Genomic DNA, 57,671 nt, shown 5'->3' with positions numbered 1-57,671 from the left:
CCCTCAATCACTGGATCTTTCATAAGATTTTCTTCTACTATTCTCATTATTTTTCCAGATACAAACTCCTGTTTAAAAACTTTTCCACCTTTATATACTTCAGTATACTTAGGTGAGATCCAAGCCATTAAGATAATTGAGATTAAAACTAAAATCGGTAAAATTTTCTCTTTCATCACATGTTTCCTTTCAAAATTTTTATAAAAAAAAGAAGGGTATTGAAACCCTCCTAAATTATATACTATTTTTATATTATTTGTTAGAGATTGATTCTACACCTGGTAAAACTTTTCCTTCTAAATACTCAAGAGAAGCTCCTCCACCAGTTGAGATATGAGAGAACTTTTCAGCAAATCCTAAGCTTATTGCTGCTGCTGCTGAATCTCCTCCACCTATTATTGTAGTAGCATTTTTAAGGTTAGCTATAGCTTCACAAACTCCGATAGTTCCTTTAGCATAACTTGGCATTTCAAATACACCCATAGGTCCATTCCATACAACTGTCTTTGCTCCAACTAATTCGTCAGTAAATAATTTTACTGTTGCTGGTCCAATATCTAATCCCATTTCATCTGATGGAATCTCATCTACTGATACAACTGAATGAGGTGCATCATTATTAAATTCTTTACAAACTACTGTATCTATTGGAAGAATTATTTTTCCATTAGCTTTTTCAAGAAGTTCTTTTGCAAGTCCTACTTTATCCTCTTCAACTAAAGATGTTCCTGTATTTTTTCCAAGAGCTTTAAAGAATGTAAACATCATAGCTCCACCTATTAATATTTTATCAGCTTTAACTAATAGATTTTCGATAACTCCTATTTTATCAGAAACTTTCGCTCCTCCTAAAATAGCAACTAAAGGTCTTTCAGGACTATCAACTGCTCCACCGATAAATTTAATTTCTTTTTCCATTAAGAATCCTGCAGCTGTATTTCCCTCTCCGATATTAGCAGCAATTCCAACATTTGATGCGTGGGCTCTATGAGCTGTTCCAAAGGCATCATTTACAAATAGGTCTCCTAAAGAAGCCCAGTATTTTCCTAATTCTTCGTCGTTTTTAGACTCTTTCTTTCCATCTAAATCTTCGAATCTAGTATTTTGGAACATTAAGATTTCTCCATCTTTTAAATCAGCTACAGCTTTTTCTAACTCTTCTCCTCTTGTAGCATTTATAAACTTAACTGGTTGTCCTAATAACTCAGAAAGTCTTTCAGCTACTGGAGCTATATTTCTCTTTTCTAAATCTTCTTCAGTTTTAACTTTTCCTAAGTGTGAGAAAACAATAGCTTTTCCACCGTTTTCTAAAACATATTTTATAGTTGGAAGTGCTGCAACTATTCTATTCTCATCAGTTATTTTTCCGTCCTTCATAGGAACGTTAAAATCAACTCTCATAAGTACTTTTTTACCTTTTAAGTTTAAATCAGTAACACTTTTCTTAGCCATGATATATCCTCCATCAATTTGAAATTTTTCTTAAAAAAAAGCGGAACTTTTAAGTTCCGCTTATTCTATTTATTCAATTACTTTGATAACTCTACAAACTTCTTTAAAGTTCTGATTAATTGAGCTGTATAAGACATCTCATTATCATACCAAGAAACAGTTTTAACTAATTGCTTATCTCCAACTGTTAATACTCTTGTTTGAGTTGCATCAAATAGAGATCCGAAATCGATTCCTATGATATCAGTTGAAACTAACTCTTCTTCTGTGTATCCGAATGATTCGTTAGAAGCAGCTTTCATAGCAGCGTTAACTTCAGCTACTGTTACTGGCTTTTCAAGTACAGTTACTAACTCAGTTAATGATCCAGTTATTACTGGTACTCTTTGAGCAGAACCATCTAATTTTCCAGCTAATTCAGGAATTACTAATCCGATTGCTTTTGCAGCTCCAGTTGTGTTAGGAACTATGTTTGCTGCTGCAGCTCTACCTCTTCTTAGGTCTCCTTTAGCATGTGGTGCATCTAAAGTATTTTGATCGTTTGTATAAGCATGTATTGTAGTCATTAATCCTTCTACAATTCCAAACTGATCTTGTAATACTTTAGCCATTGGTGCTAAACAGTTTGTTGTACAAGAAGCTCCAGATATAACTGTTTCTTCTCCTGTTAATATATTATCATTTACGTTATATACTATAGTTTTAACATCTCCAGTAGCTGGTGCAGATATAACTACTTTTTTAGCTCCTGCTTCGATGTGTAATTCTGCTTTTTCTTTAGAAGTAAAGAATCCAGTACACTCAAGAACTACGTCTACATCAAGTGCTTTCCAAGGTAAGTTTTTAGGATCTCTATCAGCAACAACTTTTATGAATTTCCCATTTACTAAGAATCCACCTTCAACAACCTCGATTGTTCCATCGAATCTTCCTTGTGCTGAATCATATTTGAAAAGATGTGCTAGTGTTTTTTCATTTGTTAAATCATTGATAGCCACCACTTCAAACTCTGGATTGTTAATCATTAATCTTAATGCTAGTCTTCCGATTCTTCCGAATCCGTTAATTGCTACTTTAACTGCCATTAGATAAACCTCCCTATTTATAGTTACTTTTATTTATAGTTGTTTTTATGTTACTTAAATAATATATTAAGTTTTATTGTTTGTCAAATATATGGTAAGAATTAAAATTAATCTTTTTATGATTATTTTTTCATATTTAGAATCTTTGTCATGTCCTCTGGTAAACCAATTTCAACAGTTTTATCACTATTAGTTTCTAAATCCGTAAATATTAGTCTGTAAGAGTGTAATAGTTGTCTGTTGGCTCTTTCATCAGATCCACCATACAAATCATCACCTAAGATTGGGTACCCCTCTAAAGACAAATGAGCTCTTATTTGATGAGTTCTTCCTGTAAATAATTCAAGCTCAACTAAAGTTAAATTCTCATCTGGGAATCTTTCTAGCACTTTTACAAATGTTTTTGCTGTTTGTCCTCCAGCTTCAACACTCATTTCTTTTCTTCTTAACTCTTCTCCTTCTTTTCCAAGAGGTTTTTCAATCATAAATTCATCTTTTTCTATAATTCCTTTTACAATAGCTTTATAGAATTTTTTAACTGTTGCCTTATCTTGTAAAAAAGCCTGTGCGTAAGCATTCTTAGTTACAACTACAAGTCCAGATGTATTCATATCCAGTCTATTATAAAATCTTGGTGGTAATATCTCCCCCATAGTTTCTTTAAAATAGTGGATAACACCATTTGCTAAAGTTTTATCAACTTTTTTAGTAGTTGGATGTACAAGTAGGAACGGTTCTTTATCAATTATAAGTAAGTTTTTATCCTCGTAAGCAATCTTTAAATCCATTGGGATAGGTTCTATTCCAACTTCTTTTCCTTTTTCCTTAACCATTAGACGGTTTAATTTCTTTAATGTTTTAGTTGTTTTAACTCTTTTTCCATTTAAATAAACTTCTACATTTCTAAGACTTCTTCCCGAGTACCCTTTAACTTCTCTTAAATATTGAGAAATCTTATAATTGTTATACTCAGGTTCTATTGTAAACTTTTTCATTAATACACCTCATAATTTATTTCATATGCTTTTAATTATACCTAGATTTTCAATAAAATTCAAAATTTATATTTAAATAAAAAAAGGATCCCTAAAGATCCTTACTTTTATTACTTAGATTTTACTGCGATAACTTCAATTTCAACTTTAACGTCTCTAGGAAGTCTTGCAACTTCAACACAAGCTCTAGCAGGTTTAACTTCTCCTAAATACTCATTGTAAACTTCATTTATAGCTGCGAAGTCGTTCATATCTTTAATGAAAACTCCAGCTTTTACAACATCTTTAAGTGTGTATCCAGCTTCCATAAGTATAGCTTTAACATTCTCTAAAGATTGTTTAGTTTGCTCTTTAACATCTTCTGATACGATTGCCATTGTAGATGGAACAAATGGAATTTGTCCTGAAACAAATAACATTCCATTAGCTTCTATAGCTTGTGAGTATGGTCCGATAGCCGCAGGTGCGTTAACTGTATTTATAATTTTTTTCATTTAAATAAACCTCCATAAAAAAATTCTTTGTTCTACTTAGAGTTTACCACATTAAAAATACTATTTTCAATTTCTTTTTTTAATTTCAACGCTTTTTTGGGATTTCCTTTTGCGGATATAGCCACTTGATAATCATCATTTTCTAGTATAGCAGCAAATCTTGCACTCATATTTAATTTAGATGTAATATTGTTTACAAGTATGTTTTTTTCATTACAAAGTTCAACGATTTTTAAATTTAATTCTTCGTTGTCAGTTGCAGCGATTACTAAAAAAGGTTTTTCTAAATCTGCTTCACAAAAATAATTTTTCTTTAACTCTATATCTAAATCCATAAACTCATGTTTAACGTGAGGAGAAATCACTCTAACTTTTGCACCATATTCTAGAAGTGTTTTAGTTTTTCTAAGAGCAATATTTCCGCCCCCAACCACTAAACACTCCTTATCGTTCAAATCTATAAACATAGGGAAAAAGGATTTTTTATCCATTACTTTTTCTCTCCAATAGCTCTAAATGCTTTATCCATAGCTACTAATGTCTTGTCTAAGTCCTCTTTTGTATGAGCTGTAGATACGAAATGAGCTTCAAATTTTGAAGGTGGAGTTACAACTCCCTCATCTAGCATAGTGTTGAAGTATACAGAGTATGCCTCAGAGCTTGTAGCCATTACATCTTGAAGAGACGCAACTTTATCCGCTTCAGTAAAGAAAATTGTAAATAAAGATCCAAATCTATTTATTGTGATTGGTACTTCATATTTCTTAGCTATTTTAGTTACTTCATCTGTCAGATAAATAACTTTATCTGCTAATTCTTTATAAAGAGTTTCTCTATTTTCTAAAAGATAACTTACAGTTTCTATTCCAGCTCTAACAGCTACCGGATTTCCAGAAAGTGTTCCTGCATGATAAACTCTTCCAATTGGAGCTATCATTTCCATTATATCTCTTCTTCCACCAAAAGCTCCTACTGGATAACCTCCACCTATTATTTTTCCAAGTGTAGTTATATCAGGAGTTATTCCAAATACTTCTTGTGCTCCTCCAAGAGAAACACGGAATCCAGAGATAACTTCATCAAATATAAGAAGAGTCCCAGTTTCTGTACAAACTTTTCTTATATCTTTTAAAAATTTCTCTTCACTATTCATAAGACCCATATTTGCTGGAATCGGCTCCATTATTAAACAAGCCACATCTTTTTTCTCTAATATTTCTCTAACTTCATCTATATTTCCAAAAGATGCAACTAAAGTATCTCTTAAAACACCCTCTGTTATACCATTACTATCTTGATATCCATCAGTTAAAAGTCCTGACCCAGAACTTACAAGAAGTGAATCTGAATGTCCGTGATAACATCCTTCAAATTTTAAAATCTTGTTTCTATTTGTATAAGCTCTAGCTACTCTTATAGCAGCCATAGTTGCTTCAGTTCCAGAAGTTGTAAATCTTATCATATCCATAGATGGATAACATTTACAAACAAGCTCTGCCAAATCAACTTCCATTTTAGTTGGTAGACCAAAAGAACTTCCTAACTCTATGCTCTCTCTTACTCCAGCTAAAACTCTTTCGTTGTTGTGTCCAAGAATAAGCGGACCCCAAGAACAGATATAATCTATATATTCATTATTATCTTCATCTATTATTTTTGAACCCATTCCCTGCTTAACAAAAATTGGGTAAGTTTTATTTACTGATTTAAAAGCTCTAACTGGACTGTTTACTCCTCCAGGAATTATCTTAGCAGCTCTTTCATATATTTTTTCTGAATTTTCATATCTCAAATTAATTCACTCTCCATTTTGCTATATCTTTAGCATGGTAAGTTATTATGATACTAGCCCCTGCTCTTCTCATAGCATACATATTTTCAAGAACAACCTTCTCTTCGTCTAGCCACCCTTTTTCAGCAGCAGCTTTAACCATAGAGTATTCTCCACTTACATTGTAAACAGCGATTGGTAAATCAATTACATCAGCTATCGACTTTACAACATCTAAATATGGCATTCCAGGTTTTACCATTATGATGTCAGCACCTTCGGCCACATCATTTCTAGCTTCTAAAATATAATCACGAGAGTTTCTAAAATCCATTTGGTAAGCTTTTCTATCTCCAAAACTTGGTGCTGAATCTGCAGCTTCACGGAAAGGACCGTAGTAGCTTGAAGAATATTTAACACTGTAAGACATTATTGGAGTATGATGGAACCCAGCTTCATCTAAAGCTTTTCTAATAGCTCCAATTCTTCCATCCATCATATCTGACGGAGCTATAATATCAGCTCCAGCTTTTGCATGAGAGATTGCAATCTTTTCTAAAAGCTTTACAGTTGGATCATTTAGAACTTGATCCCCTTCCAATATTCCACAGTGTCCATGAGATGTGTATTCACACATACAAACATCTGTAACAATTAGGAAGTCTGGAAACTCATTTTTTATAAATCTTAGAGCTTGCTGAACTATTCCATTGTTATTATATGCCTCAGAACCTATCTCGTCTTTTTGAGCTGGAATACCAAAAAGTAAAAGTGATCTAATCCCTAGATCTTTTAACTCTTGAAGTTCAGGTTTTAGCATATCAATTGAAAATCTGTATTGCCCTGGCATAGAAGAAATTTCAGTCTTTATACCATTTCCCTCTTCTATGAAAAGAGGATATACTAAATTATCTAAAGAAAAAGTTACGTTTGAAACCAAATCTCTCATAGTTTGAGATGTTCTAGTTCTTCTTGTTCTATTAAACATTTTACTCTCCTTTAATGGCAGCTATAACACCATCAATATCATAAACTTTAGCTTCTAAATCAACAGTGAATCCTAATTTTTTCATTGTAGCACTCGTTACTGGACCTATTGATACCATTTTCTTTCCATTAACTAAACTTAAATCTCCACCTAGAGCATCATAAAATGACTCAACTGTTGAAGAACTTAAGAAAGTTACATGATCTACCTTTTTTAAGATATTTTCTACTGACTCTTTATCTCTTATAACTTTTTTTGTATTATAAGCTGATAACTTAGAAAACTCTCTCTTATAATTTTTAGACCATCCTTCACAATCAGCTGGAGATATATCAGAAGTTATAACCAATACTTTATCTCCCTCTTGTGTAAATTGTACTACTTCTTTTGCTAGTTCTGAAACCATATATTTTTCAGGCATAAAATCTGGAGTAATTCTATAAGTTTTAAGAACCTCTGCTGTCTTACTTCCAACAACTCCAATTTTAACATTTCCAAGCACTCTTAGGTCAGAAATATTTTTCATAAAAGCTTTAACTCCATTAGGTGAGTTAAATAATAAAGCATTATAATTTTTAAGTTCTGAATAATCAAATCCATGACAAGAATCTTCTATTTCTAAGAAATCCATCTCAGATACGTCTGCTCCTTCTATACGAAGCTTTTCAGTAAATTCTCCTGCTAGCTTTTTATCTCTAGTAACTAAAACTTTAGTTCCAGAAAGAGGTAAGTTTTCAAACCATTCGAAACTAGTTCTTAGATTTACAACATCTCCGATTATTGTTATAGCTGGAGGAACTATATTTCTCTCAGAAGCTATCTCTACAATATTTTCAATAGTTCCAACTGTAACTCTTTGATTTGTATTAGCTCCTTTTTCTATTATAGCAACAGGAGTCTTTGGATTTTTACCATATTTTATTAAATCTCCAGTTATCAAATCTAGATTTTTAATTCCCATTAGGAAAACTAAAGTTCCCTCTAATTTTGCAATTGTAGAAAAATCATGCCATTCACCGTTTTCCATAGTATGTCCTGTGAAAACATGGAAAGAACGTGATACTCCTCTATGAGTTACTGGAATACCAGCATATTCAGGAACAGCTATTGAAGAACTTATTCCAGGAATAATTTCAAAAGGTATAGAGTACTTTATAATTTCCTCTATCTCTTCTCCACCTCTTCCAAAAACAAATGGATCTCCACCTTTTACTCTGGCTACAATTTTCCCCTCTAAAGCTTTTTGTGCAAGAGTTTGATTTATCTCATCTTGAATAACTCCACCCTCTGTATTTCCTTTTCCAAGGTAAATAAATTCAGCATCTTTTTTAGCAAGATCTAAAACTTTTGGATCTATAAGTCTATCATAGACAATACAATCAGCTTCCTCTATACATCTTTTACCTTTTAGTGTAAGTAAATCTATATTTCCGCATCCAGCTCCAATTATATATACTTTCCCCTTAGCCATTTATCTTCTCCCTTATTCTTTCAGCTAGTATATGTGCAATCTCTTTCCCCAGTTTTGCATCAGCAGTAACTTCATCTTTATACATAATATCGTTTTGACAGTATACACCTCTTAAAGTGATTTCTTCATTTTCTAAATGACCAGTACATCCCATTGGAGTATGACAACCTCCGTCAAATATTTTAGAGAATTCTCTTTCTATATCAACTATTTCCTCTATTTTAGAGTTATGAATAGAAAGTAAAACATTTTTTATAAACTCATCATTTTCTCTACATTGGATATGAAGTGCCCCTTGAGCTGGTGCTGGCATCATTAAATCATAATCTAAAAACTCAGTTATTCTATCAGAAAGTCCAACTCTTATAAGTCCTGCCGCTGCTAAAAGAATAGCATCATATTGTCCTTCATCTAATTTACGAAGTCTTGTATGTATATTTCCACGAAGTTGTTTTATTTCTAAATCAGGTCTTGCCATACGAAGTCCCATAGTTCTTCTAAGAGAACTTGTTCCTACTACAGCACCGTGAGGTAGTTCTAAAAGAGTTTTTCCGCTTCTACTAACCAATACGTCTCTATTATCTTCACGATCTGGTGTAGCTCCACAAATAAGTCCAGGAGGAGAAACTATAGGCATATCCTTCATTGAGTGAACAGCTAAGTCTATTGTTCCATCAAGTAACTCTTGCTCTATCTCTTTTGTAAAAAAGCTCTTTAAAGATTTATCACTATTGTTCCAGTTACTAACTAGGTCAGTATCTCCACTTGTAACTATAACTTTTAATTCAAATTCAATCTCAGGAAATTTACCTTTCAATCTCCCCATAATCATCTCACTCTGTGCTAAAGCTAAAATACTACCTCTACTACCAATTACTATTTTATTTTTCATTTTATGCTATCCTCTCTTTGTATTTAAACCATTTTACAAGATTTATTATTTGTTCTTCCAAAAGATACTCATATTTTTCTAAAAGATGTTCTCTATTTTCAAGATTTTCATAATACGCACTCCAAACATCATCTAAATTGTATAGCTTAACATTTGATAAAGTAGAGATATTATCCTCAATATCTCTTGGCACAGCTAAATCCAAAAATGTATATTGTTTTTCTATATCTAATTTTGGAAGTAGGTCCTCTCCTCTTAGTACATAATGAGGTGCAGAAGTAGCTGAAATAATTACATCACTTTTTACAGTCTGTTCAATTTTATCGTCAAAACTTATAACATCTGCTTGATATAAATCTTTTATTTCAAGTGCTTTATGATAACTTCTGTTTGTTATGGTAATATTTGCAACTCCCTCTTTCAAAAGAAGTCCCATTATTGATTGAGCTAAATCTCCAACTCCTAAAATTAAAACTTTTTTATCTTTTAAACTTTTAACCTGTTTTTTTATAAATTTTAAAGAGATTGCTTCCAGCGAAAGTGCATTATGACAAATTTGACTCTTATGTCTAAATTTCTTTCCTAGTTCTATCGCCTTATTAAAAATTACATTTAAATTCGAAGTTGAAAAACTATTTTCCATTGCATCAGTTTGAGCTTTTTTAATTTGGGCAAGGATTTGATCCTCGCCCTTTATTACAGATTCAAAACCACAAGCGACTCTGAATAAATAGTTTACAGCTTCGTGTGAAGTCTTGGTAAATACTCCGCTGAAATTGAAGTATTTTAAAATTTCTTCCAAACTAATATCTTTGGAAAGATGAAGATAAAATTCAACTCTTAAACAAGTCGAAAGATTTACATATCCAACTATTTTTCCCTCATCATAGAGTTTTTTTATAATGTTAGTTGGATTCTCTTTTATAAATCGCTCTCTTGATTCTAAATCAAGCTCTTTATGAGTTATACCCAATACAACAAAATCTTTAAAGTACATACCCGACTCCTTAGTATTTTTTATAAAAATTATAATAAATTAGAAAGTATATCTAGCACCTGCATAGAAGTTTCTCTCTGCTGCTGGATAATATGAAGTTGTCTTAGAGTAACTAGAGAAATTCACATAATCGCTATAACTTTCATTTGCAATATTATTTATTCCTCCATATACTGAAACTCCATTTCCGAACTCATAGTTTAAACTTACGTTTAAAACTGTATACGCATCATTTCTTGAACCTTCGTTATCAAAATCTGCTGAACTATAGTATGATCCATAGTAGTTTAAGTCAGTATTGAAAGTTAGCTTTTCTGTGAATAGATACGTTGCTCCTAAACCTGCCATATAATTAGGTACTCCTGGAATCTCTTTTCCTTCGTACGCTCCATCTTTTATCTCATGGTGAATATAGCTAAATGTTTCTCTTAATGTAAGTTTATCAAAATAGTGCTCAAGGAATAGCTCTCCCCCGATTCTATCAGTTTTTCCATCTATATTTCTATTTCTTTGGCTTGGAGTTTCATCTCCTCTACCAAAAATAATCTCATTTTCAGTTGAAATATTAAATATAGCAGCTGATATATATGTATTACCAACTATAGTTTTTCCACCTATTTCAATTGTATTAGAAGTTTGTGGTTTTATCTCTTCATTTTGTGCCCAGTATCCAATTTCATCAGTATTTGGAGTTCTAAATGCCGATGTATATGAGATGTAAGTAGAAGATGTATCATTTATTAAATAGTTAGCTGCTAATTCTAAAGCGTCCTCTTTAAACTTCTTCTTCTTCAATACTCCATTTTCAAAATAATCGTAATCTATAAACTGTTTTCTATATCCTTGAGTAAGTTCAAATTTACTTACATTAAATTTATTCAATGCAAAAATTCCAGTCGATTCTTTTTTGCTTTCTCCAGTGCCTTTAACATCTGTTTTTCCATTTAAATAATCAGCACCTAAAATAAGGTAATCATTTTCTCTATAAGAATATTTTATTTGTGGTTTTACATAATCAAGAGTTGTCTTGTACTCTCTTCCATAATTCCAGCTAGGATTAGCTTTATAAAATCTCGATGAAGTATAATCCTGTGTTCTATGGTTTCCATAAATCATAAACTCAAGATTTGTTGAAAGTCTCTTCTCCATTTTTAAATTATATTGTTTCTCTGTATTAATTCCTTTTAAAAGTTCGTCACCCATTTGCTCTCTATCTTCGTTATATTCAGCTAAAGTTAGAGCCCCTGGAGCATGGAATGAATTTTTAGAACGTCCCGCACCAAGAGATATAAATCCATCTTTTAAAAGATATTTAGCTTGGAAATCTATAGTATCCAAATCATCTTTACTATTCTCTCTGTACCCGTGCATATTTTTAGTAGAATATCTTCCCTCTACAAGTAAATTATCAGTTATCTTAGTTCCATAGTTTCCGTAGAATTTCAGAAGATCGTATGAACCAGCTTCTATTCCAACCGTTCCATAGTTTTTTCTATTTTCTGCACCTTTTGTTATTATATTTATTAGTCCTCCAACAGCTCCGTCTCCATAAAGAACAGCTCCTCCTGCTGGTACAACTTCTATTCTGCTAACTTGACTTATATCTATTTGATTAGTTTTATATCCACTTAAATCTATTGTATTTAAAGGAATTCCATCTAATAACACAAGTACATTTGATTTAGCTGTAGCTCCTTGTCCTCTTAAATCAAATGTTGGATCAGTTCCACTCATAGATGTTACAATTAAACTTGGAACTGATTTTAAGGCTTCAGATATATTTTTTACTCCTCTTTGCTCTAATTCTTCACTAGTTATTATAGTTACATTCTTCGGTGTATCAATAACAGTAACTTCGAAGTTCTCTCCTGATACTATCGTATCTTCAAGTCTTTGTACATATGTTTTTTCTTCTGCCATTACTGAATTACATAATAAAATTAAAGATGCTGCTAATAAAATTTTTTTATTCATTTTTGATTTCTCCCAGTTATATTTTTATTGTATGTAGTAATCTAGCTTTTTAGAAAATTCATTCATATAGATATGAACATCAATTCCATAAGCTTTTTTTAAATTATCTGCCGTTATAACTTTTTCTATATCTCCAAACTCTATAATCTCTCCATCTTTTAGAAGTAGGAGCTTATCACAGTATTTGATAGCAATTCTTAAATCATGTATAGAAGCTATCAGTGTTTTATTCTCTTTTTGTAACTCTTTACAGATTTTAAAAATTTCCTCTTGATGAGAAATATCTAAACTTGCAGTAGGTTCATCTAAAAGAATTATCTCACTCTCCTGAGCTAAAACCTTTGAAAAAAATACTCTTTGTTTTTCTCCACCAGAAAGATTATTTATAAATTTTTTCTCAAATTTAAGTGTATCTGTAAATTCCATATATCTTTTTGATTTATCGTAATCTACTTTACTAAAATCTTCCCCTCTTTTTAGATGTGGATATCTTCCCATCAAGACTATATCCATACAGCTAAAAGGGATAGAAAGATTTGTATTTTGACCCATTAGAGCTACTTTTTTCGCTAAATCTTTTTCTAAAAATTGTCCTATATTCTTATCATCTATTAAAATCTCTCCAGATGAATATTTATTTATTCCGTTTAAACTTTTTAAAAGTGTAGTCTTTCCAGATCCATTTATACCAATCAATCCTATAAACTCTCCCTTTTTTACAGAAAAATTGATATTTTTTAAAATCTCTCTTTTATCAAAAGATAAACTCAAATTATTAACTTTTAGAATCTCCATTAAAACTCTTCCTTTCTAGATTTTAAAAGCAAGTATATAAAGTAAGGTGCTCCTAAAATTGAAGTTATTATACCAACACTTATTTCAGTCGGAGAGAATAGCGTTCTTGCAAATAAATCACACACCATTAAAAATATTCCTCCGCTTAAAAAACTAACCGGTAAAACTATTTTGTTGTTAGCTCCAACTATCATTCTAGTTATATGTGGAATTATAAGTCCTACAAAACCTATATAACCACTTACACACACTCCCAAAGCAACTATTACCGAAGCTAAAAACAGAATTTTTTTTCTAAATTTATTTGGATTTATTCCAAGGGAATGACTCTCCTCATCTCCCAAAAGAAGTATATTTAGCTCTCTTGAATATCTCATTATATAAAAACTTATAAGAATTATTGGAATAGCTATCAAATGGACATGCTCCCATCTTCTTCCAACTAAACTTCCCATAGACCAAAATACATATTCCTTCATCTGATGCTCTGATATATTTGTAATTATAAGAGATATGATTGCACCAACCAAAGTACTCATGGCTACTCCTGATAAAATAAGAGTAAGAGTTGAAGTTCTTCCTCTGTATGAAGATAACTTGTAAACAATCATTCCAAGAACAAAGGAACAAATGATTGCCATAACTGGCATATAAATCATTGATTTAGCCGTCAATCCTAAAGCTATTGTAATAACTGCTCCAAGACTTGCTCCACTTGAAATTCCAAGTATTCCAGCATCTGCCATAGGATTTTTAAAAACACTTTGCATAACTGCTCCACTAAGTGCAAGTCCTCCACCTACAAGACATCCAACTAACACCCTTGGTAATCTAACATAATAGATTATCTCTTCATAATTTAATCCTTGAAATGCTAAGTTAAGATTAAATAACTTCTTTAATATAACTTTCCATATTTCCAAAAATGGAATATAAACTGTTCCAATAGAAATACACAGAACAAATACCGTAATTAAAATCAAAATTATGAATATTATATTTTTTTTCTCTCTATCTATAATTTCCATATTTATCTAACCCACGTCCTTTACTTTCAATTCAGGATAAATTACATCTATTAAATCTTCCAATCCTTTTATCATACTTTGAGATATCGTTGTCATGTGTCTATCTTCAATCATATAAATTCTATGATTCTTTACTGCCTCTACATTTCTAAGACTCACATCTTTTATAAATCTTTCTTCTATCTCAGCTTTTCCTATTTTAGAAGATGTTCCTGAGATTATAATCACTTCAGGATTTATATCTATAATAGTTTCTTTTGAAAGACTTTTAAATCCAACTATTCCCATTTCAGATGCAAGATTTACAGTCTTTGCTTTATTTAAAATATCGTCGATTGTCGTTCCTTTTCCACTCGTAAAACCATCAGTTGTATAGTACAGAACTCTTTTCTTATCTTTAACTGCTGATAGCTTTTGCTCCAAGTATTTTAATTTTTCTTTTTGACTATTGATTAGCTCTAAGCTTTTTTCTTCACTACCTAAAACTTCTCCTAACTTTTGAAGATTATTCATTTGCTCTTCAATGGTAATAGGAATATCATATGTAAAAACATTAATCCCAAAATCTTTATAGCTTTGAATAATATCTTTTGAAACCCAACTTGATGCCAAGATAAAATCTGGCTTCATGCTCAAAACAAATTCCATATTATTTTCAGCTTTTGGATATTGTTTTGCTTTTTCAACTATATTTGAATATCTGCCATCCTCTGCAATCTTTCCAGAAAGAGCCTTAATTTTATTGTTATCAGCTAGCGACAAAACCATTTCATCTCCACTTAGAGTTAAAGAAACTATTCTTTCTGGAAACTTAGATACAATATTTTTTTTATCATCTGCTTTATCATTACATCCCAATAGTGTTCCCATCGTCAGCAAGATTAAAAATAATTTTTTCATTTTTATACTCCTACGTTAAATTTAAAATCTTTGTAAAAATAAACTTTTATATTTTTTCCTCTATAAACAATAGGTTTAAATTTCCACTGGGCTAAAGCTTTTAATGTTTCTTCTTTAAAACCAAATTTATCTACTCCACCAATTATTTCTACATCTTCTATTTCTCCGTCTATTCCAACTAAAAATTTAGTTTTCACGACAGCCTCTCCGTTATATCTCATTTTTTTTGCTATCGATGGATATCTAGGAGTTGCAGTTTTTACAAATTCAAACTCTATTCCATCATTTGAAAGAGCAACAAAGTTACCTTCGGAGTCTGTTAAAAATTTCCCACTCTCTTTAAACTCATCATAGTTAGATGTTTTAACTTTTTCCTGTGTATTTCCCTTAGGAATATTTTTTTTAGGAACCACTTTCTTCTTGGGTTCTATATTTTTAACTAAAACCTTTTTAACAGATTCTATTTTTATTTCTTCTTTTTTTACTTCTTCCTTAACCTCTTCTTTTACTTCCTCTTTTATCTCCACTATATTACTCACTTCGTTTCCATCTTTATACCCCATAGACAGGTTTACACTTATTTTTTTGATGGGAATATCCTCAATTGTAGGTTTTTGAATATTCGAATTTATATACATAAAAGATCCTAATACCAAATGTAACGCTACAGAAAAAATATAAAATTTACCCATAATTATTTACCACCTTTAATTAAAAATAAAAAAATGCCCACTTATCCTAAGGATAAGTAAGCAACTAAAAATAAGCATTTATTTTCACACTTCCCGTCCTCGCAGGTGTAAATCAAGAAACTAAGGCAGGTCATCTGGCTTGAAGAAATCTTCTTACAGTGGCGGGACCGCATAAGTTTTTAACTTATTTCCCCTTTTAATCAAAATTGAACCTTTAGTTTATTTTTTTTTTATATTATACTATAAAAATAGGTCACATTCAATATTTAAATAGATTGTTTTTAATATATATATGTTCTTTTTTTGTTTTTTTTGAATTTTTAATGGAGTTAAAAAACTGTTTTAGGAGGAATTATGAAATTAATAAGCTATATGCCTAATGAAAATTCTATATCAGAATTTTCTCAGTGCACAGAGAAATTTGGAGATTTAAATCTCGATGGAATCGAGACAATCATTGGAGATTATTGTCCTATTGAGGTATATGAGACTCTTCCAATCAAGGGAGTTCATTTGATATATTTTCCAACTTGGTTGGAATTTTGGCAAGAAAAGGTTGTGAATTGTTATTCATTTACAAAGAAACAAGAGATGATAGATTGCTTTAAAAAGCAGTTTGAACTAGCTAAAAAATTTGAAGTTGAATATATGGTTTTTCATGTTTCTCATGTGAAATCCCAAGATATTTTCACTATGGAATTTGAATATAGCGATGAGAATGTTTTTGATGCAACTTTAGAAATTATAAATGAAGTTTTTATCGGTGATGGTCCCACTCTTTTATTTGAAAATCTTCCTTGGCCAGGACTAAATTTTAGAAACTACGAAGCTACTAAAAACTTTTTCGAAGCTGTAAATTATAAAAACAAGGGGTTCACTTTTGATTTTTCCCACTTCATGTGTTTGAATAAAGATATTTCAAATTTTGATGAAGCTGCAGATTTTATACTCCAAGAAATTCCAAAACTGAAAGATTTAAAAAATCATATCTACGGAATTCACTTGAACGCATCTATTTCTAAAGACTATCTTTCTCAAGATTTTACTCCACTTCTAGAGAAATGGGAAAGTTCTGAAAGAAAAGATCAGTATTATATAGAATCAAATCATATTAAAAATATTGATACACACTCAATTTTTGCTTCTAAAAAATTAAGAGATGTTTTAAAAGAAATTCCATATAAATATATCACATTTGAACTGGAACATAAGTCTCTTAAAGACCTGCTAGATAAAGTTAAAATACAAAGCGAATATTTTTAATCGGATAAAAGAAAAAAGGAACTGAAAATTCAGTTCCTTTTCTATCTAAAATCACCTATTACTCTATATGTTTTATCCCCTATTTAGCTTGAAATTACCCTCTGATTTCAGCTACAGTTTTAATCTTATAGTTCTTGAATACTACTGATCCAAGGTATCCAACTGTTAATCCAGAGATTACACATAATCCAGCAGTTATTAAAACTTCTTTAGCAGGATTAAATCCAAACATTACTGCGAAACCAGCGATTGGTGTTGCTGTTCCTGTTGCATTGTTTATTAATCCGAAGTAGTTAACTATCATTCCTGCGATTCCTCCACCTATAAAGTTAGTTGAGAATACTGGAATTGGATTTGCTGAGATAACGTCTGCTTGAGTTAGAGGCTCGATAGCTACTGCTATTGTAGTACTTCTATCTCCGAACTTCATTCTATCAAAGAAGATGTAGTTCATGAATGATGATGACATTACTGATAAAGCTCCGATAGCCATTGGTAATCCAGTTAATCCAAGCATTGCTGTTAAAGCCATTGAACTGATTGGTGCTGTTGCAACTACAGTAATAACTCCTCCAAGAATGAATGCCATAACGTATGGACTAGCAGATTGAGCTGCAACGATTATATCTCCGATTGTTGATAGTGCAAAAGTAACTCCTGGACTAACAAATTCTGCTACTCCTCTTCCTAGTGGAGCTGCTAAACATATAATAACAATAAGATCTAAACCATCAGGCACTTTCTCTTCAATTTTAGGTATGATGAATGACATTACATAACCAGCTATGAAACCAGGAATTATTCCCATTCCACCCATAACTGCTCCCATCATAACAGCGTATGTTGGACTAACACCTAAAGCGATTGGTACAAGGATTGCTGCTGCAACTCCTCCCATTCCTCCTGCTGAAGTTCCTACTCTTCCAAGAAACTCTATTCCTAGTAAGTCTCCTCCTACATATAACTGAAACGCTTCAACTAGAAAACTCGCTGTTGCTGCTCCTGCAAGAGCACCCATAGCTTTCATTCCTCTAGGAGCTTTTAAACTAAAACCTGTAAATCCTGCTAAAACTAATAGTAACAGTATTGTTCCTTTTACTAATTCCATTGGACACCTTTCCTTCTTCGTTATTTTTTTAACGTAATATTGATTTTCATATGTTAAGATTGTAACACAATCGTCACATTTTGTCTATATTTTTTTCTTGTTTATGTAACGTTTTATTGTGTTTTTTTTGTAAATAGAACATTTTTTTAAGTATAGCATTACATAACGTTAATTTGTTAAACAAGACTTTACAAAACTATAATACCGAAATAAAAAAAGAGCCTAAAACTTAGGCTCTTTTTTCACTACTTTATTTCTTGAACGTTAATTTTTATTGCTGAGAACTTACATTTATCATAGCAAAGTTGACATCCAATACATTTTGATTCATCAACTTTATACTTCTGCTTTATTTCTCCAGAAATACATTTAACTGGACAAACTCTTGCACAAGCACTACAACCTATACACTTCTCTTCTATTATCTCCGCTTTTTTAATCTCTTTTACATCACTGTTGATTGCCTTTGTTGGACATTTTACAGCACATAATCCACACTCTATACATTTATCTGGATTTATTCTAGCTAAATTGTTTTCAACTATAATTGCATCAACTGGACAAGCTTTTACACAAATTCCACAACCGATACATGGAACTGTACAAACTTTTCTAGCAACTGCTCCTTTATCACGAGATGAGCAAACTACAGTAACTTTTTTATTTTGTGGTAACATCTCTATAATGTATTTAGGACATGCCGAAACACATTTCTTACAAGAGATACATTTGTTTTCATCAATTGACGCAATCCCTTTATCATTTATAACAATTGCATCTGCTGGACAAACTTTAACACAATCTCCATATCCTAGACAACCATACTTACAAGATTTATCTCCACCAGCATAATTCATAAGAGCAGCACAAGTTTTAAGTTCCCCTTCAAACTCGTAAGTTTTACTAGTTCTTGTGTTATCTCCTTGGCAAAGAATTTTAGCAACCATTTTTGGTCCTGAAAGATCTACAGTCATTCCCATTATTTCACTTATTTGACTTGCAACTGCTGCTCCACCTGGAGAGCAAGATGTTATTTCTGCTCCGTTTAAAGCGATAGCTTCGGCGTACCCCGAACATCCTGGATATCCACAAGCTCCACAGTTAATTCCTGGAAGAACTCCAACAACTGCTTCAACCTTTGGATCTACCTCAACCTCAAACTTCTTAGAAGCATAGGCCAAGAATAACCCCATAAATAGTCCTGTTCCTCCTAGTATCAGAACAGGTAAAAATATTGTTTCCATACCTACCTCCAAAATCTAGATTTGCATTCCACTGAATCCCATAAATGCCATAGCAAGAAGTCCTGCAGATATAAATGCAATTGGAACTCCTTTAAACGGCCCAGGTATCGCTGCATACTCTATTCTTTCTCTTATTCCCGCAAGAAGAACTAAAGCTAGAGTAAATCCAACCGCAACAGCACATCCGTTAATTACTGACTCTATAAAATTGTATTCCTGTTGAATGTTTAGTATAGCTATCCCCAGTACCGCACAGTTAGTAGTTATAAGAGGTAGAAAAACTCCTAAGGCCTTATAAAGGTTAGGTGATGTTTTTTGAATTGCCATCTCAACAAACTGAACCAATGAAGCTATTATTAAAATAAAAGCTATAGTCTGTAAATATTCAAGTCCAAACGGAACTAATAAATATCTATAAATTACCCAAGTTACTCCTGATGCTAAAGTCATAACGAAAGTAACTGCCATTCCCATACCTATCGAAGCGTCAACTTTTTTTGAAACTCCCATAAATGGACAAATTCCTAAGAATTTTCCAAAAATTACGTTTTGAATAAATATTGCTGTAATTATCAAGCTAAACATTTTTGCAAAATCCAATTAACTCACCCTACCCTTTCTGCTCTTTATATAATTTTGAGTAGCAATAATACACCCTATTGTTATAAATGCTCCTGGAGCTAAAATAAATATAAGTGCTGGAGTGAAGCTAGCTGGTGTAACTGCAAATCCAAAAGCTGAACCATTTCCTAAAATCTCTCTTATAGTTCCAAGTACAGTTAGAGCAAGAGTAAATCCAAGACCTGCCCCTATTCCATCAAGCATAGATTTGAAAACTGTGTTTTTAGAAGCAAAACTTTCTGCTCTTCCAAGAACTATACAGTTAACAACTATTAGAGGGATGAAAAGTCCTAAAACCTTATATAAATCAGGTAGGTAAGCTTTCATTACCATCTCAACTATTGTTACTAAAGAAGCAATTATCATGATAAAAGCTGGTATTCTAACTTTATCTGGGATTACTTTTTTAACAGCCGAGATTAAAACATTTGAACAAATGATAACTGCCATAGTGGCAAGTCCCATTGCCATACCATTTATTGAAGATGAAGTAACTCCAAGGGTAGGACAAAGACCAAGTAGCAATACGAATACTGGATTTTCTTTTATAATACCATTTAGTAGTATTTCTTTATTCGATTTATCTGCCATTATTTTCTCACCCCACTTTTGAATGTCTTAAGCGCTCTATTTATCCCTCTATAAACTGCTTGTGGAGAAATAGTTGCTCCAGAGAATCCATCTGTAGATTTATTGAATTCATATTTTTCATCTTTTCCAACTGCCTTTTTTTGCCACTCTTTATCCATTATTTTAGAACCTAGTCCTGGAGTTTCTTGAGATCCGATTATATCCATCCCAGTTACTCTTCCTCTTCTATCAACTCCTAAAACAAAATCGATATTCGCTGCATATCCTGGCTCTGAAACTGTTACAACGTAACCAACAACCTTTCCAAGTTCGTCCATTCCAGGGATATAAACAAGACCTTCAACTTCAATTTTAGCACCTTCATCAAACTGCTTAGCCATTGGTAAAACTAAAACTCTAGCAGCATTTACTGCTTTTTTAGAGTTCTCAGCTATAACTTTTGAAGTAAATCCATTTACTACAGAAAGTATTCCAGCAGATATTGAAGCTATTAGAGTTAGGACAAAAGCGTAATGTATAAATCTATTTCTTTGCATCTGCCTTCACCTCCCCAAATACTTTAGGTTTAGTATATCTATTTATGATTGGTACAAAACCATTCATTATTAGAATTGCAAATGCTGTTCCTTCTGGATATCCACCTTTTAATCTTATTAGAGAAATAAGGATTCCAAGACCTAAAGCAAATACCATTCTTCCTTTAGAATTTTGTGGAGTCGTTACCATATCAGTAGCCATGAAGAAAGCTCCTAAGAATAATCCTCCTGAGAATATATGTAACACAGGATCTGCTCCTGAAGCTAGAGTCGCTACAAATACTGTTCCTATAACGATTGCAGGAACTTTCCAATCTATTTGTTTTTTGTAAATTAAGTATGCTCCACCTATAAGAAGAGCAAGTGCTGAAGTTTCTCCAAGAGAACCTCCCATTCTTCCTACAAAAGTATTCATATATAAGTTACCCTTTTCAACTAAAGCTAAATCCGAAGTAAGTCCTCTTTTCATTGCATCTAAAAGAGTTGGTCCAGCTATATCATCATATAAAAATGTTGTTATAGCTACTGGCCATGAAGCTTGAATGAATGCTCTTCCAACAAGAGCTGGATTGAATATGTTATGTCCAAGTCCTCCAAATACCATCTTACCTAAAACTATTGATACTGCTGCACCTATTATTACATAAGTTAAAGACATGTTTGCTGGAATTACGAAGGCATATAAAATACCTGTAATTATTGCACTTCCATCAAAAACATCGATATCTCTTTTCATAACCTTTTGACAGATATACTCAAATACCATACAAGTTAAAATAGATACTGCTGTAACCGTTAGTGCTCTTACACCAAAAAAGTACCATGCTGCTATCATTGCTGGAATAAGTGCAATAATTACATCATACATTACATCTTCAACTGTTTCTTTTGTTCTTATGTGGGGTGATGGTCCCATCTTCAAAATATTTGCCAATTTCTACCCTCCCGTTACTTCTTCATCGCTCTTAATTTTGCTTTACCTATTTTAATAGCCTCAGTTAAAGGTCTATTAGATGGACATATATAAGAACAAGAACCACATTCGATGCAATCCATTAAATTATATTCTGCCATCTCTTCCCACTGCTGAAACTCTCCAAGTCTTGCATACATTATAGGTTGTAATCCCATTGGACATGCGTCTATACACTTTCCACATCCTATACAAGCTTTAGGCTTACATCCATTTGTTTCTGTTGAAGTTAGAGCTAGAAGTCCAGATGTTCCCTTAATTACTGGTACATCTAATGTAAATTGAGCCGCTCCCATCATAGGTCCACCAACAACAATTTTTTCTACCATAGACTCTTCATATCCACAGTTATTAAGTAGTTCTGAAATTTGAGTTCCAATTGCTACTCTTAGGTTTTTAGGTTCTTTAATAGCTTTTCCTGTTACTGTCACAACTTTTTCAATAAGAGGAATTCCATTTACTACTGCATCATAAATTGCTGCTGCTGTAGTAGTATTATCAACTATAACTCCAACAGAGAATGGAAGTTTTCCACAAGGAACCTCTCTATTTAAAATAGCTTTAATTAAAGATTTTTCCCCACCTTGAGGATACATAGTTTTTAACGACATAACTTTTATATCGGTACCTTCGCAAGCTTTCTTCATAGAAGCAATAGCTGCTGTCTTGTTATCTTCTATTCCAATGATAGCACTCTTAACACCTAAGATATGCTGCATTATCTTTATACCTTCCACAACTTTTTCAGGTTCTTCTAACATAACTCTGTTATCAGAATTTAGGTATGGTTCACACTCTGCACCGTTTAGTAAAAGAGTATCAACTGTCACATCCTTTGGTGGATTCAATTTTATGTGAGTTGGAAAACAAGCTCCTCCAAGACCAACTATTCCTTTTTCTCTGATTTGAGATAAAAGTTCTTCTTTAGTTGCTCCTCCCCAATTCTCAATTTTTTCTAATTCTACCCATTCGTCCGCACCATCATTTTCTATAACAATAGTTTTTACTTTTCCCATTAAAGGAAAAGGATATTCCTCTATCTGTTTTACAATTCCACTTACAGAGGCATGTACAGGAGACGATAAAAATGCTGAAATATCTGCTATCTTCTGTCCTTTTAAAACTCTGTCACCAACAGCTACTAAAGGTTCAAGCGTAGAACCAATATGCTGAAGTAGCGAGATGTAAACCAGCTTAGGGGCATTTAGATTTTCTATTGTTTTGTTTTCTGTTTGAATCTTGTTTTCAGGGGGATGAACTCCACCCTTAAATCCGAAGAATTTCATACAAACACTCCCTCCCTAATAAAATAGTTTAACAACTTTAAGAATACCATATTTAATTATATTTAACAATATTACTAAAGTATTATTTAAAATTTATATATGTTTATTAACTACTTTTTGTTGTATTTTTGAAATATTTTATCTAATTGAGTATCTTTAACAATATCTTTGACAGCAGATATTGCATCAACACTCATTTCATTGACAGAATCTTGCTCCTCTTTTGTAAACCTACCCAGTACAAAATTTACATTTTCATCTTTTGTCTTAGCTTTTCCGATACCACATTTAATTCTCATAAAATCTTGTCCTAAATGAGAGATTATAGATTTTATACCGTTATGCCCACCAGCACTTCCTTTTTCCTTAACTCTAATTTTTCCAAGAGGAAGATCCATATCATCAAATATAACTATCATCTCTGTAACTGGATCTATCTTATAGAACTTAACTACTTGAGCAACTGAATTTCCACTTAGATTCATATAAGTTTGAGGTTTTAAAAGTAAAACTTTCTCCCCACCTAAATTTCCTTCAGCTAAAAGCCCTTGATACTTTTCTTTAAAACCTGTAACAGAAATCTGTTTTGCTATATCATCTATTATTTCAAATCCAACATTATGTCTTGTTCTTTCATATTCTCTTCCCGGATTTCCTAACCCAACTATTAATTTCATTTTATCCTCCTAATTTTTTACGTAAAAAAAGGGCAACTATTCGTTACCCTTCTTATTTTTATTAGCATTCAGCTCCAAAGTTGAATTTTGCAAGTCCTCCAAGAGAAGTCTCTTTATATTCTTCTTTAAGATCTTTTCCTGTTTCTCCCATTGTTATTACAACTTGGTCGAATGATACAGTATGCTTTCCATCTGTGTATAGAGCGTAGTTTGCAGCATCTAAAGCTCTTACTGCTGCAGCTGCGTTTCTTTCTATACAAGGAATTTGTACGTATCCTCCAACTGGATCACAAGTTAATCCTAAGTGGTGCTCAAGAGCCATTTCTGCTGCGTACTCTATTTGATCTAATGATCCACCAAGTATGAAACAAGCCATTGCTGCTGCCATTGCACATGCAGAACCAACTTCAGCCTGACATCCACCCTCTGCTCCAGAGATTGTAGCATTTTCTTTTATTATATTTCCAATAAGTCCTGCTACTGCAAGTCCTTTTAGTATTTCTTTGTTATCAAGGTTATACTCTTCTTTTAAAGCGTACATAAGTCCTGGAATAACTCCTGCTGCTCCACAAGTAGGTGAAGTAACAACTCTTCCTCCAGCTCCATTTTCTTCAGATACTGCTAGAGTATAAGCAAATATTTTACCTGTAAATCCATTTCTTGATTTATCATTTCTAGCTTTTCTGTAGAAGTTTTGTGCTCTTCTTGGAAGTTTGATTGTTCCTGGTAAAACTCCTGTCTTTGAAAGTCCTGACTCAACAGCAGCTTCCATAGCAGTTCTAATTTGGTCTAAGAAGAACCAGATTGACTCTCCTTCGTTATCTATAACATATTCCCAAATTTCTTTCTTGTTCTTTTCACACCAGTTCATAACATCTTGCATTTTTCCTAGAGGATAAACTTTAGAACCACCTTGTCTAAGTTGTCCCTCTTCCATTATTGATCCTCCACCAACAGAGAATACAAGCCAGCTGTTTAATTCATTTCCATCTTTATCTAAAGCTATAAATTTCATTCCGTTTGTATGGTAAGGATGAACATATTCAGGCATCCAAACTATTTCAGTTGAAGCAGGCTTTAAAGTTTCGATTACGATATAATCTGTTAAATGCCCTTTTCCTGTAAGTGCAAGTGAACCATAAAGTTCTACTCTAAATTTATCTGCATTTGGGTTTTCAGCTTTAAATCTCTTAGCTGCTCTTTCTGGTCCCATAGTGTGTGAACTCGAAGGTCCGTTTCCTACTTTAAATAATTCTCTTAATGAATCCATGTTATTAATTCCTCCTATTACTCAATTAAATTTATTTTTTATGTCAAACTACTGTCTAATTTCACCTTTATAATTTTTTCCAATTATTTCTAGTATTTTTTCAACTGTAGTTGTGATATCTTTTTCTTCAAGCGTTCCATCTTTCTTTCTTAGAACAACTCTAATAGCTACTGACTTCTTGCTATCCTCTATCTTCTCCCCCTGATAGATATCGAATAGTTCAACATTCTCTATAAAGTTTGAGCTCTTTTTAATATCATTAATCATAGCTCCAACAAGAACATCTCTATCTAATACAACAGCTATATCTCTTGTAACTTCAGGATACTTAACTATTTTTTCGTATTTCACTGTATTCCCCATATACTGTGTCATTTTAGTTAAGTCAAGCTCAGCAATGTAAGCTCTTTCCTTTTTTATATCCATAGCTTCAGCTAAATCTGGATGAACTTCTCCAAAAGTACCAATAACTACTTTTCCTATTTTTATATCTGCACTTCTACCTGGATGGAAATTAGTATTGTTACTTCTTTCCAGTTGGTATCTAGAAATTCCAATATACTCTAAGAATTTCTCTACATAACCTTTTAGACTAAAGAAGTCTAAAGCTTCTGGTTTTGGATCCCAAAGTGATTTAGAATCTCTTCCAGCTAAAGCTATTGCAACTTTATAATCCTCAATTGCAAGATTATCTTCTCCTGGTACAAATGTCTTTGAAACTTCAAAGAATCTTAAGTTGTTTTGATTTCTATTTAGATTATCTCTTAAATTAGACAGTAAACTGTATATAAGAGTTGGTCTCATTACTGACATATCTTCACTGATTGGATTACTAATTACCATAGTTGGTTCTGTTACTCCAAGTAATTTTATAGCTTCTTTAGATATGAAACTATAATTGATAACTTCTTGTAATCCGATAGATGATAGTATGTTCTTAGCTCTATCAACTAAAGCTATTCCAGCTGCTTTAACTCCTGGAGTTATTTCATCCACTGGCATTCTATCTTCGATATTTTCAAATCCATACATTCTTATAACTTCTTCATATAAATCCTCAGTTCTGTAAAGATCTCCTCTATAAGAAGGTGGAGTTACAAGAAGTGTATTTTGGTCTAAAGTTTTAATTTCAAGTCCTAAGTTACTTAGTATTTTTCCTACTACGTCGAACTCTATTTCTTTTCCCATAAATAGTCTAAGTTTTTTTATATTTAGAGGTATCTCTATTTTTTCATACTTTTCAGTATATTTATCTATAATTCCATCAAGAACTTCTCCTTGAGTAAGGTCAGCTATTAGAGATGCTGCTCTATCTAATACTTCTGGAATATTTTCGATATCTACTCCTCTTTCAAATCTGTAAGAAGAATCACTTGATAATCCAAGTTTTTTAACTGTTTTTCTGATGTTAGCAGGAGTGAAGTATGCAACTTCTAAGAATATAGTTTTAGTTTCTTCTGTAACTTTACTAGATTCTCCACCCATGATTCCAGCTATACCTAAAACGTTGTTTTCGTCAGCTATAACTAGTTCTCCATCATTTAATTCTCTTTCTACACCGTCTAGAGTTACTATTTTTTCACCTAGTTGAGCTTTTCTTACATTTAATTGTTTACCTTCAATTTTCTCTAAATCATAAGCATGAAGAGGTTGATTGTATTCAAATAGAATGTAGTTAGTAGCATCTACTATGTTATTGATAGGCTTTAGACCCATAGATCTGATTCTCTTTTTTAACCACTCTGGAGATTCTCCAACTGTGATATTTTTTATTATTCTTCCTGCAAATCTTTTACATCTCTCTCTATCTTCTATCTTAGTAGAGATATGATTATTATTTACACTTTCTATTATTTCATTTAAAGTATATACTGGGTATTTTACTTTTCTACCATAGTAAGCTGCAACTTCTCTAGCTATTCCTATATGTGATAAACAATCTGGTCTATTTGGAGTTATCTCTAACTCAAATATAGCATCGCTCAATCCAACATATTCTCTGTATTCTGTTCCAACTGGTGCATCTTCAGGAAGAATGATTATTCCGTCTCCGTCTTCTCCAAGTCCAAGTTCAACCTCTGAACAAAGCATTCCTTCAGATTCTACACCTCTGATTTTACTACGTTTTATTTTGAAATCTCCAGGTAAAACAGCTCCTATTGTAGCAACTACAACTTTATCTCCTAGCTTATGGTTTGGTGCTCCACAAACTATTTGTAAAGGTGTCTCAGCACCAATATCAACTTTTAGTAAAGAAAGTTTTTCAGCTTCTGGATGTCTTCCGTACTCAACAACCTGTCCAACTATAACTTTATCTAAGTGTTCCCCTTGAATCTCTATAGCTTCAACCTCTTGACCTATCATAGTCAGAGTGTTATCAAGCTGTTTTATATCTTCTTTTATATCTACATACTGTTTTAACCAATCCAATGAAATTAACATAAACTTGCCTCCAACTCTCTATTTAAATTGCTTTAAAAATCTTACGTCATTCTCAAAGAAAGCTCTTAAATCATCTATTCCATATCTTAGCATAGTGATTCTTTCTATTCCCATACCAAAAGCAAATCCTGTTACTTCTTCTGGATCATATCCAACAGCCTTCAATACTTCAGGGTCTACCATTCCGCATCCCATAATTTCTAGCCATCCGCTGTCTTTACAAAGTCTGCATCCTTTTCCTTTACATATTACACATTCCACGTCCATCTCTGCACTTGGCTCAGTAAATGGGAAAAAGTGAGGTCTAAATCTAACATTTGTTTCCCCGAAAACTCTAGTTACAAATTGAGTAAGTATAGCTTTAAGATTAGCAAAAGATATATTTTCTCCAACCATTAATCCTTCCATTTGGTGGAACATTGGAGTATGAGAAATATCATAGTCATTTCTATAAACTTTACCTGGACAAACCATTCTAAATGGAGGTTTGTTTTTACCCATATATCTAACTTGAACTGGAGATGTATGTGTTCTTAAAACTACATTTTCTGACATGTAGAAAGTATCCTGTAAATCTCTTGATGGATGAGATTCTGGAATATTTAGAGCATCGAAGTTATTACTTGTATACTCAATCTCAGGTCCTTCAGCAACGTCAAATCCCATCTCGATAAATATATTTTTCAGGTAATTCATAGTTTCAGTGATTGGATGTAATCCTCCCATTTCAACTTTCTTTCCTGGTAGAGTTATATCTAACGTTTCTGTAAATAGTTGTTCTGCTTTTACTACTGCTTTAACCTCAGCCAATCTAGTTTCTAACACTTCTGTTATAAACTCTCTAGCTTCATTAACTAATAAACCAAATAGTGGTCTTTCCTCTGGTGATAGAGATTTCATAGATTTAGAAATCTCAGTAATTTCACCCTTTTTCCCAAGATACTTTACTCTTATATCGTCTATTTCTTGTAAAGTATTTGCTTGAAGGATGATATCTTTAGCAGAGTTTTTTAATGTGCTTAACTTATCTTTCATTTATCCTCCTAAGATCAAATTCTACTGAATCTTGAAATATATTTATTATTCCATATTCTTTTGTTTTTAATGCTCCAGGATTAAAAAGAACTAAATTTTTTCTCTCAGAAAAGTATTGTATATGGGTATGTCCAAATACAACTATGTCTGCCTCTAATTCTTCGCCTTTTTTTTCAAGAAGAGCATATGTTTTTTTTGCATCATAAAGATGACCGTGAGTTATAAAGAAAAATTTATTTCCTATTTTTACAAACATCTCGTTATCATGCTTTGTATCATAGTAATCACAATTTCCTTTTACTATATAAAATTGGATTTCAGGAAATGCATAAGCAATAGCCTCTGCATCTGTACTGTGGTCTCCAGCACAGATTACACTGTCTGGAGACTCTTGTACTATAATATCATAAATATAATCTAATTGACTATGTGAATCTGATATAACTAATATTTTCATAATTTTCTACCCAATAAATAGCGTAGCTTCTGCATTCTCTATTATATTTATACCCTTTCTTCTAGTAATTTTTTCAAATAGATACGATCTACTTAAGTTTCCAATAACAACTAAATCAAAATTTTTCAGTCTATTATAAAAACTTTCCTTACCATCATCACCCTGATAGTTTTCAAAAGTGATTGTTTTCCCTTTTTCTCTTAAAAATCTCATAAGATGATTATCTTCATCTTTATAATTCCAAGAAATCATTGTGAAAGTTTCAATATTTTCAAATAAATTGCAGAAATTTGTAGCACTTTTATTTATTTTTGTACCATCATCCGTTGCTATAGCTACAGTTTTAAAATTAAGAGGATTTTTTCCAACCATAATAATTGGTTTATATTGATTTTTCAGTATTGAGATTAAATTTTCACTAAAGAAATCGCCTTTATTCAATATAAGAACATCGGCTTCTTTTAAAAGTTCTTTTACTACATCTGACACAAATCCTATCTCTTTTCCTAATGTATTTTCCAATCCATTTTGAGAAAGTGATTCTTGAATATGTTTAACTTCATCTCTTTCAAGGTTTTCCCATTCTGTGAGCATAACTCCGCTACCCGGATCTAAAACCATTCCTTCTACTGAAGTTGGAATAATTTCTTCTCTTTGAACATCTCTCACATAAACAGGTCTAATTTCATAACCATAGTTTTCTTTTAAAAATTTAGCACTTTTTATTAAACTATCTTTATTTCCTTCACTGGTAAATAACAACAAAACTCTTCTCATCATGGTCTACCTCCTAGAATTAAGCTTCTATGATTTCTAACTCATCGATTTCTAAATCGTCCTCTTCTTCCACATTAACCTTAGCGATTGAAACTACTTTTTCTCCTAATTCTTCTTTAATTCTCATAATTTTAACACCTTGTGTCGCTCTTCCAAGAATTGAAATTGGAGCTATTGGAGTTCTTATGATAATTCCATTAGATGTTATAGCCATAAGCTCTTCGTCCTCTAGAACTGGAACCACTTGAACTACACTTCCTGTTTTCTCGTTACATCTTATATTTATTACACCTTTTCCAGCTCTAGATTGAAGTGGGTACTCATTTACTCTAGTACGTTTTCCATATCCATTTTCTGTAACTGTTAAGATTGTTTCTTCTTTAGCCTCATCTATTAGAAGTGCTGAAACAACTGAGTCATTCTTTCTTAAAGCTATTCCTCTAACTCCTGTTGTATCTCTTCCAAGTGGTCTTGCTTCAGCGTGTGGGAATCTGATTGAGTAACCCATCTTAGTTGCCATAAATACTTGTGCTTTAGAGTCATTTTCCATAATTCCAACAGATATTATGTCGTCATCCTCTTTTAGTTTAATAGCTTTAAGTCCTGAAACATTTACATTTCTGTATTCTTTCAGATTTGTCTTTTTAACTACTCCACCTTTAGTTACAAATATAATAGCGTGTTCTGGAGAGAACTCTCTAATTCTGATTATTCCTCTTACCTTCTCATCTTCTCTTAGTTTGATTAAGTTAGTAATCAGTTTTCCTCTTGCTTGTTTTGAAGATTCTGGAATTTGGTAAACTTTTAAGCTAAATACTCTTCCTTGATTTGTAAAGATTAACATAGTATCAAGGTTAGACATTACATCCATGCTCTCTACGAAATCATCTTCTACAGTATTTTGGCTAGAAACTCCCTTTCCACCTCTTTTTTGAGCTTTATACTTACTAACTTCGATTCTCTTAACGTAACCTTTGTTTGTAATAGTAACTAAAACGCTCTCATCTTTTATTAAGTCTTCTGCTCTGATATCAAGTCTTTCAGTTTCAATTGCTGTTCTTCTTGCATCACTGTACTTAACTTTTAATTCTTGAAGCTCTTCTCTTATTATTGAATAAACTTTTTCTTCATCCTTTAATATTTCATTTAAACTTAAGATTGAATTATTTAATTCAGAGTGTTCTTTGTCAATTTTTTCTCTTTCTAATCCTGTTAATCTTTGAAGTCTCATCTCTAAGATGGCTTTAGATTGCTCATCTGTAAATCCATACTTCTCAACTAATGCAGCTTTAGCATCGTTTGAATCTTTTGATCCTCTAACGATTTCAATAACTCTATCTATGTTATCTAAAGCGATTATAAATCCTCTAAGAAGATGTGCTTTTTTCTCAGCTTTATTTAAATCGAATTTAGTTCTTCTTGTGATTACTTCTACTCTATGCTTTAAGTACTCTTGAAGTATCTCTTTTAGATTTAGAACTCTTGGAATATTGTTTACTAGAGCTAGCATTATTATTCCGAAAGTATTTTGAAGTTCTGTAAACTTATAAAGCTTATTTAATATAAGTTCAGGTTCCTCACCTTTTTTAAGTTCTATTACAACTCTTATTCCATCTCTATCTGATTCATCTCTTAAATCAGAGATTCCTGTAATTTTTTTCTCTTTTACAAGCTCAGCAATTTTTTCAATAAGAGAAGATTTATTTAACTGATAAGGTATCTCTCTTATGATAAGAGTTGTTCTTCCAGTTTTAGATTCTTCTACATCTATTTTTCCTCTAACTCTTACTCTACCTCTTCCAGTAGTGTAAGCATCATAGATTCCTTTATCTCCATCTATTATTCCACCAGTTGGGAAGTCAGGACCTTTAATGTGGTCCATAAGCTCAACTATAGATATATCTGTGTTGTCTATTAAAGCTAATATTCCATCTACAAGCTCCGCAAGGTTATGAGGTGGTATATTTGTTGCCATACCAACTGCTATTCCTGTTGAACCATTTAGTAGAAGGTTTGGAAGTTTTGCAGGAAGAACGATTGGCTCATCTAATGAATCATCAAAGTTCTTTCTGAAATCTATAGTATCTTTATCGATATCTTCAAGTAGTTCTCCACTTATTCTAGACATTCTAGCTTCCGTATATCTCATCGCTGCTGCTGAATCTCCATCTATTGAACCAAAGTTTCCATGTCCATCAACTAATTGATATCTGAAACTAAAATTTTGTGCCATTCTTACCATAGTATTATAAACAGCTGAATCTCCATGTGGATGGTATTTACCCAAAACTTCTCCAACTATTCTTGCTGATTTTTTATAAGGTTTATCATGACTCATTCCCATCTCATTCATTGCAAATAGAATTCTTCTATGAACTGGCTTTAATCCATCTCTTACGTCCGGTAAAGCACGACTTACTATTACACTCATTGAATAATCTAGATAGGACTGTTTTAATTCTTCCTCTATGTATCTATTATTTACGTTAGACATCCTTTTCCTCCTAGAACTTTCTTTAATATTTCTTCTTTAATATTAATGTTTATATACAATTAAATATCTAGATTTTTTACGTACTCTGCATGCTCTTCTATGAAAGCTTTTCTTGGTTCAACTTTGTCACCCATTAACTTATCAAACAGCATGTCAGCTTCTCTAGCATCATCTACTGATACTTTTAATAAAGTTCTAGTGTCTGGATCCATAGTTGTATTCCATAGTTGCTCAGGATTCATCTCTCCTAATCCCTTGTATCTTTGAAGTGAATACTTTCTGTCTTCTCCCTCAAAAGTTGCAAGTATCTCTTTTAGTTGTCTATCAGTATAAGCATAACTGATTGTTCTTCCTTGAGTTATCTTAAATAGAGGTGGTTGAGCTATATATACATTTCCGTTATGGATTAAATCAACCATGTATCTGTATAGGAAAGTCAGTATCAGAGTTCTGATATGTGCTCCATCTACGTCGGCATCGGTCATTATGATTATTTTTCCATATCTTAATTTTTCTATATTAAAGTTATCTCCAATTGAAGTTCCAAAAGCAGTAACTAATGATCTTATCTCTGTATTTTCTAAAGCTTTATGAAGACCTGATTTTTCAACGTTTATAATCTTTCCTCTAAGAGGTAAAATTGCTTGGAATAATCTATCTCTTCCTTGCTTTGCTGATCCACCCGCTGAATCTCCCTCAACTATGTAAACTTCACATTCGTCTGGGTTCTTAGAAGAACAGTCAGCTAGCTTTCCTGGTAATGAACCAATATCTAATGCTGATTTTCTAAGTACAAGTTCTCTTGCTCTTTGAGCGGCTTCTCTTGCTCTTTTTGAGTTTAATACTTTATCGATGATAAGTCTTAAATCATTAGGAGCATCCTCTAAGAACATTTTTAATTGTGATCCAACTACAGATGAAACTATTCCTGTAACTTCACTGTTTCCAAGTTTAGTCTTAGTTTGTCCTTCAAATTGAGGTTGTGGAACTTTAATAGAAACTATTGCAGTTAATCCCTCTCTTATATCTGAACCTTGAAGCTTTCCATCTTTATCTTTTAGAAGCCCCATAGTTTTTCCTAAGTCATTTATTACTCTTGTAAGAGCAGTTCTAAATCCACTTACGTGTGTTCCACCCTCATGAGTATTTATGTTATTTACGAAAGAGTAAATAAGTTCTCTTTGGTTTACATTGTAACAAAGAGCAACTTCAACAGTTACGTTGTCAACTTCCCCACTCATGTAGATAGGTGTCTTAGTAATTTGTGTATTTCCCTTTTCTATATCTTTGATGTAATCTAAGATTCCACCATCAAATTTTAATACACTAACCTTTTCAGGTTCTTTTCTAAGATCACTTAAAACTATGCTTAATCCTTTATTTAAATAAGCTAGTTCTTTTAATCTAGTCTCTAAAGTTTCAAAACTATATACTAAAGTTTCAAATATTTCAAAGTCAGCTTTGAATCTTACAGTAGTTCCAGTTGTATCAGAAACACCTATTTCCTTAACATCTTCAGCTGGTACTCCTCTATTGTATTTTTGATAGTATACCTTTCCAGCTCTTTTAACAGTAACTTCTGTCCACTCTGAAAGTGCGTTTACTACAGAAACTCCAACCCCGTGAAGTCCTCCAGAAACTTTATAGTTATTGTTTTCAAACTTTCCTCCAGCATGAAGAACTGTAAGAACAATCTCTAAAGCTGATTTTCCATATTTTGGATGGATATCAACTGGAATTCCTCTTCCGTTGTCTCTTACTTCAATTATGTTATCTGGTAAAATACTCACTTCTATTCTATCTGCATGACCTGCTAAAGCCTCGTCAACTGAGTTATCTACTATCTCCCAAACAAGATGATGTAATCCTCTCTCTGAAGTGGTTCCAATATACATTCCTGGTCTTTTTCTAACTGCTTCCAATCCTTCTAGGACTGTTATATTTTCTGCTTCGTAATTACTCATTCTAACCTCCACTTACTAGTTGTTCTTCTAAACTCATTACTTCTACTCTCTAGAGTACAAAGTCCATAAGACGTTAGATACACTGTCTTATCTGTTATAACCACTGATTTTGGATTATCTTGTGATAAATCTATCACTTCTTTAGTATTGAACATATGTATTCCATAATCAGTCGCTTTTATATGTATATAATCAGTAATAAGAATTACTGATTTTAATGATACTAAATAATCATTTTCTAAGTAAATATGCACTCTTTATCATTCCCTTTGATGCAAGGTAGACAATAACTCTCCTCGCCTTTAAACATAGTTCCACATCTTTTGCATTTCTTATATCCCAAATTAAGTAGATGTTGCTCTCTTTCATTTGAAATAACCCTTAAATATTCAATACTTTCCTCTATACTCATACCCTTAGTCTTTATAACTTCATCGGCTACAGAGGGTTTTGGTTTATCTTTATTCTTGTTCATATACATTTCTAGCTCTTTATTATCAATCGCTTTTTCAATTTTAGAAATTTTAAATCTAATATCCTTAACGTAGGTATCCTTTAAGATTTCTTCGATTTTAGCTATATATTTATTTTTGTTCATATTCATATGATGCATAAAAACAGAGTCCTCCACAAGTACATAGAGCACTTCCTCCTTTATCCATAGGGGGTTGCTTTTCAAATATAGTTTCCCAACAATTTCAGACCATCTAGCTTTGATTATACCCTCTTTAAGCTTTCTGCTCTTCATGATTGCTTCATCAACTATATCTTTAACACTGTTTATTCCAGTCATATATTTCACCTTTATCCACTTGAAAATTTTTGGAATCTATATCTAAATCACCTGTAGAGCTTATGAAAACTTGAATTTCTCTATGTTTCAGATATTTTATTATATTATTTTTACGAATAGAATCGAAATATGATGAGATATCATCTATTATAAATATTGGATTTTCTCTTCTCTCTTTGATAATCATATCAATTTCAGAAAGTTTTAATGAAAAAATTATTGATTTTTTTTCTCCTTGAGATGAATAGGATTTGGCCTCTCGCTCATTTAACAAAAATAGGAAATCATCTTTTTGAGGACCAAACAGTGAAAACCCATATTTAATCTCTTGGTGAAAAACTGAATCTGACTTTTTCTTTAAAAGCTCTTGAATTTTTAAAATATCAATATTCTTTAGTTCTCCTAAAGAACTTTCGTATTTTAAACTTAATTCTTTTTTATCATCAAATAATTTTCTATAATTTAAATTTAAGATAATAGAAATATTTTTTACATAATCTATTCTAGACTTTATAATAGCACTGCCCAATCTTATAAACTCATCTTGATAAATTGAAAACATAGGATCTTTGTGATTTCGCTCTTTTAGATATTTATTTCTAATTTTTAGAATTTTATTGTAGTTCTTTAAATTTTGAAAATACTCTGAATTTATTTGAGCTATTTCACCATCGAAAAAACTCCTTCTTACACTAGGACTTCCAGTTATAAGATTTATATCCTCTGGAATAAATGATACAATATTAAGTTTTCCATAGAAATTATCAAAAGGAATACGCTTTCCATTATAGCTATATTCTTTTCTCTTATTATCCATTTTAACACTTAAACTCTTTTCAGTTACCGAGTCTTTATAAGAAACAAATGCTCCCATCTTATTCTTATTATACTGTATTAATTCTCCATTTTTTGAGGTTCTAAAACTTTTTCCTGTAGCATTAAAATATATAGCTTCAAGTATACTTGTTTTTCCCTGACCATTCTTTCCTAAAAAAAGATTGAATCTAGGGGAAAATTTTATATTTCTATCTTTCAAATTTCTAAAATTCACATAATTTATCTCTAGAATTTCCAAAGCTCTCTCCTCAACGATGAATTTTACTCAACGATGAATTTCTGTCCTAAAACTTCTACTGTATCACCAGGGTAAAGTTTTTTTCCTCTTCTTATCTCTATTTCACCATTTACTTTCACTAATTCTGATAAAATCATATCTTTTGCAACTACACCAGAGTCAGCAACTCCACTCCATTTTAAAAACTGATCAAGCTTTATGTATTCACTACTTATCGAAATTTTTTCCATATTCCCCTCCTTTTTCAATGCTCTAAATCACTATATATAATACCATAAATTTTACTAACTGTATATGTATATTAACATTAATATTCGGTCAAATCTTAAAAAAAATAGGCCACAAACTTGAAAAGATTTGTGACCTATCTTGTGACTATTTCTATTTATTTTCCATAATGTTCTGCATTGTATTTATCTAATTCTGCAAGAACTTCTTCAGTTGTACTTTTCTCCATTACCCTTGCAACTAAAGCTTCTGTTGATGCCTTATCTAAAGACATAATATTTTTCTTAACTCTTGGAACAGATATTGCTGACATTGAGAAAGCATCTAATCCCATTCCGAAAAGAAGTGCAGTTGCTCTTTCTTCTCCTGCAAATTCTCCACACATAGAGATGCTTATTCCACCTTCGTGGGCACCGTCAATAGCTGATTTAATAGCAGCTAATACGCCTGGATTATAAGTGTCATATAGGTGAGATATTCTCTCATTTCCTCTATCGACAGCAAGTGTATACTGAGTTAAATCATTAGTTCCTATAGAGAAGAAATCTACCTCTTTAGCAAACCATTTAGCTCTTATTGCACTAGCAGGTGTTTCTATCATTATTCCTAGTTGGATGTTCTCATCAAACATTATTCCTTCTGCTCTTAATTCAGCTTTACACTCTTCTAAAATTGCTTTTGATTTTCTACATTCTTCAACCGAAATAATCATAGGTAACATTATCTTGATATATCCAAATGCAGAAGCTCTAAGTAGTGCTCTAAACTGAGTTTTTAATATCTCAGGTCTATCTAAGCAAATTCTTATTGCTCTCCATCCTAAGAATGGATTCTCCTCATGTGGAAGCTCCATATATGGAAGAGATTTATCTCCACCTATATCCATTGTTCTTATAGTCACTGGATAAGGTTTCCCGTTCTCATCTTTCATAGACTCAGCAACAACCTTATATGCCTCAAATTGCTCGTCCTCTGTAGGGAAGCTATCTTTAGCCATAAATAGAAACTCAGTTCTATAAAGACCTATTCCGTTCGCTCCGTTTCTTAAAACACCAGCTACATCTTTAGGAGAACCTATATTTGCCCAAGTTCCAACTTCTACTCCATCTTTTGAAACTGCTGCTTTATCTTTTAATTTTTTAAGCAGTTCTTTTTCATCTATATAAGCCTTTCTTTTCGCTTCATAAGTTACTTTTTCAGCGTCAGTAGGATTTAAAATTATATCCCCTGTGAAAGCATCTACAATTATTTCTTCTCCATCTTTAACAACTTCTGTTATGTTTCCAGTTCCAACAACAGCTGGTATCTCAAGAGATCTAGCCATGATTGATGAATGAGCTGTTTTTCCACCGATGTCTGTTATGAATGCAACAACGTTGTTTAAGTCAAGTTGTGCTGTATCTGAAGGTGTTAAATCTCTAGCTACAACTACTGAATCTTTTGGAAGTGTTGATAAATCAACTATTGTGATTCCTGCTATATTGTAAAGCCATCTTTTAGCTATATCTCTTAAGTCAGCTGCTCTTTCTCTTAGATACTCATCCTCTAAGTTAGCAAGCATATCACAGTATCCTGAAATTCCTTGGTCTAGAGCATTTTCAGCCTTTATGTTTTCATCCTCTATAAGTTCCACAACCTCATCAAATAGATCTTCATCCTCTAAAAGAGTTATGTGACCATCAAATATAGCTGCTTTATCCTCTCCGAGTTTTTTAGCTGTTTTATCTCTAATTACAAGTAGTTGTTCTTTAGTTTTTTCTCTACCTTCAATCAGTCTTTCTTTTTCTATATCTACGTTACTAGCTTCGCCCCTATCTATATAAAGCTCTCTTTCTTTGTATAAGAAAACTTTTCCTATTGCAACACCTGGTGAAGCATCAATTCCTCTCATAAATCTTTCCATAAAATATTCACCCTTTTCCATATTTTTTAGAAAAAACAAAAAAAAGGAAGGCACAATTTCTAGTCCCTTCCTTTGTTGAAAATTAGTCCTTTAGATTCTCAAGAAGGTGAGCTAGTTTTTCAACAGCTTCGTTCTCATCTTCACCAGTAGCATGTACTGTTATTTTTGCACCTTTTTTGATTCCTAACGATAATAGTTTTAAAAGAGATGTCCCCTTCACTTTTGTTCCAGCTTCATTCTCTACTTCAATCGCTGAATTGAAAGTCTTTGCTAAGCTCACGAATTCATTTCCAGGTCTTGTATGAAGTCCAGTTTCATTTTTAATTTCTACTGTTATGTTTGCCATTTTCTCTCGCCACCCTCTCAAACTCTATTTATTTTTTATATACATTTTAATTTATAAATAATTAATCTTTATACATAACTTATATGATTTTAAATCATTTGTCAACCGATAATTTCACTTAAAATAGAGTCTGTTTTATTTGTGAACATGAGGTTTCGCTGGATTTGTACACTCTCATCCAACTTTTTAGAGATATTACTATTTACTGCAATTAAACTATTAAATATTACTTAACATATCAATTCCCTTTCAGAACTCTTTCTATATATTTTTTTATAGTATTTAGATATATTCTTTTTGACTTACTCTTCATTGTAAGTAGGAAATTTATGTCTATATGCTCCTCTTGGGAACACATTTTTAATGCTTTTTCTTCAATTTTTAATTGCTCATATTCATCAAGTTTTTCAAACTCCATAAGTACATCTTTTGGTATGTCAACCTCTTCTACTATGTCTTTGATGCTTATTACAACTGGTTTTCTAACAGTCTTTCTAGCTGCGTTTATCTTCTTTTTACTGATTAACCCTTTCTCTTTTACTATGTTATTGAAAAGAGTTAAATTTTGTTTGTTTTGATCATTTTCTTCAGTTAGAATATTTTTTAATATTCCATTCATGTATTGTACAAGGGTTGATTTAATGTTGCTATTAAGATTTTTATAAACAATCTTTAGTACTTCTATAGCTACTTTTTCACCATCTTCTAAGAAGATTTTCTTTATCTTAGTATCTGTTCTTTTGTCCCAAGCCCTTGAAGCATATATGTTTTTCTTAGCTTTTATAATAGCGTCTAAAACCGGAGCTGAAAATATATCTTCTTCAATTTTTTTAGTTGAAGTTGTGACTTTTTTCACTTTTTCTTTCTCCACTTTTTTCTCTTCTAACTCTATTATTTCGGCCTCTTCTATATTCTGCTCTAACTTTTTGTCTTTTTCAATATTTTTTTTATAAATAATTTCTTTTGGGTTCTCTTGATTGCCCATTTCGATGAAACTAGAGATATGACATTCTCCATCTTTTTTCAAATTAAACTTATAAGATATGTAGTAAGTATCCTCACTCTTAGCTTGTCTAGACTTATACTGAGTTATGTATCCCAATTCTTTTAAAACGTCATAAGCTTTTTCTATTCTTTTTAGAATCTGTTTCATTCTACAAAGAACATAAGTTTTTACTTCCCCATTTTTATTCACTCTTTCTGTCACTTGCTCAGTTTTAAGAGGAATTATTGCAGCGATAGTTCTTATGTTTATTTCGTCTGTCAATTTGTCGTATCTAATTTTACTGATATACTTGTAAATTCTACCAGCAATTGGATCTTTAGCTAAAATTTCCATCAGAGCTTTAGAGTTATATTTTATGTATCTTTTGTCACTAATTTTTTGTCTAATATTTTTGTTTAGAGTAACCCTGTAATATATCTTTTTACCTTTTTTTAATTTTTGATATGTAAGAAGTTTAAACTCCTCATCTTCAAAGCGGTATTTCCCCAATTTTGTATGATTTGAAACTATAAATTGGTACTCGGTATTCTTTAAATTTTTAAGAGCTTGTTCTACTTTTGAGTAGTAAGTTCTGTTCATTTTATTACCTAAAAAATTCACTATAAAATCTGAAATTTCAAACTCTATATATTCACTATTGTCATCTATATCTTTTTTGATTTCATACATAGAAATAAGATATGTGTATATCTTTTCTTCAAAGATAGATGGTTGAAAAACTTGATCTTTTACGTCTTTTGCGACTAGGGTACAATACATTGTAACTCCTAGATCTTCAAAGGAGTATTGGAAGTTTACACGTTTGTTTTGTTTCTGAGGAGTAAAGAATGGAAATACAATCATTTCAACAGGGATATTTATTATATTATCTTTTAAGTTTAAAAAATTTCCCGTCTCTTTAATAACAACTTCACGGACTTCTATCTCTGGTACTTGATTGAGTTTTATGTCAATCTTACGTATATCATCTAAAAGTGAACCGCTGGAGGTTATATTAAAGCTTTCAATCTCATCTTGGTTGGATTTTTTCATAAAAATTGGGCCTCCATAAAATGTATATGAACATTAATATTATTTGTTTTTATATAATTCAGTACTAAATAATATAGCACTTTTTATGTATATTAACAATAATATTTTTAAAAAAATACAAACTCAATGTTTATAAGGGTTTAAAGCGTGTTATAATTTCAGTGTATAGCATCTATCTCAACAAAATCAACCTATCACTCTTTTGTATACGAACATTAATATTTTGTGAACTATACAAAGTCAATAAAATCAAGGGTTGAAGAGTAGTCAGTTTTTCCCCATATACCATCGGTACCAATGAAATCAATAGTTTGTTCTTTTGTATACGAACATTAATATTTTATCTACCCTATAAAGTCAATAAAATCAAGGGTTTTTTGAAGTTGTTTTTTTGACGTATACATAACTAACTCAATAGAATCAACGAGTTTATGCTTATGTATATGAACAAGAATAAAAAAAAATGTATAAAGTCAATGAAATCAAGGGTCGGACAGGTGTTTTTTTTGTGACTTGGTCTGTACATATAACATTATACATATAACAAAACAACATAGGGCGAAATTATTGGATATTTTATTTCATCTTGAATTTCATATTTTACTTGACAAATAGCTAAATTTCTTCTAAAATATTTATCTGAAATATAGACGTTTTTAGGAGGTGAAAATAATGAGTAAAATGACATACCAACCGAACAACAGAAAGTATAAAAAAGACCACGGATTTAGAGCTAGAATGGCTACTAAAAACGGAAGAAAAGTTCTAAAGAGAAGAAGAGCTAGAGGAAGAAAAGTATTATCAGCATAAAACCCGGTGATTTTAACACCGGGTTTTTAATAGGGAGTCAGTATGAATAACTTAAAAAAAAATGGAGAGTTTCAATCAATTTACAATTTTGGAAAAAAAAGTTTTGGTTATTACTCTCTTATTTTTTTTAAAAAAAATGAGCTAGAATATAACCGTACTGGATTTGTCGTGAGTAAGAAAACAGGAAATGCCGTTTGTCGGAATAGATTGAAAAGATTATTTAGAGAATATTATCGTTTACATGAAGAAAAAATAACAACTGGCTATGATATTATTTTTGTAGCTAAACGAACTGCTGGAGAAAAATTCAAAACCCTGAAGTATGAGGAGATGAAAACGGATCTTGACCGTGTTCTTAAAAATTCGAAGTTGTTTAAAGCTTAACTATGTCTTGAAAAAAATTGCATTATTTTTAATAAAATTTTACCAAAGGTATATATCAATTTTCTTGGGGAAAAATTGTAGATTCTATCCTACTTGTTCTGCATACACTTATGAAGCCATTGAAACATATGGGTTTATAAAAGGGGTTTATTTGGGAATGAGAAGAATTGTTAAATGCCATCCATTTAACCCAGGGGGATATGATCCAGTACCTAAATGTATGAAATCAAGGGAGGATTAAAATGGAATTTCTATATACAATATTTGAACAGATATTGAAAGCGATCTACGGAGTAACGGGGAACTACGGATTAGCTATAATTGGTCTAACAATACTAATTAAAATAGTTTTATTACCTTTAACACTAAAACAAGATAAATCAATGAGAGCTATGAAGAAACTTCAACCAGAGCTTGATAAGTTAAAGGAGCAGTACTCAGCAGATCCAAAATTATTGAATCAAAAAACTATGGAACTTTATCAACAACATAAAGTAAATCCAGCAGGTGGATGTGTTCCACTTATTATTCAACTTCCAATTCTTTGGGCACTGTTCGGTGTTTTAAGAGCTGAAAGAGGAATAGTTCCAGCTGAAGATTTCCTATGGATGAATCTACTAAGTCCAGACCCATATTATATATTACCAGTTCTAAACGGAGTTGTTTCATTCGTTCAACAGAAATTAACTGGAACAGATAGTAATCCGCAAATGAAGAACATGATGTATATGTTCCCAGTTATGATGATATTTATCTCATACAAAATGCCAGCAGGATTACAAATTTACTGGTTAACATCAAGTTTAGCAGGTGTTATTCAACAGTATATAATTATGAAAAAAGGGGAGTAGTGTAGAATGGATAATATAATAGAAATTAAAGCTATGAATAGAGAAGATGCTATTCAAAGAGCTCTTAAAATATTAGAAGCTACACCAGAACAGGTTGTTAGAGTAGAAGAAAAAGAGAAAAGCAGATCTTTCTTTGGATTTTTCGCCAAAGATGGAATTTATGAAATAGAAGTTACAAGAGAAAAAATATCTGAAGAAGTTCAGCCAGAAGAAAAACCAGTTTCAGTAGCATCAGTAACAAGAGAGAAAGTAAGTGGACCTGAGTTAGAAAAGATAGTTATCTCTAAAGCTCAAGATTTACTTGATCAAATGGGATTGGATTTAAAAGCTGAAGTTTTAAGATTAGATGGAAAAAACTGTGTAGTAAATCTTTATGGTGAAGACAATGGAATCATCATAGGGAAAAAAGGAAAAACTCTAAATAGTTATGAGTACCTACTAAATGCTCTTGTTAAAGAAATAAGAGTTGAAGTAGACGTTGAAGGATTCAAAGAGAAAAGAAATATAACATTAAGAGATTTAGCTAGAAAAATGGCTGAAAAAGCTCTTAAGACAAATAAACTTATAAAGCTTAATCCTATGCCTCCAAGAGAGAGAAAGATTATTCATGAGGTTATTAATAAATATTCTGAACTTGATACTTATAGCGAAGGAAGAGACCCTAAGAGATACATAGTTATAAAAAGAAAAAAGTAGAGGTGAATGTCAATGTTTGATACTATCGCAGCTATTTCAACTCCAAGAGGAGAAGGTGGAATCGGAATTGTAAGAATATCTGGTCCTGACTCGTTATGTATACTATCAAAAATATTTACACCGAAATCTGGAAAATCAATTGAAGATTTAAGAAATTTCAGTATTAACTACGGGCATATATATGATGGAGAAACCTTAGTAGATGAGGTTATGGTTTCAATAATGAAAGGTCCTAATACTTATACGAAAGAAGACATAGTGGAAGTTAACTGTCACGGTGGATTTCTTATCACAGAAAGAGTATTAGAACTTATTTTAAAAAAAGGTGCAAGAATATCTGAACTTGGAGAGTTTACAAGAAGAGCTTTCTTAAATGGAAGAATCGACTTAACTCAAGCAGAGTCTGTTATGGACCTTATACATGGAAAGACTGATAAGAGTATATCTCTATCGTTAAATCAGCTTCGTGGTGATTTAAGAGAGCAGATAGGCCATCTTAAAAAGCTCTTACTAGATGTTGCTGCTCACGTAAATGTTGTACTTGATTATCCTGAAGAGGGAATAGATGATCCGTTACCTCTTGATCTAGTAGATAATCTTCATGTAGTTATGAATACAACAGACGCTCTAATAAAATCTTATGACAAAGGTAAGATGATAAAAGAGGGAGTGAAAACAGCTATAGTTGGAAAACCAAATGTTGGTAAGTCTAGTTTACTAAACTCTATTTTAAAAGAGGAAAGAGCTATTGTTACACATATTGCTGGAACAACTAGAGACATCATAGAAGAAGTTATCAACTTAAAAGGTGTTCCTCTTATTCTTGTAGATACTGCAGGAATTAGAAAGACAGAAGACTTTGTTGAAAATATCGGAGTAGAAAAATCTAAAGAGATGATTGAAAAGGCGGACTTAGTTCTTTTCGTTGTCGATGGTTCAAGAGAACTGGATATAGAAGATATGGAAATCTATAATACGATTGATGCTGGTAAAGTAATTGGTCTTATGAATAAGATGGATGTTGAAACTAAAATAGATGTAACTCCTTTAACTAAAATAAAGAAGTGGATAAAGATATCAGCTAAAGAAAATACAGGTATCGATGCTATGGAAGATGAGATTTATAGATACGTAGTTTCAGGTCAAGTGGAGGATTCTTCAGAAAAACTTGTTATAACTAACGTAAGACATAAATCAGCTCTGGAAAAAACAAAAGATGCTGTGAGAAATATATTTGAAACTATAGATTCTGGATATCCTATGGATCTAATAGCGGTAGATTTAAAAGAGGGATTAGATGCCCTTTCAGAAGTTACTGGTGAGATAAGTAATGAAGATTTACTAGATCACATATTTAGTAATTTCTGTGTAGGAAAATAAAAAAAGCCTGATAAACATTAGCCACCATCTAGGTGGCTAATGTTTTTACTTATGTATACGGACATTAATAAGGAGAATAAAAAATATGAATAGATATGATGTAATCGTTGTTGGTGCAGGTCATGCTGGAGTTGAAGCAGCTCTTGCATCTGCAAGACTTGGTAGAAAAACTTTGATGTTCACTATGTATCTAGATAATATTGGAATGATGTCTTGTAATCCATCTATTGGAGGACCTGGAAAAAGTAATTTAGTTGCTGAGATAGATATCCTTGGTGGAGAAATGGGAAGACATACTGATAAATATAATCTTCAGTTAAAACATCTAAACACAAGTAAAGGACCAGCAGCTAGAATAACTAGAGGTCAAGCTGATAAATTCTGGTATAGAGAGAAAATGAAAGAGCTTATAGAGAGCACAGAAAATCTTGAAACTATGCAGGATACAGTTGAAGAAATTTTAGTGGAAGATGGAACAGTAATTGGAGTAAAGACAGCTTTAGGAATAGAATATTTTAGTGAAACTGTTGTTCTTGCAACTGGAACTTTTTTAAAGGGAAGAGTTGTAATTGGGGACGTTAAATATCCAGCTGGAAGACAGGGAGAAAACTCAGCAGAGAAACTTTCTGATTCACTTCTTGCAAATGGAGTTCACCTAGAGAGATATCAAACAGCTACTCCTCCAAGAATAGATAAACGTACTGTAGATTTTTCTGTAATGCAAGAGTTATATGGAGAAAAGAATCCTAGATACTTCTCAATCTATACAGAGAAAAAAGAGAATAGAGTTGTTCCAACTTGGCTAACTCATACTTCTGAGAAAACTTTAGAAGTTACAAAGGCTATGCTAAAACACTCTCCAATCGTATCAGGAATAATAGAGACTCATGGTCCTAGACATTGTCCATCTCTTGATAGAAAAGTTCTTAATTTCCCAGATAAATTTGACCATCAAATTTTCTTAGAATTAGAATCTCAAGAATCAAATGAACTTTATATAAATGGACTTACAACAGCTATGCCTCCATTTGCTCAAGACGCAATGTTGAGAAGTATAAAGGGACTTGAAAATGCAAAAATAATGAGATATGGTTATGCTGTAGAGTATGATTATGCTCCAGCTTCACAGCTTTATCCAAGTTTAGAAAATAAAAAAGTAAAGAACTTATATTTTGGTGGACAGATAAATGGAACATCTGGATATGAGGAAGCAGCAACTCAAGGATTCATAGCTGGAGTAAATGCAGCTAGAAAGACTATGGGTAAAGAGCCTATTATTTTCCATAGAAACGAAGGATATTTAGGAGTATTAGTTGACGATATAATCCATAAGAAAACTCCAGAACCATACAGAGTTTTACCATCTCGTTCTGAGTATAGATTAACTCTTAGATTTGATAATGCTTTCATGAGACTTTTAGATAAAGCTGAAGAGATTGGAATAGTTCCGGTTGAAAAAATAGAGTATCTAAAAAAATGTAGAGCAACTGTCTATGAAGAGATAAAATTGATAAAAGAAATAAAAGTACCAATGGTTGAAGCAAATGAACTGTTAGAAAAAGTTGGAGCTAAGCAAAGACTTACTAAAGGTGTTCCAGCTAGTGAACTTTTAAAATTCAAGGAAGTAAGCTATGATGATATAGCACATCTACTTGAAATTCAAGATCATCCAGAATTTGTTAAAAATCAAATTGAAACTATGATTAAATATGAAATATTTATTGAAAGAGAAGAACAGCAAATTGAAAGATTTAAAAAGTTAGAAGATATGAAAATACCTGAAGACTTTAATTACTCTGATGTAAAAAGTATTTCTAATATAGCAAGAGCTGGTCTTGAAGAAGTAAGACCTATGTCAATAGGAGAAGCTTCAAGAATAAGTGGGGTTACAGGAAACGATATAGCCCTATTAATAGCAGCAATTAGATAAGAAAAAGATAGAGAAGTATTAGAAAGCAATATGACTTTTTAATACTTCTTTTTATTTTTTGCTATTTTATAATTTTCAATCTATAATTAGATAGTATTATTGATAGTATACATATGAAGTATACAAAGGAGTGAGATAATGTTCAGAGATGAAGTCCCATTTTTTCTAAGTAAAGAGCGAGGAAAGGTAATATATTTGGCCTCTTCAAATAAAAATATAGATATATATTTTGATATGCTTCAAGAGAAAGGGATAAAAAATATAGTTAAAGTTGATGATCTTTTAGATGATGAAAGTTTTTATAGAATAAATTATGAACTTATTGATACTATCAAAAATAAAAAAGAGTATATAATATTAATTTCGTTGGAAGGGATATTAAAAAATTATATCTTCGATGGCGAAAGATTGTGTCTTAAACTTGGAAAAGTTATTTCTCAGAAAGATTTGATAGAAAAGCTTGAAAGTAGCGGTTATACTAGGAATTACTTGGTAGAGAAGAGAATGGAGTACTCTATAAGAGGAGATATTTTTGATGTATTCCCACCAAGTGGAGAAAATCCTGTTCGTATAGAATTCTTTGGAGATGAGATAGATAGAATATCGTATTTTTCTATATATACACAGAAAACTGTAGAGAAAATAAGTGAAGTGTATATGTATATAGACAAAAATAATGAAAACAGAATAAGCTTCATGAATATTGTAGAAAAAATTCACAAAAAAGATTTGAAGCTATTCATAGAGAACCCGGAACTGTTACGTTACAGACTTGAAGAGAATGTTTTAAGAGATAGGGAAAAAGAGAAGGAAATTAGAGATTTTTTTATTGATGTTGAAGAGAAATTTACTCCATTGGAAGTAATCAAGTCGGATAATAAAAAATTTAGTAGAAAAAAAGATTTTACAAAAGATGGAATAAAATATAATGAATTTTCTCAAATACGTGAAAATGATTATATAATTCATGAAAATTATGGAGTGGGAATATATTTAGGAATTGAGATTATAGATAATAAAGATTACTTGATGATAAAATATGCCGGTGAAGATAAGCTATATGTTCCAATAGATGGTATAAATAGAATTGAAAGATATATATGTGATCCTGGAAATGTTCCAGAGATATATAATCTTGGAAGAAGAGGATTTAAAAAGCGTAGAGAGAAACTCGAAGAAGAGATGCTTCAGTTTGCTAAAGATATAGTGGCAATTCAAGCTAAGAGAGCTATGAATATAGGATATAGCTTCTCACCAGATACTGTTTGGCAAGATGAATTTGAAGAAAAATTCCAATATACAGAAACTAGAGATCAAAGAAGAGCCATAGAAGATGTTAAAAGAGATATGGAATCTTCAAAAGTTATGGATAGAATAGTTTGTGGAGACGTTGGATATGGAAAGACGGAAGTTGCAGTGCGTGCTACTTTTAAAGCTATAATGGATGGAAAACAAGTTTTACTAATAGCTCCGACAACAGTTTTAGCTCAGCAACACTTTGAAAGATTTCAGGAGAGATTTCAAGAGTATCCAATAACAATGGATATTCTAAGTAGATTAAAAAGTGATAAAGAACAAAATGAAACTATAAAAAAATTACAATCTGGAAGTTTAGATGTAGTGATAGGAACTCATAGAGCTCTTTCATCCGATGTAAAATTTAATAATCTTGGTTTAATAATTGTAGATGAGGAACAAAAATTTGGAGTTAAGGCAAAAGAGAGTTTAAAAAAAATAAGAAATAGTGTTGATATGTTAACCCTGACAGCTACTCCTATTCCAAGAACTCTAAACTTAGCACTTTTGGGTATAAGAGATATTTCTGTTATAGAAACAGCTCCGGAAGGTCGTATTCCAGTTGAAACTATGATTATGGACAATAATAAAAAAGAGATAAGAGATGCAATTATGAGAGAGATTGCTAGGGAAGGACAAGTCTTTTATATCTACAATGTAGTTAAAAGTATGGAGAAAAAATTGGAGGAATTAAGAAAAATAGTTCCCAAATTTATAAATATAGAGTATATACATGGAAAGATGACTCCAAAAGAGATAAAAGCAAGACTTCGTGCATTTGAAGATGGAGAGATAGATATACTTCTTAGTACAACTATAATAGAAAATGGAATTGATATAGAAAATGCAAATACAATAATAATTGAAGGCATGGATAAATTGGGACTTTCACAAGTTTATCAACTTCGTGGAAGAGTTGGAAGAGGAAAGAGAAAGGGTTATTGTTATTTGGTAAAAGATGCTGATAAAGATTTTGGAAAAAAAGCTGCTCAAAGAGAGGAGTCTTTAAAAAATCTTGAGCCAACTGGTGGTGGTTTCCAACTTTCTCTTGAAGATATGAGAATACGTGGTGCTGGAGAAATTTTAGGAGATAAACAGCATGGAGCACTTGAAACTTTTGGTTACAATCTCTATATGAAACTTTTAAAAGAAGAGATTGGAAAAGTTAAAGGAGAGGAAAAAAGTGAAAATATAGTAAAGATAGATTTAGATGAAGAAGCTTTTATTCCAGATTCATATATTTCTTCAAATGAAAAATTGGTTATATACAGAAGAGCACTAGATATTGATAATTTAGATGAGCTACTTCTTTTAGAAAGAGAATTAAGAGATAGATTTGGAAAAGAACCTAGAGAGGTTAAAAATCTTTTTAGATTTTTGAAAATAAAGATATTAGCAAAGATTGCAAATGTAGTAGAGATTAAATCTACTGAAGATGGATATTTTATTAGTTTTAATGAAGTTTTAGTTAATTTTGAAAAACTTCATAAATTGATAAGCGATGGAAAAGCTAGATATTCTCAAAGAGAGAAAGGTTTATATTATAAGGGTGAGATGGTTGAATTTTTAGAATGGTATTTAGGAGGAGAAAATGACAGAGTTTTATAAATTGGTGGAAATTATGAAAAAGCTTCGTGGACCTGATGGGTGTCCTTGGGATAAGGAGCAAGACTTAGAAAGTTTAAAACCATATTTACTGGAAGAGGCTTATGAAGTTCTTGAAGTTATGGATGTTGGTGGAGATCTTTTAAAGGGTGAACTTGGAGATTTACTTTTACAGATTGTATTCCAATCAAATATCTGTGAAGAAAAGGGAGAGTTCAATGTAGATGATGTAATAAAATCTCTTTGTGAAAAATTAATCAGAAGACATCCTCATATTTTTGAAGATGATTTGATATGTCCCACTTCTACAAGTGAAGAAGTTAAAATAAATTGGGAGAAAATTAAAAAGACAGAGGCAGAACATAAAAATAGAACTTCTATCTTAGATGGAATACCAAAACATATGCCAGCATTACTAAAAGCTGAAAAAATTCAAAAGAAGGCTGCTAAAGTTGGATTTGAATGGGAAAATGTGGAGGGAGTTTTAGATAAAGTTGAAGAGGAGATAAAAGAGTTTCGTCAGGCATTGAAAGATAAACAGAAAAATCAGATGATGGATGAAATGGGAGATATATTATTCTCTTTAGTAAATCTTTCAAGATACCTTGGAATAAATAGCCAAGAGTCTCTAAACAGCACTATAAGAAAGTTTGATAAAAGATTTCGTTATGTAGAAGAAAAATGTGATTTAGAAACAGCAACTTTAGATGAAATGGAAATTTTTTGGCAAGCTGCTAAAAAAAATGTAAAATAGCAACTATTGACATATAAAAAAAATAGAGTATATATAAGAATCAGAAAGGGAGAAAGATGAGATTAGATAAGTTTTTAAAAGTGAGTAGAATCATAAAAAGAAGGCCAATAGCAAAGTTGGTTGTAGACGGTGGAAAAGCAAAATTAAATGGAAAAGTTGCTAAGGCCAGTACTGAAGTAAAAGTTGGTATGATACTGGAACTGGAATATTACAATAGATATTTCAAATTTGAAATATTGGAGGTTCCAGAAGGTAACGTATCAAAGAATAAAACTTCAGAATTATTAAAACTTTTAGACAGTCAAGGTATTGTTATAAACTTGGATGGAGAGGAGGATATTTTTTAATGAGGTTTAACTTAGAAGCTAGAGCTAAAATTAACTTAGGGTTAAACGTAGTTGGAAAATTAGAAAATGGTTATCACTTATTAGATATGGTTATGGTACCCATATCTCTTTCAGATAAATTGACTGTAGAATTTTATGAAGAAATTGGAGAATTAGAGATTACAACCAATAAAGCTGAGATTCCTACAGGAAAAAGTAATATTTTATATAAGATTTATGATAAGTTTTATGAAATTACAGGATTAGAAAAAAGGAGAATAACTGTTTATCTAGAAAAGAATATACCACACGAAGCTGGGTTAGGTGGTGGAAGTTCTGACGGAGCTATATTCTTAAAGACATTAAATAGTTATCACAAAGAGATACTAAATGAATCTCAGTTGATAGATCTGGGTAAATCTATCGGAGCTGATATTCCATTTTTTATAAAAGATTGTGCATGTAGGGTTCAGGGTATTGGGGAAATATTAGAAGAAGTGGAGAATAATTTAGACTATAGGGTGGTCGTAATAAAACCAAATTTTGGTGTTTCTACAGCAGTTGCTTATGGAAACATGAAAAAACTTTCTAATATGAAAAAAGCTGATATTGATAAAATTCTTAAGGGGTTAAGAAAAAATAGCTTGGATATGGTAAAGATGGGAATTGAAAATAATTTAGAGGAAGCTCTACTTATTGACAATATGGATATTATCAGTTTTAGAAAGAAGTTGGCTGAATTTCAAGAGTTGATGTTTTTTATGTCTGGTAGTGGAAGTGCATACTTTACTTTTATTGAGAGAGATAAAGCTGAGCTTTGTCTTGACGAGCTTAAAAAGAGGTTAGAAAACTGCGAAGTACATCTTTGCGATTTTTAATAAACTACTAAAATAAAAGGAAGGTGCATTATAATATGAGAATTACAGACGTGAGATTAAGAACAGTAAAAAATGAAAACGAATTGAAATTAAAAGCCTATGCAGACGTGACTTTTGATGAGTGCTTTGTAATCCATGGATTAAAAATAATCGATGGACAAAAGGGTATGTTCGTTGCAATGCCTTCAAGAAAAATGCCAGATGGAGAATATAAGGATATTGCACATCCAATTACTCCTGAATTAAGAAAAGAAATAACTGACGCAGTTATTGCAAAATACAATGAAATGGAATCTACTGATGTTGTAGTAGCAGAAGTTGTATAAAGTAAAAAAAACCTATTGACTTTAATGAAGAAATATGTTACTATATTTGAGGTTATTGGGGTGTCGCCAAGCGGTAAGGCAACTGACTTTGACTCAGTTATGCGTTGGTTCGAATCCAGCCACCCCAGCCACTAATATAATAATGACAAATTACGAACTGTCCAATGGGCAGTTTTTTTTTTACTTTTTTTGTGCTATACTTAAAAAAAATCACGAAGAGGTGAAAGATTTTGAAAAGATTTCTATACCTTTACATATTCCTTGGAGTTTTAGCTTATTCTCAAGAGGAACTAAAATTTCAGGATGTACCAAAGGAGCATTGGGCCTATAAAGCTATAAGTAATTTGGTTCAAAAGAATATAATTGCAGAAGATGCTTTTGAATTTAGAGGAAATGTACCACTTAGTAGATATGAGTTTGCATACAATTTATCTAAAGCTGTCAATCAACTTCAAGCTGATAAAGCTGATAGAGGGGATTTGATACTACTTGAAAGTTTGGTATATGAATTTTCACAAGAACTTAATAAGATTGGATTTGATGCTGGAACTTTCAGTGGCAAAATATCCAATTTAGAGATAGATGTCAATCTTCTAAGAAAAAGTATAGGAGATAATACGTCTTCAATAAATGAGTTGAATAAGAGAATTCAGGTATTAGAGGAAAAATTGGGAAATTAATAAAGTTTGTTTTATTATATATTTATGGAGGCGTTATATGAAAAGATTATCATTTAGTTATTCAAATGCTTTAAATTTTTTATCTGAGAATGAAATAAAGCTTATGCATGGTCAAGGAGAAACAGCAGTAAAAATTCTAGAAGAAAAAAGTGGAGCAGGAAATGATTTCTTAGGTTGGGTTGATTTACCAACTAACTATGACAAGGTAGAATTCGATAGAATAAAGTTAGCAGCAGAAAAGATAAAATCTGATTCTGAAATTCTTATAGTAATAGGAATAGGAGGATCATATCTAGGAGCGAGAGCAGCAATAGAATTTTTATCTCACTCTTTTTACAATAACTTACCTAAAGATAAAAGAAAAGGTCCTGAGATTTATTTTGCTGGACAAAACATCTCGGGTAAATATATAACAGATCTTTTAGAAATGATAGGAGACAGAGATTACTCTGTTAATGTAATTTCAAAATCTGGAACAACAACAGAACCAGCTATAGCTTTTAGAATATTCAAAAAGCATTTAGAAGAAAAGTATGGAGTGGTAGAAGCTAGAAAAAGAATATATGCTACAACTGATTCTCAAAAGGGCGCTTTGAAAAAATTAGCAACAGATGAAGGATATGAAACATTCACTGTACCAGACGATGTTGGGGGAAGATTCTCTGTTTTAACAGCAGTTGGATTATTACCAATAGCAGCAGCAGGAATATCTATAGATGATTTAATGGCTGGAGCAAAAGAAGCGTCAGAACATTATAAAGCACCTCTTGCAGAAAATGACTGCTATAAATATGCAATAATTAGAAATATATTAAATAGAAAAGGTAAAGATGTAGAGTTACTTATAAACTACGAACCAAGACTACATTATATAGGAGAGTGGTGGAAGCAACTATTTGGAGAATCGGAAGGAAAGGACCAAAGAGGAATATTCCCAGCAGCAGCAGATTTTTCAACTGACTTACATTCACTTGGACAATTTATTCAAGATGGAAAAAGAGTTATGTTTGAAACTCTTATAAGTATAGATACACCAGACCACGATATAATAATAGAAGAAGTGGAAAATGATTTAGACGGATTAAATTATTTAGCTGGAAAAGGAATGGACTTTGTAAATAAGAAAGCAGCAGATGGAACTATACTTGCTCACGTTGATGGAGGAGTACCTAATTTAGAGATAACTATTCCTGAAGCATCAGCTTTCCAACTTGGTTACTTATTCTACTTCTTTGAAAAGGCTTGTGCTGTAAGTGGATATATTTTAGGTATCAATCCATTTAATCAACCAGGAGTTGAAGCTTATAAAGCTAATATGTTTGCATTACTTGGTAAGCCAGGATTTGAAGAACAAGCAAAAGAATTGAATTCTAGATTAAAAAAATAAAAAATATTATCACAGATATCCTAGTGTTTGCTAGGGTTCTGTGATATTTTTTTTAAAACTTTAAAATAAACAAAAAAACTTGTTGACAAAACTTGTAAGTTAAGATATAATTATATTTGTTCAGTGGAAAACACCACGGACGAAAAACAAAACAACAAACAAATAGGACATTAGCAACCGAATAGAGAAAGATAGTCAAAAGTTATGCAATAACAACCATTAAATGGTGTACATTAAGTCGTAAGACTTTAAAAATATATTTGAATGAAGAGTTTGATCCTGGCTCAGGATGAACGCTGACAGAATGCTTAACACATGCAAGTCGACTTGAAGTTCTTCGGAATGGAAAGTGGCGGACGGGTGAGTAACGCGTAAAGAATTTGCCTTTTAGTCTGGGACAACTGTTGGAAACGACAGCTAATACCGGATATTATGAGTTTCTCGCATGGGATTCTTATGAAAGCTATATGCGCTAGAAGAGAACTTTGCGTTCCATTAGCTAGTTGGTGGGGTAATGGCCCACCAAGGCGACGATGGATAGCCGGCCTGAGAGGGTGAACGGCCACAAGGGGACTGAGACACGGCCCTTACTCCTACGGGAGGCAGCAGTGGGGAATATTGGACAATGGGCCACAAGCCTGATCCAGCAATTCTGTGTGCACGATGAAGGTTTTAGGATCGTAAAGTGCTTTCAGTTGGGAAGAAAAAAATGACGGTACCAACAGAAGAAGCGACGGCTAAATACGTGCCAGCAGCCGCGGTAATACGTATGTCGCAAGCGTTATCCGGATTTATTGGGCGTAAAGCGCGTCTAGGCGGATTAGTAAGTCTGATGTTAAAATGCGGGGCTCAACTCCGTATTGCGTTGGAAACTGCTAGTCTAGAGTACTGGAGAGGTGGGCGGAACTACAAGTGTAGAGGTGAAATTCGTAGATATTTGTAGGAATGCCGATAGAGAAGTCAGCTCACTGGACAGATACTGACGCTGAAGCGCGAAAGCGTGGGGAGCAAACAGGATTAGATACCCTGGTAGTCCACGCCGTAAACGATGATCACTAGGTGTTGGGGGTCGAACCTCAGCGCCCAAGCTAACGCGATAAGTGATCCGCCTGGGGAGTACGTACGCAAGTATGAAACTCAAAGGAATTGACGGGGACCCGCACAAGCGGTGGAGCATGTGGTTTAATTCGACGCAACGCGAGGAACCTTACCAGCGTTTGACATCCCAAGAAGTTTCCAGAGATGGAGATGTGCCGGCTTGCCGGAACTTGGTGACAGGTGGTGCATGGCTGTCGTCAGCTCGTGTCGTGAGATGTTGGGTTAAGTCCCGCAACGAGCGCAACCCCTTTTGTATGTTGCTACCATTAAGTTGAGCACTCATGCGATACTGCCTGCGACGAGCAGGAGGAAGGTGGGGATGACGTCAAGTCATCATGCCCCTTATACGCTGGGCTACACACGTGCTACAATGGGCAGTACAGAGAGTCGCCAACCCGCGAGGGTGAGCTAATCTCTTAAAGCTGTTCTTAGTTCGGATTGTACTCTGCAACTCGAGTACATGAAGTTGGAATCGCTAGTAATCGCAAATCAGCTATGTTGCGGTGAATACGTTCTCGGGTCTTGTACACACCGCCCGTCACACCACGAGAGTTGGTTGCACCTGAAGTGGCAGGCCTAACCCGTAAGGGAGGGATGTTCCTAAGGTGTGATTAGCGATTGGGGTGAAGTCGTAACAAGGTATCCGTACGGGAACGTGCGGATGGATCACCTCCTTTCTAAGGAGACTACAATCTTTCTCTATTCGATTGATGATGTTCTATCATCAACTTTGGACATTGGAAACTATATAGTAGATATTGAGAGAATAATTAACAAATAACTAACAATTCAAATAATCTTTGAGTAGTTAGTCTGTCAAATAAAAATAGGTTAAGATATTAAGGGCACATGAAGGATGCCTTGGTAGTAAGAGCCGATGAAGGACGTGGTAAGCTGCGATAAGCCTAGAGGAGTTGCAATCGAACATTGATTCTAGGATTTCCGAATGGAGAAATCTGCTAAGATGGAGTCTTAGCACGAAAGAGGGAACCGCGTGAACTGAAACATCTAAGTAACGCGAGGAAAAGAAAGTAAAAACGATCCCCTAAGTAGCGGCGAGCGAACGGGGGTGAGCCTAAACCATATACATGTCAAGGTTACAGCCGTTGTGTATATGGGGTAGCGGGATAGTCTCTAGAAAGTCTGTAAAGCTTTCAGCATTTTGAAACACCGAACTGGAAGAACTTGGAAAAGTTCGCCGTAGAGGGTGATAGCCCCGTACAGGTAACCTGTTTCAAATGCGTAACTAATCCCAAGTAGCACGGAACACGAGGAATTCTGTGTGAATCAGCGAGGACCATATCTCGTAAGGCTAAATACTCTTACTAACCGATAGCGCATAGTACCGTGAGGGAAAGGTGAAAAGAACCCCGGGAGGGGAGTGAAATAGAACCTGAAATCATGTGCTTACAAGCGGTCAGAGCCCTTCGGGGTGATGGCGTGCCTTTTGGAGAATGATCCTGCGAGTTACGTTCAGTGGCAAGGTTAAGTTTAACGGAGCCGAAGGGAAACCGAGTCTGAATAGGGCGACATAGTCGCTGGGCGTAGACGCGAAACCTGGTGATCTAAGCCTGTCCAGGGTGAAGCTGTGGTAAGACACAGTGGAGGCCCGAACTCACCGCCGTTGAAAAGTTGGGAGATGAGGTAGGTTTAGGGGTGAAAAGCCAATCGAACCAGGAGATAGCTCGTTCTCTCCGAAATGCATTTAGGTGCAGCCTTGAGTGTTCAATTATGGGGGTAGAGCACTGAATGATCTAGGGGGCATATTGCTTACCGAAATCAATCAAACTCCGAATACCATAATTTAAGAGCTCAGGAGTGAGACTATGGGAATTAACTTCCATGGTCAAAAGGGAAACAACCCAGACCACCAGCTAAGGTCCCTAATTATAACTAAGTGGGAAAGGAGGTGGAGATTCACAAACAACCAGGAGGTTGGCTTAGAAGCAGCCATACCTTTAAAGAGTGCGTAATAGCTCACTGGTCGAGAGTCTCTGCGCCGACAATGTAACGGGGCTAAGTTATAAACCGAAGCTGTGGAATTGCGTAAGCAATTGGTAGGAGAGCGTTCTGTAGGCCGTTGAAGGAGAAGCGTAAGCGACTCTGGAGGTATCAGAAGTGAGAATGCAGGAATAAGTAGCGAGAATGGGAGCGAGAATCTCCCACGCCGGAAGACCAAGGGTTCCAGGGTAAAGTTTGTCTTCCCTGGGTAAGCCGGGTCCTAAGCCGAGGCTATAATGCGTAGGCGAATGGAAAACAGATTAATATTTCTGTGCCACTGATATTGAGTGATGGAGGGACGCAGGAGGTTATGCACGCTGGCGAACGGAAGTGCCAGTGTAAGCGTGTAGGGTGGTCTCGTAGGAAAATCCGCGAGACTAGATCTGAGGCGTGATACGGAGTCGTAAGATGAAGGTGCAAATACCACACTGCCGAGAAAAGCTTCTAAGCGTTTAAAGATATTAGTGCCCGTACCCCAAACCGACACAGGTGGTCAGGATGAGAAATCTAAGGCGGACAGGCTAACTCTCGTTAAGGAACTCTGCAAAATTGCCCCGTAACTTCGGGAGAAGGGGTGCCTTTCATGGTCAGCGAACACGCGTCGCAAAGCTGTG

General features: G+C 32.8%; 53 protein-coding genes, 1 tRNA gene, 2 rRNA genes and 1 riboswitch (2 of these 57 cut by a window edge). Of the genes, 18 read left to right on the top strand and 38 right to left on the bottom strand.

The features are described from left to right. The 16 genes from H3N56_RS07210 to H3N56_RS07135 all read right to left on the bottom strand — a co-directional run. Positions 1-176: the 5' end (the start) of a YibE/F family protein gene (locus H3N56_RS07210; protein WP_185880547.1), read on the bottom strand. 955 nt of this gene lie to the left of the window's left edge; 176 of the gene's 1,131 nt are visible here — the first part of the coding sequence; the start codon lies at positions 174-176; the stop codon falls past the left edge of the window. Between the two features lie 76 nt (positions 177-252). Then, positions 253-1,452, bottom strand: a complete 1,200-nt coding sequence (gene pgk / locus H3N56_RS07205; protein WP_185880546.1) for a phosphoglycerate kinase — start codon at positions 1,450-1,452, stop codon at positions 253-255. A 77-nt stretch (positions 1,453-1,529) separates the two neighbouring features. Then, a complete protein-coding gene (gap, locus tag H3N56_RS07200) occupies positions 1,530-2,537 on the bottom strand; it encodes a type I glyceraldehyde-3-phosphate dehydrogenase (RefSeq protein ID WP_185880545.1) in 1,008 nt (335 codons plus the stop codon). Between the two features lie 122 nt (positions 2,538-2,659). Then, positions 2,660-3,532 carry an RluA family pseudouridine synthase gene (locus H3N56_RS07195; protein WP_185880544.1) on the bottom strand — a complete coding sequence of 291 codons (873 nt, stop codon included), beginning with the start codon at positions 3,530-3,532 and terminating at the stop codon, positions 2,660-2,662. A 110-nt stretch (positions 3,533-3,642) separates the two neighbouring features. Then, positions 3,643-4,026: a RidA family protein gene (locus tag H3N56_RS07190; protein WP_185880543.1), complete on the bottom strand. Its 384-nt coding sequence runs from the start codon at positions 4,024-4,026 to the stop codon at positions 3,643-3,645. 32 nt (positions 4,027-4,058) lie between these two features. Next, positions 4,059-4,517, bottom strand: a complete 459-nt coding sequence (locus tag H3N56_RS07185) for a bifunctional precorrin-2 dehydrogenase/sirohydrochlorin ferrochelatase (protein ID WP_185880542.1) — start codon at positions 4,515-4,517, stop codon at positions 4,059-4,061. Then, positions 4,517-5,818: a glutamate-1-semialdehyde 2,1-aminomutase gene (gene hemL / locus H3N56_RS07180; RefSeq protein WP_185880541.1), complete on the bottom strand. Its 1,302-nt coding sequence runs from the start codon at positions 5,816-5,818 to the stop codon at positions 4,517-4,519. Before hemL ends, H3N56_RS07185 begins: the two co-directional genes overlap by 1 nt. A gap of 1 nt (position 5,819) precedes the next feature. Further along, complete coding sequence (hemB, locus tag H3N56_RS07175; RefSeq protein WP_185880540.1) at positions 5,820-6,785, bottom strand: porphobilinogen synthase; 966 nt, start codon at positions 6,783-6,785, stop codon at positions 5,820-5,822. Position 6,786: 1 nt separating this feature from the next. Then, positions 6,787-8,256 carry a uroporphyrinogen-III C-methyltransferase gene (cobA, locus tag H3N56_RS07170; protein ID WP_185880539.1) on the bottom strand — a complete coding sequence of 490 codons (1,470 nt, stop codon included), beginning with the start codon at positions 8,254-8,256 and terminating at the stop codon, positions 6,787-6,789. Then, on the bottom strand, positions 8,249-9,148 hold the full coding sequence (gene hemC / locus H3N56_RS07165; RefSeq protein WP_185880538.1) for a hydroxymethylbilane synthase: 900 nt from the start codon (positions 9,146-9,148) through the stop codon (positions 8,249-8,251). The genes cobA and hemC overlap by 8 nt, the downstream gene beginning before the upstream one ends. A 1-nt stretch (position 9,149) precedes the next feature. Then, the gene (hemA, locus tag H3N56_RS07160) at positions 9,150-10,145 is read right to left on the bottom strand and encodes a glutamyl-tRNA reductase (RefSeq protein WP_185880537.1); all 996 of its coding nucleotides are present in this window, start codon (positions 10,143-10,145) and stop codon (positions 9,150-9,152) included. A gap of 39 nt (positions 10,146-10,184) precedes the next feature. Beyond that, positions 10,185-12,119, bottom strand: a complete 1,935-nt coding sequence (locus H3N56_RS07155) for a TonB-dependent receptor (RefSeq protein WP_185880536.1) — start codon at positions 12,117-12,119, stop codon at positions 10,185-10,187. Between the two features lie 24 nt (positions 12,120-12,143). Next, positions 12,144-12,914, bottom strand: coding sequence for an ABC transporter ATP-binding protein (locus H3N56_RS07150; protein ID WP_185880535.1), 771 nt, complete (start codon positions 12,912-12,914; stop codon positions 12,144-12,146). Beyond that, the gene (locus H3N56_RS07145) at positions 12,914-13,942 is read right to left on the bottom strand and encodes an iron ABC transporter permease (protein WP_185880534.1); all 1,029 of its coding nucleotides are present in this window, start codon (positions 13,940-13,942) and stop codon (positions 12,914-12,916) included. Before H3N56_RS07145 ends, H3N56_RS07150 begins: the two co-directional genes overlap by 1 nt. A 6-nt stretch (positions 13,943-13,948) precedes the next feature. Further along, complete coding sequence (locus H3N56_RS07140; RefSeq protein ID WP_185880533.1) at positions 13,949-14,842, bottom strand: ABC transporter substrate-binding protein; 894 nt, start codon at positions 14,840-14,842, stop codon at positions 13,949-13,951. Positions 14,843-14,844: 2 nt separating this feature from the next. Next, positions 14,845-15,534, bottom strand: coding sequence for an energy transducer TonB (locus tag H3N56_RS07135; protein ID WP_185880532.1), 690 nt, complete (start codon positions 15,532-15,534; stop codon positions 14,845-14,847). 106 nt (positions 15,535-15,640) lie between these two features. Continuing rightward, positions 15,641-15,765, bottom strand: a riboswitch (cobalamin riboswitch). Between the two features lie 123 nt (positions 15,766-15,888). Between H3N56_RS07135 and H3N56_RS07130 the strand changes: the two genes are divergently transcribed. After that, positions 15,889-16,797 carry a sugar phosphate isomerase/epimerase gene (locus tag H3N56_RS07130; protein WP_185880531.1) on the top strand — a complete coding sequence of 303 codons (909 nt, stop codon included), beginning with the start codon at positions 15,889-15,891 and terminating at the stop codon, positions 16,795-16,797. 94 nt (positions 16,798-16,891) lie between these two features. On the opposite strand, the gene H3N56_RS07125 is transcribed toward H3N56_RS07130, so the two are convergent. The 22 genes from H3N56_RS07125 to H3N56_RS07020 all read right to left on the bottom strand — a co-directional run bounded on the left by H3N56_RS07125 (position 16,892) and on the right by H3N56_RS07020 (position 40,655). Continuing rightward, positions 16,892-17,905: a PTS sugar transporter subunit IIC gene (locus H3N56_RS07125; RefSeq protein ID WP_185880530.1), complete on the bottom strand. Its 1,014-nt coding sequence runs from the start codon at positions 17,903-17,905 to the stop codon at positions 16,892-16,894. Between the two features lie 245 nt (positions 17,906-18,150). Beyond that, complete coding sequence (locus H3N56_RS07120; RefSeq protein WP_185880529.1) at positions 18,151-19,149, bottom strand: RnfABCDGE type electron transport complex subunit B; 999 nt, start codon at positions 19,147-19,149, stop codon at positions 18,151-18,153. Between the two features lie 15 nt (positions 19,150-19,164). After that, positions 19,165-19,734 carry an electron transport complex subunit RsxA gene (rsxA, locus tag H3N56_RS07115; protein ID WP_185881094.1) on the bottom strand — a complete coding sequence of 190 codons (570 nt, stop codon included), beginning with the start codon at positions 19,732-19,734 and terminating at the stop codon, positions 19,165-19,167. A gap of 15 nt (positions 19,735-19,749) precedes the next feature. Then, positions 19,750-20,361, bottom strand: a complete 612-nt coding sequence (locus tag H3N56_RS07110; RefSeq protein WP_185880528.1) for an RnfABCDGE type electron transport complex subunit E — start codon at positions 20,359-20,361, stop codon at positions 19,750-19,752. Further along, positions 20,361-20,897 carry an RnfABCDGE type electron transport complex subunit G gene (locus H3N56_RS07105; RefSeq protein WP_185880527.1) on the bottom strand — a complete coding sequence of 179 codons (537 nt, stop codon included), beginning with the start codon at positions 20,895-20,897 and terminating at the stop codon, positions 20,361-20,363. Before H3N56_RS07105 ends, H3N56_RS07110 begins: the two co-directional genes overlap by 1 nt. Beyond that, on the bottom strand, positions 20,884-21,831 hold the full coding sequence (locus tag H3N56_RS07100) for an RnfABCDGE type electron transport complex subunit D (protein WP_185880526.1): 948 nt from the start codon (positions 21,829-21,831) through the stop codon (positions 20,884-20,886). The genes H3N56_RS07105 and H3N56_RS07100 overlap by 14 nt, the downstream gene beginning before the upstream one ends. A 14-nt stretch (positions 21,832-21,845) precedes the next feature. Continuing rightward, the gene (gene rsxC / locus H3N56_RS07095; protein ID WP_185880525.1) at positions 21,846-23,156 is read right to left on the bottom strand and encodes an electron transport complex subunit RsxC; all 1,311 of its coding nucleotides are present in this window, start codon (positions 23,154-23,156) and stop codon (positions 21,846-21,848) included. Positions 23,157-23,266: 110 nt separating this feature from the next. Further along, positions 23,267-23,833: an aminoacyl-tRNA hydrolase gene (pth, locus tag H3N56_RS07090; RefSeq protein ID WP_185880524.1), complete on the bottom strand. Its 567-nt coding sequence runs from the start codon at positions 23,831-23,833 to the stop codon at positions 23,267-23,269. A 61-nt stretch (positions 23,834-23,894) separates the two neighbouring features. Then, a complete protein-coding gene (locus H3N56_RS07085; RefSeq protein WP_185880523.1) occupies positions 23,895-25,103 on the bottom strand; it encodes an L-serine ammonia-lyase in 1,209 nt (402 codons plus the stop codon). Positions 25,104-25,151: 48 nt separating this feature from the next. Further along, positions 25,152-27,545, bottom strand: coding sequence for a phenylalanine--tRNA ligase subunit beta (gene pheT / locus H3N56_RS07080; RefSeq protein ID WP_185880522.1), 2,394 nt, complete (start codon positions 27,543-27,545; stop codon positions 25,152-25,154). Between the two features lie 18 nt (positions 27,546-27,563). Next, on the bottom strand, positions 27,564-28,580 hold the full coding sequence (gene pheS / locus H3N56_RS07075) for a phenylalanine--tRNA ligase subunit alpha (RefSeq protein WP_185880521.1): 1,017 nt from the start codon (positions 28,578-28,580) through the stop codon (positions 27,564-27,566). Further along, the gene (locus H3N56_RS07070) at positions 28,570-29,037 is read right to left on the bottom strand and encodes a YfcE family phosphodiesterase (RefSeq protein WP_185880520.1); all 468 of its coding nucleotides are present in this window, start codon (positions 29,035-29,037) and stop codon (positions 28,570-28,572) included. The genes pheS and H3N56_RS07070 overlap by 11 nt, the downstream gene beginning before the upstream one ends. Before the next feature lie 6 nt (positions 29,038-29,043). Continuing rightward, positions 29,044-29,817, bottom strand: coding sequence for a hypothetical protein (locus H3N56_RS07065; RefSeq protein WP_185880519.1), 774 nt, complete (start codon positions 29,815-29,817; stop codon positions 29,044-29,046). 16 nt (positions 29,818-29,833) lie between these two features. Then, on the bottom strand, positions 29,834-32,308 hold the full coding sequence (gene gyrA / locus H3N56_RS07060; protein ID WP_185880518.1) for a DNA gyrase subunit A: 2,475 nt from the start codon (positions 32,306-32,308) through the stop codon (positions 29,834-29,836). Positions 32,309-32,367: 59 nt separating this feature from the next. Beyond that, positions 32,368-34,272, bottom strand: coding sequence for a DNA topoisomerase (ATP-hydrolyzing) subunit B (gene gyrB / locus H3N56_RS07055; RefSeq protein WP_185880517.1), 1,905 nt, complete (start codon positions 34,270-34,272; stop codon positions 32,368-32,370). After that, positions 34,269-34,526: an extracellular matrix regulator RemB gene (gene remB / locus H3N56_RS07050; protein ID WP_185880516.1), complete on the bottom strand. Its 258-nt coding sequence runs from the start codon at positions 34,524-34,526 to the stop codon at positions 34,269-34,271. The genes gyrB and remB overlap by 4 nt, the downstream gene beginning before the upstream one ends. Next, a complete protein-coding gene (locus tag H3N56_RS07045; protein ID WP_185880515.1) occupies positions 34,511-35,065 on the bottom strand; it encodes a DUF721 domain-containing protein in 555 nt (184 codons plus the stop codon). The genes remB and H3N56_RS07045 overlap by 16 nt, the downstream gene beginning before the upstream one ends. Continuing rightward, complete coding sequence (locus H3N56_RS07040; protein WP_185880514.1) at positions 35,043-36,140, bottom strand: DNA replication/repair protein RecF; 1,098 nt, start codon at positions 36,138-36,140, stop codon at positions 35,043-35,045. The genes H3N56_RS07045 and H3N56_RS07040 overlap by 23 nt, the downstream gene beginning before the upstream one ends. A gap of 23 nt (positions 36,141-36,163) precedes the next feature. After that, positions 36,164-36,370: an RNA-binding S4 domain-containing protein gene (locus H3N56_RS07035; RefSeq protein ID WP_185880513.1), complete on the bottom strand. Its 207-nt coding sequence runs from the start codon at positions 36,368-36,370 to the stop codon at positions 36,164-36,166. Between the two features lie 155 nt (positions 36,371-36,525). Beyond that, positions 36,526-38,271, bottom strand: a complete 1,746-nt coding sequence (gene ptsP, locus H3N56_RS07030) for a phosphoenolpyruvate--protein phosphotransferase (RefSeq protein ID WP_185880512.1) — start codon at positions 38,269-38,271, stop codon at positions 36,526-36,528. Positions 38,272-38,353: 82 nt separating this feature from the next. After that, on the bottom strand, positions 38,354-38,617 hold the full coding sequence (locus H3N56_RS07025; protein ID WP_185880511.1) for an HPr family phosphocarrier protein: 264 nt from the start codon (positions 38,615-38,617) through the stop codon (positions 38,354-38,356). A gap of 238 nt (positions 38,618-38,855) precedes the next feature. Continuing rightward, complete coding sequence (locus H3N56_RS07020; protein ID WP_185880510.1) at positions 38,856-40,655, bottom strand: replication initiator protein A; 1,800 nt, start codon at positions 40,653-40,655, stop codon at positions 38,856-38,858. A 672-nt stretch (positions 40,656-41,327) separates the two neighbouring features. Between H3N56_RS07020 and rpmH the strand changes: the two genes are divergently transcribed. The 17 genes from rpmH to H3N56_RS06935 form a co-directional block, all read left to right on the top strand. Then, positions 41,328-41,465, top strand: a complete 138-nt coding sequence (gene rpmH / locus H3N56_RS07015) for a 50S ribosomal protein L34 (protein ID WP_185880509.1) — start codon at positions 41,328-41,330, stop codon at positions 41,463-41,465. Between the two features lie 42 nt (positions 41,466-41,507). After that, positions 41,508-41,849 (top strand): ribonuclease P protein component, encoded by a 342-nt coding sequence (gene rnpA, locus H3N56_RS07010; protein ID WP_185880508.1) that lies wholly within the window; start codon positions 41,508-41,510, stop codon positions 41,847-41,849. 7 nt (positions 41,850-41,856) lie between these two features. Beyond that, positions 41,857-42,090 (top strand): membrane protein insertion efficiency factor YidD, encoded by a 234-nt coding sequence (gene yidD / locus H3N56_RS07005; RefSeq protein WP_185880507.1) that lies wholly within the window; start codon positions 41,857-41,859, stop codon positions 42,088-42,090. A gap of 1 nt (position 42,091) precedes the next feature. Then, positions 42,092-42,700: a YidC/Oxa1 family membrane protein insertase gene (locus tag H3N56_RS07000; RefSeq protein WP_185880506.1), complete on the top strand. Its 609-nt coding sequence runs from the start codon at positions 42,092-42,094 to the stop codon at positions 42,698-42,700. A 6-nt stretch (positions 42,701-42,706) separates the two neighbouring features. Next, positions 42,707-43,396, top strand: a complete 690-nt coding sequence (jag, locus tag H3N56_RS06995) for an RNA-binding cell elongation regulator Jag/EloR (RefSeq protein ID WP_185880505.1) — start codon at positions 42,707-42,709, stop codon at positions 43,394-43,396. A gap of 12 nt (positions 43,397-43,408) precedes the next feature. Further along, positions 43,409-44,776 carry a tRNA uridine-5-carboxymethylaminomethyl(34) synthesis GTPase MnmE gene (mnmE, locus tag H3N56_RS06990; protein WP_185880504.1) on the top strand — a complete coding sequence of 456 codons (1,368 nt, stop codon included), beginning with the start codon at positions 43,409-43,411 and terminating at the stop codon, positions 44,774-44,776. Between the two features lie 85 nt (positions 44,777-44,861). Then, entirely contained in the window at positions 44,862-46,706 is a 1,845-nt protein-coding gene (mnmG, locus tag H3N56_RS06985) for a tRNA uridine-5-carboxymethylaminomethyl(34) synthesis enzyme MnmG (protein WP_185880503.1), read from the top strand. 138 nt (positions 46,707-46,844) lie between these two features. After that, positions 46,845-49,610, top strand: a complete 2,766-nt coding sequence (gene mfd / locus H3N56_RS06980) for a transcription-repair coupling factor (protein ID WP_185880502.1) — start codon at positions 46,845-46,847, stop codon at positions 49,608-49,610. Continuing rightward, positions 49,594-50,361, top strand: coding sequence for a nucleoside triphosphate pyrophosphohydrolase (gene mazG, locus H3N56_RS06975; protein ID WP_185880501.1), 768 nt, complete (start codon positions 49,594-49,596; stop codon positions 50,359-50,361). The genes mfd and mazG overlap by 17 nt, the downstream gene beginning before the upstream one ends. 56 nt (positions 50,362-50,417) lie before the next feature. Next, positions 50,418-50,708, top strand: coding sequence for an RNA-binding S4 domain-containing protein (locus H3N56_RS06970; protein WP_185880500.1), 291 nt, complete (start codon positions 50,418-50,420; stop codon positions 50,706-50,708). Then, a complete protein-coding gene (gene ispE, locus H3N56_RS06965) occupies positions 50,708-51,565 on the top strand; it encodes a 4-(cytidine 5'-diphospho)-2-C-methyl-D-erythritol kinase (protein ID WP_185880499.1) in 858 nt (285 codons plus the stop codon). The genes H3N56_RS06970 and ispE overlap by 1 nt, the downstream gene beginning before the upstream one ends. A gap of 35 nt (positions 51,566-51,600) precedes the next feature. Then, entirely contained in the window at positions 51,601-51,891 is a 291-nt protein-coding gene (gene spoVG, locus H3N56_RS06960; RefSeq protein ID WP_185880498.1) for a septation regulator SpoVG, read from the top strand. Positions 51,892-51,947: 56 nt separating this feature from the next. Then, positions 51,948-52,022, top strand: a tRNA-Gln gene (locus H3N56_RS06955). Between the two features lie 99 nt (positions 52,023-52,121). After that, entirely contained in the window at positions 52,122-52,571 is a 450-nt protein-coding gene (locus tag H3N56_RS06950) for an S-layer homology domain-containing protein (protein WP_185880497.1), read from the top strand. Positions 52,572-52,608: 37 nt separating this feature from the next. Further along, positions 52,609-53,958, top strand: coding sequence for a glucose-6-phosphate isomerase (locus H3N56_RS06945; protein ID WP_185880496.1), 1,350 nt, complete (start codon positions 52,609-52,611; stop codon positions 53,956-53,958). 261 nt (positions 53,959-54,219) lie between these two features. Beyond that, a 16S ribosomal RNA gene (locus tag H3N56_RS06940) occupies positions 54,220-55,733 on the top strand. Positions 55,734-55,885: 152 nt separating this feature from the next. Continuing rightward, positions 55,886-57,671 (top strand): 23S ribosomal RNA (locus H3N56_RS06935) (it continues 1,128 nt past the right edge of the window). The 16S and 23S rRNA genes sit together here, the layout of an rRNA operon.

It is taken from the genome of Cetobacterium sp. 2A (genome assembly GCF_014250685.1).
Classification (GTDB): domain Bacteria; phylum Fusobacteriota; class Fusobacteriia; order Fusobacteriales; family Fusobacteriaceae; genus Cetobacterium.
Note: the sequence above shows the minus strand (reverse complement) of the source record. Positions and strands in the feature narration are given on the sequence as shown.

Bases quoted from the DNA above. Each gene is read 5' to 3' on its own strand.
- mnmG (WP_185880503.1), top strand. From the start codon at position 44,862: ATGAATAGATATGATGTAATCGTTGTTGGTGCAGGTCATGCTGGAGTT.
- H3N56_RS07195 (WP_185880544.1), bottom strand. From the start codon at position 3,532: ATGAAAAAGTTTACAATAGAACCTGAGTATAACAATTATAAGATTTCT.
- pheS (WP_185880521.1), bottom strand. From the start codon at position 28,580: ATGAAAGATAAGTTAAGCACATTAAAAAACTCTGCTAAAGATATCATC.
- cobA (WP_185880539.1), bottom strand. From the start codon at position 8,256: ATGGCTAAGGGGAAAGTATATATAATTGGAGCTGGATGCGGAAATATA.
- rnpA (WP_185880508.1), top strand. From the start codon at position 41,508: ATGAATAACTTAAAAAAAAATGGAGAGTTTCAATCAATTTACAATTTT.
- gyrA (WP_185880518.1), bottom strand. From the start codon at position 32,308: ATGTCTAACGTAAATAATAGATACATAGAGGAAGAATTAAAACAGTCC.
- pth (WP_185880524.1), bottom strand. From the start codon at position 23,833: ATGAAATTAATAGTTGGGTTAGGAAATCCGGGAAGAGAATATGAAAGA.
- gap (WP_185880545.1), bottom strand. From the start codon at position 2,537: ATGGCAGTTAAAGTAGCAATTAACGGATTCGGAAGAATCGGAAGACTA.
- H3N56_RS07130 (WP_185880531.1), top strand. From the start codon at position 15,889: ATGAAATTAATAAGCTATATGCCTAATGAAAATTCTATATCAGAATTT.
- H3N56_RS07020 (WP_185880510.1), bottom strand. From the start codon at position 40,655: ATGAAAAAATCCAACCAAGATGAGATTGAAAGCTTTAATATAACCTCC.
- H3N56_RS07140 (WP_185880533.1), bottom strand. From the start codon at position 14,842: ATGAAAAAATTATTTTTAATCTTGCTGACGATGGGAACACTATTGGGA.
- pheT (WP_185880522.1), bottom strand. From the start codon at position 27,545: ATGTTAATTTCATTGGATTGGTTAAAACAGTATGTAGATATAAAAGAA.
- H3N56_RS06970 (WP_185880500.1), top strand. From the start codon at position 50,418: ATGAGATTAGATAAGTTTTTAAAAGTGAGTAGAATCATAAAAAGAAGG.
- H3N56_RS07145 (WP_185880534.1), bottom strand. From the start codon at position 13,942: ATGGAAATTATAGATAGAGAGAAAAAAAATATAATATTCATAATTTTG.
- H3N56_RS07135 (WP_185880532.1), bottom strand. From the start codon at position 15,534: ATGGGTAAATTTTATATTTTTTCTGTAGCGTTACATTTGGTATTAGGA.
- rpmH (WP_185880509.1), top strand. From the start codon at position 41,328: ATGAGTAAAATGACATACCAACCGAACAACAGAAAGTATAAAAAAGAC.
- H3N56_RS06945 (WP_185880496.1), top strand. From the start codon at position 52,609: ATGAAAAGATTATCATTTAGTTATTCAAATGCTTTAAATTTTTTATCT.
- H3N56_RS07155 (WP_185880536.1), bottom strand. From the start codon at position 12,119: ATGAATAAAAAAATTTTATTAGCAGCATCTTTAATTTTATTATGTAAT.
- H3N56_RS07110 (WP_185880528.1), bottom strand. From the start codon at position 20,361: ATGGCAGATAAATCGAATAAAGAAATACTACTAAATGGTATTATAAAA.
- hemB (WP_185880540.1), bottom strand. From the start codon at position 6,785: ATGTTTAATAGAACAAGAAGAACTAGAACATCTCAAACTATGAGAGAT.
- pgk (WP_185880546.1), bottom strand. From the start codon at position 1,452: ATGGCTAAGAAAAGTGTTACTGATTTAAACTTAAAAGGTAAAAAAGTA.
- H3N56_RS07120 (WP_185880529.1), bottom strand. From the start codon at position 19,149: ATGGAAACAATATTTTTACCTGTTCTGATACTAGGAGGAACAGGACTA.
- ispE (WP_185880499.1), top strand. From the start codon at position 50,708: ATGAGGTTTAACTTAGAAGCTAGAGCTAAAATTAACTTAGGGTTAAAC.
- H3N56_RS07000 (WP_185880506.1), top strand. From the start codon at position 42,092: ATGGAATTTCTATATACAATATTTGAACAGATATTGAAAGCGATCTAC.
- hemC (WP_185880538.1), bottom strand. From the start codon at position 9,148: ATGAAAAATAAAATAGTAATTGGTAGTAGAGGTAGTATTTTAGCTTTA.
- spoVG (WP_185880498.1), top strand. From the start codon at position 51,601: ATGAGAATTACAGACGTGAGATTAAGAACAGTAAAAAATGAAAACGAA.
- H3N56_RS07085 (WP_185880523.1), bottom strand. From the start codon at position 25,103: ATGGATTCATTAAGAGAATTATTTAAAGTAGGAAACGGACCTTCGAGT.
- mfd (WP_185880502.1), top strand. From the start codon at position 46,845: ATGTTCAGAGATGAAGTCCCATTTTTTCTAAGTAAAGAGCGAGGAAAG.
- H3N56_RS07185 (WP_185880542.1), bottom strand. From the start codon at position 4,517: ATGGATAAAAAATCCTTTTTCCCTATGTTTATAGATTTGAACGATAAG.
- hemA (WP_185880537.1), bottom strand. From the start codon at position 10,145: ATGTACTTTAAAGATTTTGTTGTATTGGGTATAACTCATAAAGAGCTT.
- H3N56_RS07065 (WP_185880519.1), bottom strand. From the start codon at position 29,817: ATGATGAGAAGAGTTTTGTTGTTATTTACCAGTGAAGGAAATAAAGAT.
- H3N56_RS07025 (WP_185880511.1), bottom strand. From the start codon at position 38,617: ATGGCAAACATAACAGTAGAAATTAAAAATGAAACTGGACTTCATACA.
- H3N56_RS07045 (WP_185880515.1), bottom strand. From the start codon at position 35,065: ATGACTGGAATAAACAGTGTTAAAGATATAGTTGATGAAGCAATCATG.
- ptsP (WP_185880512.1), bottom strand. From the start codon at position 38,271: ATGGAAAGATTTATGAGAGGAATTGATGCTTCACCAGGTGTTGCAATA.
- jag (WP_185880505.1), top strand. From the start codon at position 42,707: ATGGATAATATAATAGAAATTAAAGCTATGAATAGAGAAGATGCTATT.
- mnmE (WP_185880504.1), top strand. From the start codon at position 43,409: ATGTTTGATACTATCGCAGCTATTTCAACTCCAAGAGGAGAAGGTGGA.
- gyrB (WP_185880517.1), bottom strand. From the start codon at position 34,272: ATGAGTAATTACGAAGCAGAAAATATAACAGTCCTAGAAGGATTGGAA.
- H3N56_RS07190 (WP_185880543.1), bottom strand. From the start codon at position 4,026: ATGAAAAAAATTATAAATACAGTTAACGCACCTGCGGCTATCGGACCA.
- H3N56_RS07105 (WP_185880527.1), bottom strand. From the start codon at position 20,897: ATGCAAAGAAATAGATTTATACATTACGCTTTTGTCCTAACTCTAATA.
- H3N56_RS07070 (WP_185880520.1), bottom strand. From the start codon at position 29,037: ATGAAAATATTAGTTATATCAGATTCACATAGTCAATTAGATTATATT.
- mazG (WP_185880501.1), top strand. From the start codon at position 49,594: ATGACAGAGTTTTATAAATTGGTGGAAATTATGAAAAAGCTTCGTGGA.
- H3N56_RS07125 (WP_185880530.1), bottom strand. From the start codon at position 17,905: ATGGAATTAGTAAAAGGAACAATACTGTTACTATTAGTTTTAGCAGGA.
- rsxC (WP_185880525.1), bottom strand. From the start codon at position 23,156: ATGAAATTCTTCGGATTTAAGGGTGGAGTTCATCCCCCTGAAAACAAG.
- rsxA (WP_185881094.1), bottom strand. From the start codon at position 19,734: ATGTTTAGCTTGATAATTACAGCAATATTTATTCAAAACGTAATTTTT.
- H3N56_RS07150 (WP_185880535.1), bottom strand. From the start codon at position 12,914: ATGGAGATTCTAAAAGTTAATAATTTGAGTTTATCTTTTGATAAAAGA.
- H3N56_RS07035 (WP_185880513.1), bottom strand. From the start codon at position 36,370: ATGGAAAAAATTTCGATAAGTAGTGAATACATAAAGCTTGATCAGTTT.